We start from the raw sequence: 57522 nt of genomic DNA on the forward strand, positions 1-57522 counted from the left end.
CGATGGCGTCGATCGCGAGCAGCGCGTGGTTGGTGACGACGACCTCGGCGAGCTTCGCCCGCTCCCGCGCCATCTCGGCGAAGCACTCCGCGCCGTACGCGCACTTCGATGCGCCGAGGCACTCCCGCGAGGAGACCGACACCTGGGCCCAGGCGCGGTCCGAGATGCCCGGCGTGAGGTCGTCGCGGTCTCCGGTCTCCGTCTCGTCGGCCCAGTCGCGCACCCGCAGCAGGTCCTGGCCCAGCTTGCTGGTGGGTGCCGCCGCCTCGAACTGGTCGAAGAGGCCCTCCTCCTCGTCCTGCGGGACGCCCTCGTGCAGACGGTGCAGACACAGATAGTTCGACCGGCCCTTCAGCATCGCGAACTCCGGGCGGCGGCGCAGCAAGGGGTGCAGCGACTCGACCGTCCTGGGCAGGTCTCGCTCGACCAGCTGGCGCTGCAGGGCCAGGGTGGCGGTCGCGACCACCACCCGCTCCCCGTGCGCGAGCGCGGGCACCAGGTAGCCCAGCGACTTGCCGGTGCCGGTGCCGGCCTGGACCAGCAGGTGGGAGCCGTCGTCGATCGCTTCCTCGACGGCTTCGGCCATGGCCACCTGACCGGGGCGCTCCGTGCCGCCGACGGCGGCGACGGCAGCATGCAGGAGTTCGGGGAGTGAGGGCTTCGTCATAGCGCGACCACCCTACGACCCGCCACTGACAAACGGGTGATCAAGGCGGCGGAGGCAGGCGGGAGCGGGGCTGGGACACGGGAGGGAGGCGCGGCGGGCACGGAGGGCGGGATCAAGGTCGGACTCCTTGACGGGGCTGGGCGAGTCTGGGAGTGGCGTGCAGTCCGGATTCCTCGTTGCGTGCTGGATGTCGGCGTGCCGGATTTCTTGTCCGCGGGCGGGAACCACGGCGACCGGCACCACGTTCGATGAGTGACGGCGCGGTGACGCTGCGCTACAAGACGTGCTGGAGTGACCGGTCCCGCACCATGAGGGCGCCCGTCTTGCCGGGCAGGGCGACCTCGGCGGAGAACCGGAAGCCGGCGGTGAGGAAAGCGGCGAGGGAGGGGGTGTTGCGGATGTCGGGTTCCGCGACGACGCGTGCGCAGGAGGGTCGCCGCGCGAGAACGAGATCGGCCACGGCGCGGAGCAGCGAGCCGCCCAGACCGCGCCCACGGTCGGGAATCTCACCGAGCAGGAGATGCAGCCCCGTGTCGTGGGGCCGTGCCGGGTAATACCGGGCCAGCGGATCCAGATCGGCGCGGTAGATCTCCCAGTAGCTCATCGGTCTCCCGTCCAGCACGCCGACGCACGGCACGCTGCGTCCGTCACCGGCGAGCTGGGCGCGGATGTGGTCCTCGACCACGTCCTGGGGACCGGACAGCTCCCAGAAGGCCGCGGCGGCGGGGTCGTTCATCCAGCGGCTGATCAGCCGGAGGTCGCGTTCCAGGCGCACGGGGACGAGGTGGAACGCGCCCGCGGGCGTCCGGACCGGTCCCCAGCCGGCGATCCCGTCCAGGAGGTCGTCGAACACCGGGCGGGAGCATGAGTCGTCAGGGGAGGAGAGCCAGTGATGCGCTGTCCACCAGGTGTCGTCCGGCTTCGGTCCGACGGACCCCGGCGCTTCCCCCTCGACGGAAGCGAGGAGTTCCTCGGGCAGACGCAGGTCCAAGGTGTCCTCACCCTGCTTCTCGGCACCGGGTTCTCGCGGGCCCTCTTCACCCGCGACGGCGCCGACGTCATCTCCCGGACCTTCGCCAGGGCCGACGTGGGGACGAGGGGTGGCGGGGCGAGGGCCGGGTTCGGCAGGGCCCCCACGGTCGCGGTGCCGGACGGTCGGAGGGCTGACGGCGATGTGAGTCTCGGCGGTCGGCTCAGCGGGAAGCACCGAGGGCTCCTCTCGGACAGGGGTGAGGTACGTCCTCAGGGGGTCGGAAGGGAGGGATGTAAGGCGGTCGGACGAAGCCGGTGGAGGGCGTGAGCGGCTGACGTGATCACGAGTGAAGGGGATTGGCGATGGTGACGTAGACGGACTGGGTGTCGACCGGGCCGACGAGTTCGTCCATGCCGTGCAAACGGGTCAGCAGGTTGGCCTTGCAGCGCAGGACCGGCGAGTCGAGCAACCGGGCGGGCAGCGAGGACCGCAACCGGTCCGGGCCGGCGGCCGTGCGCTGGAGGAACCGGCGGAAGGCGGCGAGCAGCAGCCGCTCATCGGCCAGCCGCTGAGAGCCGAACGCTCCGATGAGTCCGAGCACGTTGTTGATCGCCAGGTAGTACGCGAGACGCTCGTCGGCGATGTCGTCGTGCACGAACGTGTCGCTCCGTCCACCGATGCCGGGCAGCCGGGCGTCGAGGTGCGCGCGCCGGGACTCCCGGAAGTAGTAGCCCTGGTTGTCCCGGTAGCGGCCGCCGATGGGCCAGCCGGCGGTGTCCAGCAGGAGCAGGATGTTCTGCTGGTGTGCCTCCAGGGCGACGCCTGCCTCACCGTCGAGCCACAGGACCGGGCGGACCACGTGCTCGAGGTAGCGCAGCAGCCACTCGACTGCGACGGCCCCTGGGGGACGGCCGGTCCGGCGGGCGAGGTTCGTGACGATCCGGGCCAGACGTGACCGCATGAGCGGCGAGACCGGTACGGGCCGCAGTGTCCCTGCTCCTGCCTCGGACGGTACCGGTGACGCCGGAACCAGCGAGGGAGGCATCGGCGGCGACGGAAGAGGTGGGCACGGACGGAGGGAGACGAGCCCGGCGACGCAGGAGACGTCGTCGGAGGGGGCGAACGGGTTGTGACGGATCACGACGTCCAGTCCGGCCGACGGGGCGCCGTCCGGGGCGTCGACAGCCAGCCACGCGGGGTCGCGCACGATGTCGAAGCCCGGGTGGGTGGCCTGCCACTGCCGGGCGAGGCCTGCACGGAGCAGCCGGTGCACCTCCACGCCGCGGTGGAGTTCCTTGCGCAGGTTCTCTCGACGGGAGTTGGTGATGCGCAGGCCGAGGGACAGCTTGAGCATCGCAGGGGCGCCGGAGCGGTAGACGGTGCGGACGGAGGAGGTGGGACGCCAGGAGGTCCCGTGGGTGCCCAGATCACGTAGCAGTCCGCTGTCCAGCAAGGCGGCGGTCTCGGGCCGGTGACGGACCTCGCGGGCCTGCCAGGGATGGAGGGGCAGCAGGGCGTACCCGTCGGGCGGGGCCAGACCGGGCCCGGCCAGGCGCGCGGTGAGTGTGGTCGCGGCGACAGGGCGGCCTCGTTCGGTCCAGGAGGTGTCGGTGGCGAGGAGGGACTCGGCGACGGCCATCCAGTGCAGGGGGAAGGAGCCACGCAGCTCCGGTGAGAAGAGCCTGGCTTCGGCCTCCGGGAGTTCCTCACGGCTCTTGGGAGCGGGGTGCAGCGGATGCCCCAGGAGGAGGGCCTGTTCCGCGGCGAGGAAGTGATCAGGGCCGTCGGCCGGGTGCTGCCGGCGGTCGCGGACGAACACGGTGACGCGACGGACCGAGTCGGCGACACCCGCGACGAACTCGACGCCGTCAGGAGCAGCGATGTCACCGGCGGGGCTGGAGGGTCCCAATGGCCGTGCGTGCGGGCGGCCCGTGCGACCGTCGGTGTCTCGGCCGCCCCCGGCGGTTCGCACGTGGTCGGGAATCGGGTCGCAGGTGTGTCCCGGGTCGCGACGACGGCCCGGCTCGAGTCGGCGCGTCGAGGTCTCCCGGGCGAGAAGCGCGGCGACCGTGACGGCGTCGGCCGGGGGCGCGTGGTCGGGGGCGTCGGCGAGGCGCGGTGGATCGAAGCGGTGCCAGCCTGCCGGGGACCAGTAGCGGACCGCAGCGAGGAGGGACGTGCCGCTCGACGGGAGCGGAATGCGCAGGACGCCGTCGACGGGGGCGGGGTGGTCGGTCTCGCGCGCCCAGCACCGGAGGAGGTTCTCGACGGCGGCGGCCTGGGCGACGGCGCGCGGGTCCGGATCCTCCAGCGGGTCAGTGCCCGAGCTGTGGGCCTTCCCGCCGCCGGCCGGTTGCCTCGCCGGCCCCTGACGAGGAACCACGGGAGGGGTCGACACAGCCGGCGTCCGCGAGCTTCCGGGGTGGGTGACGTGCTGGTCCGGCGTCGTGGAGCGACCGTCGGGCTCGGGATCGGGGATGGCGTTCAAGGCGGACACCTCGTGGAGGGGGGTGCGGGACATGCAGTGGGTCGGGCTGGGGCGCGGGCGAGCGCGGCTTCTCGGGAACAGGTCCGAGGTCAGTCGGTGCCGATCCGTAAGCCCGGGCAGTGCGGACCCGCCTCGGCGAAGCGGATGCGCGAAGGGGCGGCGGGAGATGCGCCCCCTGCGTGACGTGTCACGCCCTCGCGGATCACCGGCGGGCCCGGTGTCGGCGCTGCGGTCGTGCCGTCCCGTGCGCTCCGGCCACCGCGTCGACGGCGTCGGCGAGGCGGTCCAGCACGGCGGCCGCCTGTTCGTCGGTGATCGTCAGGGGCGGCGACAGCCGTACGCCCCTCCCGTGCCGGCCACCGGGACCGACGATGAGGCCGCGTGTCAGGCAGGCGCTCTGCAGCGCGGCCGCGAGCTGGGAGGTGTGCCGCGTCGTCCGGCCTTCGGCACCATCCTCCCCCCGGCCCCCGAGGTCCGTGGGCGCCTCTCGCGGCTCGCCCGCCCCCTCGGCGTCCACCAGCTCCACACCGATCAGCAGCCCTCTCCCCCGCACGCGCCGCACGATCGGGAACTCCTCGGCCAGCGGCAGCAGTCGGTCGAGCATGCGGGCGCCGAGGTGGGCGGCCCGCTCGGCGAGACCGTTCTCGCGAACGTGGGCCAGGGTCGCCGTACCGGCGGCCATGCCGAGTTGGTTGCCGCGGAAGGGGGCGGTGTGGGGGGCCGGATGCCCGCCGTCGATGTCCTCGCGGTGGACGATCACCGCGAGGGGCAGGCTGCCGCCGAGGCCCGGGGGAAGGACCATCACGTCGGGGGTCACGCCGCTGTGCTCCACCGCCCAGAGGGCGCCGGTCCGTCCGACGCCGGTGTGCGTCTCGTCGACGACGAGGGGGACGGAGCGGTCGGCGGTGAGCCGGCGCATGCGCCGCAGCCAGGCGTCGGGCACGGGGAGTACGCCGTCCTGCCCCTGGACGGGTTCGACGATCATCCCCGCGGGGAGCCCGGAGTCGGGCCCCTGGGCGTCCAGCAAGGACCCGGCCCAGTCGGCGGCGAGGTCGGATTCCCGCTCGCCGTCGAGGCCGTGAGGGCAGTGGTGGTCCGGTGCGCCGGCGAGGGAGGCGGCCAGCTGCGAAGCCACGCAGGGGTCGAGCGACCGGAGGGCGGCGCGGCGGTGGGCCTCGGTGAAGGTCACGACTCCGGTGCGTCCGGTCGCTGCCCGCGCCCATCGGCAGGAGGTTTCCAGTGCGTCGCCGGTGGACGGGTCGCAGAACCGCACGTGCGCCCGGTGCGCCAGCCCCGCCGGCAGGGTGCGGTGGAGCTCCGTGAGGAAGGCGTCCGTGACGGGAGTCGCGAGGCCGGGGGCGTTCAGGGGGGCGCCGGAGTCGAGGACCGTGCGGATCGCCTCCAGGACGACCGGGTGGTTGTGGCCGAGGGCGAGCGTCCCCGCGCCGGAGGTGCAGTCCAGGTAGCGCCGGCCGTCCGCGCCCTCGATGGTCAGCCCTCGCGCTCGCACCGGCACCAGGGGCAGGGCGCGGGCGTAGGTGCGGGCGGACTCGCGGCGCCTGGCCCCCTCCTGCGCGTGAACGGCGCCCGGGCTCGCCGCGTCGAAGGCTGCGCCGGGTGTCGGCCCCACCTGCGTACGCACCACGGCGGCCTCCTCGGACGCATGACCCCCACGAGTGGATTCCGGCACGGCTTCCCTGACCTCCCACGGCGCACGGGCACGGGGGATCGCAGACGGACAGCGGGACCCCCACCGCTACCAACCCCCGACCGCGTTCGGGGTTACGGGTTGCTTCAAGATCCTCTCCGTGACGGAACTGTTGCGGTTCCGTCGGACCTCTTCCACAGGCACCGCATAGTGTGTGGTGCCGTCCCGGATGCCGTGAGGCCGGCCCGAACTCCCGGAGAGTGGGCCGGAGATCACGCCCTGGGCGACGGTTCGTCCCAGTTCGTTCACCTCAGGGGGAGTCAGATCATGCGATCCATACGGCAGCCGTCCAGCACCGGCCGAGAGGGGAGGGCACGCCGCAGGAACTCCCCCGTCCTGGCCGCCGTGGCCCTGGCCTCGGCCCTCGCACTGACCGCCACCGCCTGTGACTCCGGCGACACCCAGGCCGGAGACGAGGCCTCGGCCTCCGCGACGGCGTCCGACGACGGCAAGTTCACGCTGCCGGACGACATCCGGGACCGGCTGCGCGAGCACGGGATCGACATCGACAAGTGGAAGAACGGCGCCTGGAAGAACTGGGACCGGGACGACTGGCTGCGCGAGGCCAACGAGTACATCAACCCGATCATCGAGGGCCTGTGGAACCCGGACCGCATGCGCGACGCCGACGAGCCGGAGCAGGGTGTCGGCGAGAGCGACGTCTCCGGTGACCAGGGGGTCACGGACCCGGCGCCCAAGCCGGTCAGGGCGCAGGGCGTTCCCGCGTCGTACCACGCCAACGAACCCACCGCCGGGAAGGTGTTCTTCGACTCCCCCGAGGGCTCGGCGGTCTGCTCGGCGACGGTGGTGGAGGACCCGGCCCACCCGGGCAAGTCCAACCTGGTGTGGACGGCGGGGCACTGTGTGCACGCGGGCAAGAAGGGCGGCTGGTACCGCAACATCGCGTTCGTGCCCTCGTACAACGACGCCGGCAAGCCGGTCGAGGAGCTGGAGAACGCGACCCGCGAGGAAGTGGCCCCGTACGGCGTCTGGTGGGGTGACTGGGCGCAGACCTCGGACCAGTGGATCGAGCAGGGCGGTTCGACGGGCGGCGACGGCGCGCCGTACGACTTCGCGGTGATCCATGTGACGCCCGAGAAGGGCAGTGGCGGCAAGTCGCTGGAGGAGACGGTGGGTTCCGCTCTGCCGGTCGACTTCGAGGCGCCCGCCGTGCCCGACGTCCAGAGCGTGACGGCGATCGGTTACCCGGCCGCGCCGCCCTACGACGGGCAGAAGCTGTACCGGTGCCAGGACCGGCCCGGGCGGCTGTCCATCACCGAGTCGGACCCGACGATGTACCGCATCGGCTGCACCATGACCGGCGGTTCGTCGGGCGGCGGCTGGGTCGCGACGCGGTCGGACGGCAAGCCGGCGCTGGTGTCCAACACCTCGATCGGCCCCGTGACGTCCGGCTGGCTCGCCGGACCGCGCCTGGGCGATGACGCCAAGGGCGTGTACGACTCGGTGAGCAAGAAGTTCGCGGGTCGGTGAGACACGGTCGAGCCCTGCGCCGGGCCAGCGGGCGGGCCGGCACTGCTGCGTCTTGCCCGGTGGTCCGCCCGGGGCGCCGACGGTTCCGCCCGTAGCGCCCGGCACGGCAGGCCGCCCCTGCACCGGCTCCACCGGACGACACCGCGCACACCGGCACCAGCAGGCTCTACGGCGGTCGCCGAGCCGGGCACGGCACACGGGCACCGGACGGACGGCGAAGGCCCGCCCCCGATGACCTCGGGGGCGGGCCTTCGCCATGACCGGGAAGGGTCAGGCGAGCGGTGCCGGGACGTACGGCGCGAGCTCGGCCGCCAGCTCCTCGTGCACCCGCAGCTTGAGCAGGGTGCCCTCCGGGGTGTGCTCCTCGGAGAGGACCTCGCCCTCGTCGTGCGCGCGGGCCACCAGCTTGCCGTGCGTGTACGGCACGAGCGCCTCGATCTCGACCGACGGGCGCGGCAGCTCGGTGTCGATCAGGGCGAGCAGTTCGTCCATGCCCTGGCCGGTGCGGGCCGAGACGGCGATGGACCGCTTCTCGACGCGCAGCAGCCGCTGCAGCGTGAGCGGGTCGGCCGCGTCGGCCTTGTTGATCACGACGATCTCGGGCACGCCGGTGGCGCCGACGTCCCTGATCACCTCGCGCACGGCCGCCAGCTGCTCCTCCGGAGTCGGGTGCGAACCGTCGACCACGTGCAGGATCAGGTCGGACTCGCCGACCTCCTCCATCGTGGAGCGGAACGCCTCGACCAGGTGGTGCGGCAGATGACGGACGAACCCGACCGTGTCGGCCAGCGTGTACAGCCGCCCGCTCGGGGTCTCGGCCCGGCGCACGGTCGGGTCGAGGGTCGCGAACAGGGCGTTCTCGACCAGCACACCCGCGCCCGTGAGGCGGTTGAGCAGCGAGGACTTGCCCGCGTTGGTGTAGCCGGCGATGGCGACCGAGGGCACCTTGTGGCGCTTGCGCTCCTGGCGCTTGATCTCGCGGCCGGTCTTCATCTCCGCGATCTCACGGCGCATCTTCGCCATCTTCTCGCGGATCCGCCGCCGGTCTGTCTCGATCTTGGTCTCACCGGGACCACGGGTGGCGAGGCCGCCGCCCTTGCCGCCGCCCATCTGCCGGGACAGCGACTGGCCCCAGCCTCGCAGCCTCGGCAGCATGTACTGCATCTGCGCGAGCGCCACCTGCGCCTTGCCCTCCCGGGACTTGGCGTGCTGGGCGAAGATGTCCAGGATCAGGGCCGTACGGTCGATGACCTTGACCTTGACGACGTCCTCGAGGTGGATGAGCTGACCCGGGCTGAGCTCACCGTCGCAGATGACGGTGTCCGCGCCCGTCTCGAGGACGATGTCGCGCAGCTCCTCGGCCTTGCCGGAGCCGATGTACGTGGCCGCGTCGGGCTTGTCGCGGCGCTGGACGACACCGTCGAGCACCAGCGCGCCGGCCGTCTCCGCGAGGGCGGCGAGCTCCGCGAGGGAGTTCTCGGCGTCCTGGACGGTTCCCGAGGTCCAGACGCCGACGAGGACGACCCGCTCCAGGCGGAGCTGGCGGTACTCGACCTCGGTGACGTCCTCGAGCTCGGTGGAGAGGCCCACCACGCGGCGCAGGGCCGCGCGCTCGGAGCGGTCGAGCTGGTCGCCGTCCCGCTCTCCGTCGATCTCGTGGCTCCAGGCGACGTCCTCTTCCATCAGGGCATCGGCCCGAAGACCCTCGGGGTGGCTGTGCGCGAAGCGCTTGGTGTCCTGGGAAAAGGAAGAAGAGGAGGTCATTGGATCCTTACGTAGCTGGGAAACCGTCTTCTGCGACGGAGTGCTCTGCGCCCTGCCGTCACTGTCCACAACGCACGGGCGGTCCGGGAGATTCCCGGCGATCCGTGCCGCGCCGACCTGAAGATGGTCGCACGGCACGGGTCGTCTCGTCACCGGGTTATCGAAGGGGACCGAAGGCCCGCCCGGGCGGGTTCCGGGGCCCGGCGGGCTGCGCGGCAGCGACCTGCCCGCCCGGCACGGCGGCCCTCACCGGAGCGACCGCTGCCGCGCGACCGGACGGCCGGTGAGCCGCGGCCGGCACGGCACCCCCGGCCCTCGCGGCACGCCCGGCCGGCACGGCACCTCCGACCGTCGCGGCACGCGCCGCCGTCGCGGCACGCCCCTCCGATTCGGCACGCCCACCCCGCCCGTCCCCTTCGGCCGGTCCCGACCCCCTGGCCGACCCCGACGCCACGGCCGACCCCGGCTTCGCAGCCGGTTCCGGTTTCGTGGGTGACTCCTGCTTCCAGTCCGGGTGCCCCGGCATCGGCGGGGTCTTCTCCCCGTAAAGCCACCCCTGGAAGAAGTCGTCCAGATCGCGTCCGGAGACCTCGGAGGCGAGCCGGACGAAGTCCTCGGTCGTGGCCGTGTCGTCCTGGTGGCGGCCGACCCACTCGCGCTGCAGCCGTTCGAAGGCCGGGCGGCCGATCTCCTGGCGGAGGGCGTACAGGACGAGCGCGGAACCGTCGTAGACGACGGGCCGGAAGATGCCGATCTTGTGGCCCGGCTCCGGTGCCTTGGGGAGGGCGGGCGGTCCGCCCGCGGCGCGCCAGCGGTCGGAGGCGCCGTAGGCCGCCTTCATCCGGTCCCGCATCGGCTTGCCGGCCTTCTCCTCGGCGTACAGCGCCTCGTACCAGGTGGCATGGCCCTCGTTGAGCCACAGGTCGGACCACGTGCGGGGGCCGACGCTGTTGCCGAACCACTGGTGGGCCAGCTCGTGGATCATGATCGACTCGACGTACCACGGGGGGTAGACGGGCTCGGTGAACAGTTCCCGCTCGAAGAGGGAGAGGGTCTGGGTCTCCAGTTCGAAACCGGTGGAGGCATCGGCCATGAGCAGGCCGTACGCCTCGAAGGGGTAGCGGCCGACCTTGCTCTCCATCCACTCGATCTGGGCGGGGGTCTTCTCCAGCCAGGATTCGAGTGCCGCGCGGAACTGCGTGGGAACGACGTCCCGGATCGGCAGGCCGTGCGGGCCGGTGCGGTGGAGCACCGTGGAGCGGCCGATGGAGACCTGCGTGAGCTCGGTGGCCATCGGGTGGTGCGTGCGGTACGTCCACGTGGCGGAGCCGCCCGCCTTGTGCGTGCCGGCGGGCAGGCCGTTGGCGACGGCCGTGTACCCGTCGGGCGCGGTGACGCGGACGGTGAACATGGCCTTGTCGGAGGGGTGGTCGTTGCACGGGAAGACCAGGTGCGCGGCGTCGGCCTGATTGGCCATGGCGAGGCCGTCACCGGTGCGGACCCAGCCGCCCTCGCGTCCGTCGGCGGGCACGGGGTCGCTGGTGTGCCGCACGGTGATCCGCACCCACTCGCCGTCCGACACGGAGTCCTCGGGCGTGATCACCAGGTCCTCGCCCGCGGTGCGGAACTGCGCGGCATCGCCGTCCACCTCGACCGACTCGACGGTGCCGTGGGCGAAGTCCAGGTTGATCCGGTCGAGGTCGGCGGTGGTCCAGGCGTCGATGGTGGTGACGGCGCGCAGCGGTTCGCTGTTGTCACCGGGATAGACGAAGGAGAGGTCGTACGCGGCGACGTCGTAGCCGGGATTGCCCAGGTACGGGAAGAGGCGGTCGCCGATGCCGAGCGGTACGGCGGGTGCGCTCGCGGCGACGAGACAGACGGAGACGGCGCAGGCGAGGAGCGCGGCGGAGGTCCGGCGACGGCGGGTGCGGGTGGCTCCCGCGCGAGGGGGGCGGGGGGCGTGGGGGGTGTGGGGCATGCCCCACCGCTACCAGCGTGCGCGGGCGCGCCGAGGGCGGCGCGCGTCCGCCCCACCCGATCCGGGGACCGGCCCGTGCGCCGGCTGCCGGACCGGGACGGACCGGCCCGCGCCCGAGCCGGCGGCCGGCCCGGCCGGCCGCTTCGGGGCGCGCTCGCACCGGCCCTCGGCCGGCGATGCCGGACGACTCGCTGCCGCGGACCCGCTCAGCCGCCCTGCGTCTGCGGCTGTGCCCGGCTCACGTCGTACACCCCGGCCACATTGCGCATGGCGCGCATCAGGGCGGGCAGGTGGGCCGCGTCGGGGAGGTGCACGGTGTACGTGTGGCGCACCTGCTGCTGGGCCGGAGGCTCGACGGTCGCGGAGACGATCTCGGCGCCTTCGAGCGCCATGGCCTCCGTGAGGTCCGCGAGCAGATGCGGACGGACGAACGATTCAGCGATCAGCGTGACGCGGCACTCGGCGGTCTCGCCCCAGCGCACGCCCACCTCCGCACGCTCGGCGCCTCTCATGCGCGCCACCGCCGCGCACTCCACGCGGTGCACGGTGACCGCGCCCCCGCGTACGGCGAAGCCGGTGATGTCGTCGGGCGGTACGGGCGTACAGCAGCGGGCGAGGCGGACGCTCGCGCCGGACAGATCGGCGAGGACGTCCGCACCTGCGCCCCGACCGGCCTTCGCGCCGTGTTCGGCACCCGCACCGCGCTCACCCGCGACACCTGGGCCGGCCCCGGCGTCGCGGTCCGCCCCTGCGGCCCGCTCGGGACGCCGTCCGAAGTCCCCGCCGCCGTCGGTCGTCCCCGCGGCGGCCTGCCGTGGAGCCGTCCGGTCCCGCGCGGGCCGCGCGTGGCCCTCCTGGGCCTCGGCCTGCGCGGGGTGGGCGGCCAGCCACCGCTGGATGGCGATGCGGGCGGCCGGCGTGTGCGCGTGCTCCAGCCACTCCCGGGAAGGCTCGGACGCCGGGTCCTGGCCCATGAGGAGCTGGACGGTGTCGCCGTCCTTCAACACGGTGCTCAGTGTCGCGAGGCGACCGTTGACGCGGGCGCCGATACAGGCGTGCGCGTCCTCCCCGTACTGCGCGTACGCGGCGTCCACGCAGGTCGCGCCCTCGGGCAGGCCGATCGTGCCGCCGTCGGGGCGGAAGACGGTGATCTCGCGGTCCTGGGCGAGGTCCTCGCGCAGGGTGGACCAGAAGTGGTCGGGGTCGGGGGCCGCCTCCTGCCAGTCGAGGAGCCGGGACAGCCAGCCGGGGCGGGTGGGGTCGACGCGCTCCCCGTCGGCCGGGTCGTCCGGGGCGGGCGCGTACGGGTTGCCGAGGGCGACGACGCCGGCCTCGGCGACCTTGTGCATCTGGTGGGTGCGGATGAGGACTTCGACGACCTGGCCGTCCTCCCGGGCGACGGCGGTGTGCAGCGACTGGTACAGGTTGAACTTCGGTACGGCGATGAAGTCCTTGAACTCCGAGACCACCGGCGTCATGCACGTGTGCAGCTCGCCCAGGACGCCATAACAGTCGGCGTCCTCGTTCACCAGCACCAGCACCCGTCCGAAGTCCGAGCCGCGGAGCTGACCGCGCTTGCGGGAGACCCGGTGCACGGACACGAAGTGGCGCGGGCGGATGAGGACTTCGGCCGTGATGTCCGCCTCGCGCAGCACGCCGCGCACCTCGTCGGCGACCTCCGCGAGCGGGTCGTCCGCCCGGTGGGCGTTGCGGACGATCAGCTCCCTGGTACGCGCGTACTCCTCGGGGTGCAGGATCGCGAAGACCAGGTCCTCCAGTTCGGTCTTGAGGGCCTGGACGCCGAGGCGTTCGGCGAGCGGGATGAGCACGTCACGTGTCACCTTCGCGATGCGCTCCTGTTTCTCGGGGCGCATGACGCCCAGGGTGCGCATGTTGTGCAGCCGGTCGGCCAGTTTGATCGACATGACGCGCACGTCGTTGCCGGTGGCGACGAGCATCTTGCGGAAGGTCTCGGGCTCGGCGGCGGCGCCGTAGTCGACCTTCTCCAGCTTGGTCACGCCGTCGACGAGGTAGCGGACCTCCTCGCCGAACTGGTCGCGGACCTGGTCCAGCGTCACGTCCGTGTCCTCGACGGTGTCGTGGAGCAGCGAGGCGGTCAACGTCGTGGTCTCGGCGCCGAGTTCGGCGAGGATCAGGGTCACCGCGAGGGGGTGCGTGATGTAGGGCTCGCCGCTCTTGCGCATCTGGCCGCGGTGGGAGGACTCGGCCAGGACGTACGCGCGGCGCAGCGGGTCGAGGTCCGCGTCGGGGTGGTGGGCGCGGTGGGCCTCGACGACGTGGCCGATCGCGTCGGGCAGCCGGTCGCGGGCGGCGGAGCCGAGCAGGGCGGCTCTGCCGAGGCGGCGCAGGTCGATCCGGGGGCGGGCCCTTCTGCGCGGCGCTGTCGGCGTCAGCGATCCCGACACCGCGCCCGGCATCGGGCCTGGGGTCACGGAATTCGTGGCCTCCGCACTCATGGGCACCTCCGGCTGCGTCAACCGGCGGACGGGGTGCCCCAGGGCGGACACGGCTCAGGGGGCGGCTTCGGTTCCCCGTCCGGGCCGGTGCTTGATGCTACCGAGCCCACCACGCCCGGCTGGCCGCCTCTCGCCGAGCGTGAAACTGATCACCCATTCGAGGGACGAATGCGAAGTTTGCACCCCTGCGCGACAGGGCTGTACCGCTGCTGTTTCCGCCAATTGGCTTGATCTTTACGGCTCTTTCGGGCCGGGGCGCCGACAGCGGGAGACGGCTTCCCGGGCACTCACGCGCGCGCGGCGGCCTCCAGCCAGTCCGCGTCGATCTCACCCTCGGCCACGATCACGGCCGGGCCCGTCATCTCGATCTCCCCGTCGGGCCGCTCGGTGATCACCAGGGTGCCGCCGGGCACGTCCACGGTGTAGGTCACCGGGGTGCCGGTGACCGTCGGGTCGGCGCCGTCACGGCGGGCGGTGGCCACGGCGACCGCGCACGCGCCCGTGCCGCAGGAGCGTGTCTCGCCGGAGCCGCGCTCGTGCACGCGCAGCGCGACGTGGCGCGGGCCGCGGTCGGCCACGAACTCCACGTTGACGCCGTCCGGGTAGGCCGAGGCCGGGCTGAAGGGCGGCGACGAGTGCAGGTCGCCGGCGTGGGCCAGGTCCTCGACGAAGGCGACCGCGTGCGGGTTGCCCATGTTGACGTTGCGCGCGGGCCAGCTGCGTTCGCCGACGCTCACCGTGACGTCGCCCTCGGGGAGCACCGCCTTGCCCATGCCCACGGTGACGTCACCGTTCTTGGCGAGGTGCACGGTCTTCACGCCCCCGCGCGTGGCCACGGCCAGGTCGCCCTCGGCCACGTGCCCGGCGCGCTGGAGGTAGCGGGCGAACACGCGCACGCCGTTGCCGCACATCTCGGCGACCGAGCCGTCGCCGTTGCGGTAGTCCATGAACCACTCGGCCTCGGCCGCCATGTCCTCGGCCTCGGGATGCGCCGCGGAGCGCACGACGTGCAGCAGTCCGTCACCACCGATGCCCGCGCGACGGTCGCACAGGGCGGCGACGGCGGCCGGGGGGAGGTCGACGGCGTTCTCGGGGTCCGGGACGATCACGAAGTCGTTCTCGGTGCCGTGACCCTTGAGGAAGGCGATCCGCGTGCTCATGTCCTCGATCGTACGGGCTGCCGCACGGACGCGACGGCGCGGGATTCCCGCCCGGCTCGCGCCGCTCTACCGCAGTCGTGCCACGCGCCACACGGCCAGGACGACCACCGCGGCCACCACCACGGCGTACGCGAGGACGACCCGCCAGTCGGGTCTGCGTCCGGAGCCGCGGGCGGGCAGGCCGGGCCAGGTGGAGCCGACGCGGCGGGCGGCCATCATGCCCCAGCCGGCCGCCGTCGAGCAGATCAGCAGCCCGAGCATGGCGATGACGGCGCCGCTGTCGCCGAAGTCGAAGGCGAGCGGGAACGCGAACATCAGGGAGCCGAGCGCCGCCAGGGCCACGATCGGGGCGAGCTGCCAGATGCGCAGGCGGCGCTGCGGGCGCAGTTCGACCTCGACCTCGTCGGCGAACATCTCCTCCGGCTCGGGGCCGTCGTCCGTCACGCCGGGCGTCTCGTCGGGGCCGTCGTCGCTGAGGCGGTCGGTCTCCGGCTCCGGGCCGTCTCCGAGCGCCGCCCCGTCCCGCCCGGCGGTGATGCGGTCGGTGCTTCCTGCGGTGTCGCGAGGGCCGGCCTCCATCGCCACGCGCCCTCCCAACTAGGACTCAACTCGGTCGATCGAAGCTCGATGATGGCACGCCGCCGAAGCCCCGGATGACGGCCTGGGCGTCCCGATGCCATGACGTGATCAGGCTGTAACCGGCCGTTCCACCAAGGACAGTGCGCGCTGCGGAAGCCGGGTGAGGTCCGCCGCCGCCCCACTCAACCAGTGAACCCGGGGATCGCGCCTGAACCATGAATCCTGGCGGCGCGCGAAGCGCTTGGTGGCACGGACGGTCTCGGTCCGTGCTTCCTCCATGGTGCACTCCCCGGCGAGCGCCGAGAGCACCTGCTGGTAGCCGAGCGCGCGCGAGGCGGTACGCCCGTCGCGCAACCCCTGCGCCTCCAGTGCGCGTACCTCCTCGACGAGCCCGGCGTCCCACATCCGGTCGACACGGCGCGCGATGCGCTCGTCCAGCTCGGGCCGGGCCACGTCGACGCCGATCTGCACGGTGTCGTACACCGAGTCGTGGCCGGGGAGGTTGGCGGTGAAGGGCTTGCCGGTGATCTCGATGACCTCCAGGGCCCGGACGATCCGGCGGCCGTTGCTCGGCAGGATCGCCCGGCCGGCCTCGGGGTCGGCGGCGGCCAGCCGGGCGTGCAGCGCCCCGGAGCCGCGCAGCGCGAGCTCCTCCTCCAGCCGGCCCCGGACCTCCGGGTCGGTGCCGGGGAACTCCAGGTTGTCCACGGCCCCGCGCACGTACAGCCCCGAGCCGCCGACCAGGACCGGCCAACGGCCCTGCGCGAGCAGTGCGTCGATCCGCTCCCGGGCCAGACGCTGGTACTCGGCGACGGACGCCGTGACGGTCACGTCCCAGATGTCCAGCAGGTGGTGCGTGACTCCTCCGCGCTCCTCGGGCGTCAGCTTGGCGGTGCCTATGTCCATCCCTCGGTAGAGCTGCATGGAGTCGGCGTTGACGACCTCGCCGCCGAGACGCTGGGCCAGGAAGACGCCCAGATCGGACTTTCCGGCCGCGGTCGGTCCGACGACGGCGATGACGCGGGGGGCGGGGGGTGCGCTGCTCACCCGGACAGTCTCGCAAACCTCGCAGCCGGCTCCCGAACGAGTTACGTGACGCCGCGGTCGCGGGGTCGTTGCCCGTTGCGAGGTTCCTGCCGCCGGATCACGGAGGCGGCGGCCCGGCCCGCACAAACGGACGCACCGGGCAACGCGGGATTTCGCCCGCACGAGTAACGTATGGAGTGGATATGGGCGTGTTTGCACGACTTTTCCGGCGGTCGAAGGCCACGACGGAAGCGCCTGCCGCCGAGGCCGGGGCCGACACCGCGAAGGCCGGGACCGAGGCGGAGGAGGCGGCCGGGGCCGCGGAGACGAAGGACAGGGACACGGAAGCGGCCGCGCAGACGGACGAGCCGGCCGCCGAGGCCACTACCGGGGGCGGTGAGCCGGAAGTCGTCGACATCCCCGAGCAGCAGTCCACCGAGAAGGCGGCCGACAACGAGGCCGGCGAGGGCGCCCGGACGTGACCGCCCCGCGCGAGGGAAGGTGAACCATGGGTCTGCTGGACAACGTGAAGGCCAAACTGGGCCCGGCCAAGGACAAGGTTTCGGACCTCGCGCAGCGGCACGAGGACAAGATCCACCACGGTCTCGACAAGGCCGCCGAGGCCGTCGACAAGAGGACCAAGGGCAAGTACAGCGACCGGATCCAGTCCGGCACGGGCAGGGCCAAGGGTGCCATGGGCCGGCTCGCGCACAAGGACGACGGCACACCGGACACGGGCGGCACGGCACAGGCACCGGGAACGACGCCGACGCCGGGCACCCCTCCGGGGCCGAGCGCGGGAGCCACGCCGGCGGATGCGGGCCGCACCGCCCCACCGCGTGACACGGGCGGCGGTACCCCACCGGACGACGTACCCCCGCCCACATCCTGACGCGCGCACGGCACACGCACGGCACACGGAAGGCATCTCGCCCGGCATCACGTGAGGTGCCTCGCACGGCGCCCCGCGAGGCGCCTCGGACGGCCGCGGAGCACTCCCCCGCTCCCGGCCGTCCGCCGTCCGCCGTCCGCCCGGGCTTCCCCGGCTGCGCGGCAGGGCGCGGAGCACCAGGCCTCGGGGCCGGCTCCCCGCCGGATCAGCTCCCAGGCGGCGGCGTCGGCCCGCCGCGTCGCCACCACCGGCTCGCCGTTGCCGGCTTCCGCTGGCCGACGAGCCCCCGTACCCCGAGCGCCGGGTTCGACTCGTCCGCCGGCGTCAGGTCCTCCCGCGCTTCACGACCAGGTCGCGACCAGGTACCCGACGCCGTAGGGCGCGTCCTCGTACAGCAGTGATCCGCCGAGGCCGGCGTCCTCGGCTGCGCCCGCCAGCACCTGCCAGGGGGCCCGGCCGGACACCTTCAGCTCCTGTGCCAGACCGGTGTCCAGGCTTCTGAGGGCGGCCAGGTCGGCCGCGCCGAGCGCACGGGCCACCCCTGCGTCGAAAGGGGCGGCACGTTCGTCGAGGTAGCCCGGGGCCTTGAGCGTCCGGCACGCGCTGGCGTCACCCATGACCAGCAGTGCGATCCGCCCGGCCCGCGCGGCGACGTCCCGCCCGATCTCGAGGCATCGCCGCGGGGGGAGCTGCTCACCGACGCCCAGTCCTTCGACGGGCGCGTCACGCCACCCGGTCCGCTCCAGCAACCAGGCGGCCACGGTCAGGGAGTACGGCAGCCGCCGCTCCCCCTCCGTGTCCCCGGCCGCTCCCAGCCGGACGTCCACATCGACGCCGAAGCCCCGGAAGGAGCCCGATGTGCCCTCCGCGTACGACTCGGACCCGGCGCCCTCCTGCGGCCCGACGACCACGAGCCGGTCGGGGCGGGCGGCGGCGAGCACGCCCAGCGCGTCCACGCAGGCCGCCCGCGCGGAGTCCAGTTCCGGCGCCGCGCCCGCGGCGACCTCGGGCACGAGCAGGGGCGGGCAGGGGCAGGCAGCGGCGGCGACAAGCATGATCGGCAGGGTAACGCCCGGGGAGCGCCGCCACCGCGGGGCGGCAGCGCTCCCGACGAGGTCAGTCGCAGCCGCAGCCGCTCGCCGCCACGGGCAGCGGCTCGGGAGCACCGATCTTCGGCAGGCCCAGCATCACGCCCACGGGCTTGGACTTCCCGGCCGTGTTCCGCTTCTCCCAGGCGTCGCCCGCACGCGTGCGGCGGACGCCGAGGACCGGGCCCTCGGCGAGGAGGTGGTGCGGGGCGGCGTAGGTGATCTCGACCGTGACGACGTCGCCCGGGCGGACCTCCTCGTCCGGCTTGGTGAAGTGGACCAGCCGGTTGTCGGGGGCGCGGCCGGACAGGCGGTGGGTGCTGTCGTCCTTGCGGCCCTCCCCCTCGGCGACCATCAGTTCCAGCGTGCGGCCGACCTGCTTCTTGTTCTCCTCCCAGGAGATCTCCTCCTGAAGGGCGACCAGGCGCTCGTAGCGCTCCTGGACGACCTTCTTCGGGATCTGGCCGTCCATCTCGGCGGCCGGGGTCCCGGGGCGCTTGGAGTACTGGAAGGTGTAGGCCTGCGCGAAGCGGGCCTCGCGCACCACGTGCAGCGTCTGCTCGAAGTCCTCCTCGGTCTCGCCGGGGAAGCCCACGATGATGTCCGTGCTGATCGCGGCGTGCGGGATGGCGGCGCGGACCTTCTCGATGATCCCGAGGAAGCGCTCCTGGCGGTAGGAGCGGCGCATCGCCTTCAGGACCGGGTCGGAGCCGGACTGCAGGGGCATGTGCAGCTGCGGCATCACGTTCGGTGTCTCGGCCATGGCGGCGATGACGTCGTCGGTGAAGTCGCGCGGGTGCGGGGAGGTGAAGCGCACGCGCTCCAGCCCCTCGATCTTCCCGCAGGCGCGCAGCAGCTTGCTGAAGGCCTCGCGGTCGCCGATGTCCGAGCCGTACGCGTTGACGTTCTGCCCGAGCAGGGTGACCTCGGAGACGCCCTCGGCGACCAGCGCCTCGATCTCGGCGAGGATGTCGCCGGGGCGGCGGTCCTTCTCCTTGCCGCGCAGGGCCGGGACGATGCAGAAGGTGCAGGTGTTGTTGCAGCCGACGGAGATCGACACCCAGGCCGCGTAGGCGCTCTCGCGGCGCGTGGGCAGGGTGGAGGGGAACGCCTCCAGCGACTCGGCGATCTCGACCTGCGCCTCCTCCTGCACGCGGGCGCGCTCCAGCAGGACCGGGAGCTTGCCGATGTTGTGCGTGCCGAAGACGACGTCCACCCAGGGTGCCCGCTTCACGATGGTGTCGCGGTCCTTCTGCGCGAGGCAGCCGCCGACGGCGATCTGCATCCCGGGGCGGGCGGCCTTCTTCGGCGCGAGGTGGCCGAGGTTGCCGTACAGCTTGTTGTCGGCGTTCTCCCGGACCGCGCAGGTGTTGAAGACGACGACGTCGGCCTCGCCGTCGGCACCCTCGGGGGCGCGGACGTAGCCCGCGTCCTCCAGCAGTCCGGACAATCGCTCGGAGTCGTGGACGTTCATCTGGCACCCGTAGGTGCGTACCTCGTACGTGCGCGTGCCGCCCACTGACTGGCTCCGGTCGATGCTGCTCATGGGGACAAGGGTAGGCGCTTCGCGCATGTGGCTCGGCCGCCTGTGGACAACCCCGCCCGGGGCTCACGGCTCGATGAGCCCGGCCCTGATGGCGTACCGGGTCAGCTCCAGGCGGTCGCGCATGCCGAGCTTCTGCAGCAGGTTGGCGCGGTGGCGCTCGACCGTCTTGGCGCTGATGAAGAGCAGTTCGCCGATCTCCTTGGAGGTGTGGCCCTCGGCGACCAGCTTGAGGATCTCCTCCTCGCGTTCGGTGATGGCCCGTTCCGGCACGCCGTCGCCCCGCCGCAGCCGTTCCAGGTAGGAGCGGACGAGGGTCCGCTCGGCGCCCGGGTAGATGAACGGCTCGTCGCGCACGGCCGCCCGGCAGGCCTCGACCAGGTCCCGGTCGGCGACGGACTTGAGGACGTAGCCGCCGGCCCCGGCCCTGAGCGCCTCGAAGAAGTACTCCTCGTTGTCGTACATCGTGAGGATGAGGATGTGCAGGCCGGGCAGCCGGCGGGAGAGTTCGCGGGCCGCCTGGAGGCCCGTCATGCGGGGCATGGCCACGTCCAGGACGGCCAGGTCGACGGGGGTCTCCCGGGCTTTGGCCACGGCCTCCGCCCCGTCACCGGCCTCGGCCACGACCGTGAGGTCCGGTTCGCCGTCGAGGATGAGGCGGACCCCGCGCCGCACCAGGGTGTGGTCGTCGGCGAGCAGGACGCGGATCGGGGTGGACATCAGCGGGGCCCTTCGGTGACGGACATCAACGGAGTCCTGCGGTGAGGGACATCAGCGGGTTTCCTCCGTGACGGGGATGCGCAGCCGCACGTCCGTGCCCCGGCCCGGGGCCGGGTCCAGAGCGAGGGCGGCGCCGATCAGCAGGGCCCGTTCGCGCATGCCGGTGATGCCGGCGCCCTCGGCGGCCCCCTCGAGGCCGGTGCCGTTGTCGCGCACGAGGAGTTCCACACCGCCGGCGACCGGCCGGAGGCGGAGTTCGGCGCGGTCGGCGGCGGCGTGCCGGGCGGTGTTGGTCAGGCTCTCCTGGGCGACCCGGTAGACGACCAGTTCCGCTTCCGGACCGAGGGCGGGCAGGTCGCCGGTGACGTGGTGGCTCACGGTCAGTCCGTGGGTCGTGAACTCCCCGGCCAGCGAGCGCAGGGCACTGGCCAGGCCGAGCTCCTCCAGGACACCGGGGCGCAGCCGGCGTGCGATCCGGCGGATCTCGTCCAGACCGGCCCGGGTCGCCTCCTGCGCCTGGCCGACCTCCTCGCGCAGGTCCTCGGGCGCCCGGTCGGCGACGCGCTTGAGCTGGAGGAGGACGGCGGTGAGCGTCTGCCCGACCTCGTCGTGCAGCTCCCGGGCGATCCGGTGCCGTTCCCGCTCCTGCGCGGACAGGGCCCGGGCGGCGCCCGCGGCGCGCTCGGCCTCCAGCCGGTCGAGCATGGTGTTGTACGTGGTGATCAGGCCGGCCGCCTCCGCCGGGCCGCTGACCACCGGGCGGGATCCCGGACGCAGCAGGTCGGCGGTGGCCATGGCCCGGGCCAGCCGCTGCAGTGGGGCGAGGCCGAAGCGCAGCACCAGCGCGTTGCCGGTGAGCAGCACCACGAGACCGCCGAGCAGGACGAGGGCCTCGCCCGGCAGGACCGGCGTGGACACGGTGACCGGGCCGAGCAGCAGGGCGGTGGCCACGACCAGGCCCGCGGCGTTGAGCGAGAAGATCCGCCAGAACAACGACACGTTCCTGGATCCGCCCCTTCCGGCCCTCGCGTACGACACAGCCCGTCCCAGCCTCTCCGACGACCGGCCGTGGCGTATATCCGTCACGACACCCATGTCGTCACCGTACGGCCGGATGGCAGCATGCGGAGGTGGCCGATCCGATGATCGGCACGGTTCACCGGAGCCCCGGACGGTACGGACGTCGGCTCCGGTCCTCCCGGAGCCGGACACGCATCCGCTCCGAGCCGAACACGACGAACAAGGGGAAGCAACGTGTCAGCTCCGCGCCTGAGGGCGACGCCGCTGCCGGGCATCGGGGTCCAGTACGACCTGGAGACCCGGGAACACCGCCATCTGTCGGTGGTGGCGCACCGCGACGGTACGCGCACGGTGAACGTGTACCGGGCGGACGACCCGGACTCCTGCGCGCACTCCCTGCGGCTGACCGGCTCCGAGGCGGGCTCGCTCATCGACGCGCTCAAGCCGTCCCACCACAGCCCCAGCCTGCTGTACACGACGGACCTGGGACTGGTCGCCGAGCGGATCGAGGTGCCCGCGACCTCGCGCTGGAACGGGCGGGTGCTGGGCGACACGAAGATGCGGACGGAAACCGGCGCGTCGGTCGTGGCGGTGCTGCGGCGGGCGGAGGCCATTCCGTCGCCGGCCCCGGACTTCCGGCTGGCCGGGGGCGACCGGCTGATCGTCGTCGGGACGCGCGAGGGCGTGGACGCGGCCGCGACGATACTCGAGCGGGAGTGAGCCGGTGCACTCCGCGGTCCTGCTGATCGAGTTCGGTTCCATCATCCTCGGCCTCGGCCTGCTCGGCCGGTTCGCCGGCCGTTTCCGGCTGTCGCCCATACCGCTCTACCTCCTGGCCGGTCTGGCGTTCGGCGAGGGGGGTCTGCTGCCGCTGGGGGCGAGCGAGGAGTTCGTCGCCACGGGTGCCGAGATCGGCGTCATCCTGCTGCTGCTGATGCTGGGCCTGGAGTACACGGCGAGCGATCTGGTCTCCAACCTCAAGACGCACTACCCGTCCGGTCTCGTCGACTGCGCGCTCAACGCGCTGCCCGGCGCGGCGGTGGCGCTGCTGCTCGGCTGGGGGCCGGTGGCCGCCGTGGTCCTGGCCGGTGTCACCTGGATCTCGTCGTCCGGCGTGATCGCGAAGGTACTCGGCGACCTGGGCCGGGTCGGCAACCGCGAGACGCCGGTGATCCTCAGTGTGCTGGTCCTGGAGGACCTGGCGATGGCGGTCTACCTGCCGATCGTCACGGCGCTGGTCGCGGGGGCCGGACTGCTGGCCGGCAGCCTGACCCTGGCGATCGCGCTGGGCGCGGCGGGGCTGGTGCTGTTCCTCGCCGTGCGCTACGGCCGGGTCATCTCGCGGTTCGTCTCCAGCGACGACCCGGAGAAGCTGCTGCTGGTCGTGCTGGGCCTGACGATCCTGGTGGCAGGTGTCGCACAGCAGCTGCAGGTGTCGGCCGCCGTGGGAGCCTTCCTGGTCGGCATCGCGCTGTCCGGCGAGGTGGCCGAGGGTGCGCACACCCTGCTGAGCCCCTTGCGCGACCTGTTCGCGGCCGTCTTCTTCGTCTTCTTCGGGCTGCACACCGACCCGTCGAGCATCCCGCCCGTGCTGCTGCCCGCCCTCGGGCTGGCCGTCCTCACGGCCCTGACGAAGATCGCCACCGGCTACTGGGCGGCCCGGCGGGCCGGGATCTCCGTCAAGGGCCGCTGGCGAGCCGGCGGTGCGCTCGTGGCGCGCGGCGAGTTCTCCATCGTCATCGCGGGCCTCGCCGTCGCGGCCGGGGTCGAGCCGTCCCTCGGCCCGCTGGCCACGGCGTACGTCCTCATCCTGGTCGTCCTGGGGCCCCTGACCGCGCGGTACACCGAGCCGGTGGCGTCCTGGTGGGCGCGGCGCCGGGAACCCCGCCGGCCGGAGCCGGCACCTCGGGCGACGGAGGCGGAGGCTCCCGTCGCGGACTGAGGAACGGGGCGGCGCGGTCTCCGGATGACGGTGGTGGGGCGGCTCACGCCCCGCCCGGTATCCATCCCTGCCGGCGCAGCACGCCCGGTACGTCCGGTGCCTCGTAGTGCTCCCCCTTGAGGACCTTGCCGTCCTCACGGCGGGAGACCGTGCCGTCCGGGCCCATCTTGGTCATGTTGGAGCGGTAGATCTCCGCCAGGACCGCGTCGAGGTCGATGCCGTGGACCAGGGCCGTGCCGTAGGCGACGTACACGACGTCCGCCAGTTCGTGGGCCAGCCGGTCCAGCGGCCCCCGCACCGCCACCTCGGCCACCTCGGCTGCCTCCTCCGCGAGGAGCGCGCCCCGGTGGGCGGCGAGTTCCGGCGGGACCTCCGTCGGGGTGCTGCGGACGTCCAGGCCGAACGCGCGGTGGAATTCACGGACCAGGTCGGCGGGCGAGGAGCTCATGGGGCCGACTGTAGTGGCCGCCACTGACGCCCGGGGCCGTCCCGGTGACACCCCCTCCCTGGTCAGACAGGCCCCGCGGCTGGCAGGATCGCGCGCATGTCCCAGACGTTCCCCCGCATCGGCAGGCGCCGGGCCGTGCAGGGCGGCACCGCCGCCCTCGTGGTCCTCGGCCTGCTGCTGTGGTGGCTGCGGCCCTGGGCCGAGGAGCCGCCGTCGGGGACGATCGACTTCAGCACGGGCACGCGCGCGGGGGTCTATCACGAGTACGGCGAGCTGCTGCGCACCGCGATCGACAAGGACATGCCCGATCTGCGGGTGCGCCTGCTGACCAGTGCGGGGTCCCAGGAGAACGTGGCGGAAGTGGCGTCGGGCGACGCCGACTTCGCGATCGCCGCGGCGGACGCGGTCGCCACGTACATGCACGACAACCGGCCGGGGGCCGGCCGGCTGCGCGGGGTCGCCCGGCTGTACGACGACTACGTGCAGCTCGTCGTGCCGCCGGACTCCGACATCCGCTCGGTCGCCGACCTGCGGGGCAAGCGGGTGGCCATAGGGCTGCCCGACTCGGGTGTGCGACTGATCGCGAACGCCGTGCTCAAGGCGGCCGGGATCGACCCGGAGAACGACATCGAGCCGGCCTCGGACGGCATCGACACCGGGCCCAAGAGGCTGGGACACGGCCTGGACGCGTTCTTCTGGTCGGGCGGCCTGCCCACGGACGGGCTCAGCCGGCTGGCCAAGAAGTCGGCGTCGGCCTTCCGGTTCGTGCCGATCGACGCCACGCTGGTGGCCGCGCTGCACGACCAGGGCGGTGCCACGCGCTACTACCGCGCCACGAAGATGCCGGAGTCGGCCTACCCCTCCGTCCAGCACGGCCGTCCGGTGCCCACCCTGGCGGTCTCCAACCTGCTGATCACACGCAGCGACGTGGATCCCCGGCTCGCCGAGTGGCTCACGCGCACGGTGCTCGACAGCCGGGACCGCATCGGCGCGACCGTCCACTCGGCCCAGCTGGTCGACGTGCGCACGGCGATCTACACCGACCCACTGCAACTGCACGTCGGCGCCCAGCGGTACTACCAGTCGGTCAAACCGTAGGCACGGCGGTGCGGGCACGGGAGGCGGCGGCCGTCGCGGCCGCCCGGCGCACGACGACCGGCCGAAGCCGGGGCACGACGACTCGCCGAGCCGGGGCCCGGCGATCCGCCGAGCCGGGGCCGACGATCCGTCCGAAGCGGGGGCACCGGGCCCGACCGGACGGTGGGGGAACCCGGCCCGACCGGACCGTGGGGCGCCGAACCCGATCAGACCACAGTCGCCGAACCCGGTGAGGGCGCGGGCGCCGACCGCGGCACGCGAACCGTCACCCGCAGCCCGTGCGGCTCGTGATGGTCGTAGGAGATCGTGCCGCCGCCGGCCGCGAGCAGCGCCCGGGAGATGGACAGCCCGAGACCGGACCCCTTGATGTTCTGGTGGCGGCCGCTGCGCCAGAAACGGTCGCCGACCCGGGAGAGTTCCTCGTCGGTGAGGCCGGGGCCGTGGTCGCTGACGGAGACGGTGACGGTGTCGCCCTCCGAGGCGACGGCCACCTCCACGGTCTCGCCCTCGGGCGTGAACTTCACCGCGTTGTCGATGACCGCGTCCAGCGCGCTGGACAGGGCCACCGGGTCGGCCCAGGCGGTGGTCGGCGGGCAGTCGCCGACCAGGGTGACGCCCTTGGCGTCCGCGGTCGGGGACCAGGCCGCGAGGCGTTCCGCGGTCAGCTCGCCGATGTCGGTGACCTTCAGGTCGGCCTCGCTGTGCTCGGCCAGGGCGAGGTCGAGCAGATCGTCCAGGACCTGGGCGAGGCGCTTGCCCTCGGCCTGGACCGAGGCGATCTCCTTGTTGCCCTCGGGCAGCTCGAAGGAGAGCAGCTCGATGCGCAGCAACAGCGCCGCGAGGGGGTTGCGCAGCTGGTGGGAGGCGTCGGCGACGAAGGCCCGCTGCTGCTCCAGCACGTCCTCCACGTTGTCCGCCATCTCGTTGAACGACCGGGCCAGCCGCCTGAGTTCCGGCGGCCCCCCGGCGGCGGCGACCCGCGACTTCAGCCGCCCGGTGGCGATGTCGTGGGTGGTGGCGTCCAGGACGCGGACGGGCTTGAGCACCCAGCCGGTCAGCCGCAGGGCGGCTCCGACGGCCAGCAGCATCGCGGCGAACTCGCCCGCACCGATGACCAGCCAGCCCTGCAGCGTGCGCGAACGCATCTGCCCCGTGGGCGAGTCGGTGACGACGACCGCGACGACGTCCCCGTCCCGGATGACCGGCGAGGCGACCACGAGATTGCGCCGCTGCCAGGGCCAGACCTGCCGCGGGTCGTGGCTGCGGCGGCTGAGCTTCGCCTCGTCGAACGCCTCGCGGACCTCGCCCTGGCGCGGCAGGGACCAGCGCGCCGGTGCCTGGGCCATGGCGCTGCCGTTGCGGTAGAAGACGCCGGCGCGGATGCCGTAGACCTCGTGGTAGCTGCGCAGTTCGCTGCTGAGGGTGGCGAGCCGCTCGTTCTCGAAGGCGCCGGTGGGGCCCTCGGGCGAGTCGGTGACGAACTGCGCGAGCGCCGCGAACCGGGCGGTGTCGTCGATCCGGTCGACGACGACCTTCTGCTGCTGTGCCCCGGCCAGGCTGACGGCCAGGGGCACCCCGAGGGCGAGCAGCACGGCCGCCATCAGGACGATGAGCAGCGGGAGCAGACGCGTGCGCACCCGGCCCCGCTATCCCGCGGGCGCGACGAGCCGGTAGCCGACCCCGCGCACGGTCTCGATGAGGGCGGGCATGCGCAGTTTGGCCCGCAGGGATGCGACGTGCACCTCCAGGGTGCGCCCGGTCCCCTCCCAGCTGGTCCGCCACACCTCGCTGATGATCTGCTCCCGGCGGAACACCACGCCGGGCCGCTGCGCGAGAAGGGCCAGCAGGTCGAACTCCTTGCGGGTCAGCTGGATCACCGAGCCGTCCACGCTGACCCGGCGGGTGGGGAGCTCGATGTGCACGGGCCCGAGCCGCAGTCCGGTCTCGATGCCGCTGGAGGTGTCCTCGTGCGAGGTGCGCCGGCTGACGGCGTGGATCCGGGCGAGCAGCTCCCCGGTGTCGTACGGCTTGACCACGTAGTCGTCGGCGCCGAGGTTGAGGCCGTGGATGCGGGAGCGCACGTCGGAACGGGCGGTGACCATGATGACCGGGGTGGCGGTGCGCTTGCGGATCTTGCCGCAGACCTCGTACCCGTCCTGGTCGGGCAGGCCGAGGTCCAGAAGGATGACACCGAAGCCGTCGCTCTCCGGGACGAGGGCCTGGAGGGCTTCCTCACCGCTGCGCGCGTGGGTGACGTCGAAGCCGTGCCGCGCCAGGACCGCCGACAGGGCGGCGGCGACGTGGTTGTCGTCCTCGACGAGCAGCAGTCTCACCCGGGCCCCCTTCGGTTCACTGGTCGTACGATCCAGGTGTGTACAAAAACGCGTGCACGCGCGCGCGTGCACCTTGTGCAGTCACGCTGATGGATGAGCACGCCGTCAAGAGGGTTCCGGTTGCGACGGGCTTCCGTTATCCGGCTGGTATGAGGGCTGCTCGCAAGAGCTACGACTTGTGTCCGATTGCTATCGGATCGTGATGCTCAGATTCACCTCAGATGTAATGACGCAGGTCGTAGAGGGTTACTACTGTCCTCCGAAACCGAGGAGGACGGAGCCTGAGAGCGATGACCGAAGTATCGGTGGCCAAGGAAGATGTGGCCGCGACCGGCGATCTGGTCGTCCTGAAGAGCGTCAACAAGCACTTCGGCGCGTTGCACGTACTCCAGGACATCGACCTGACGATCGCCCGCGGTGAAGTCGTCGTGGTCATCGGACCCTCCGGGTCCGGCAAGTCCACCCTGTGCCGCACCATCAACCGGCTGGAGACGATCGACTCCGGCTCGATCACGATCGACGGAAAGCCCCTGCCCGCCGAGGGCAAGGCGCTGGCCCGCCTGCGCGCCGACGTCGGCATGGTCTTCCAGTCCTTCAACCTCTTCGCGCACAAGACCGTGCTCGAGAACGTGATGCTCGGCCAGGTCAAGGTCCGCAAGAAGGACAAGAAGGAGGCCGAGGACCGGGCCCGTTCCCTGCTCGACCGGGTCGGCGTGGCCGCGCAGGCCGACAAGTACCCGGCACAGCTCTCCGGCGGCCAGCAGCAGCGTGTGGCGATCGCGCGGGCGCTGGCCATGGAGCCGAAGGTGATGCTCTTCGACGAGCCGACCTCCGCGCTCGACCCCGAGATGATCAACGAGGTGCTGGAGGTCATGCAGCAGCTCGCCCGCGACGGCATGACGATGATCGTCGTCACCCACGAGATGGGTTTCGCACGATCGGCTGCAAACCGCGTGGTGTTCATGGCGGACGGCCGAATCGTCGAGGAGGCTGCGCCCGACCAGTTCTTCAGCAATCCGCGCAGCGACCGTGCCAAGGACTTCCTGTCGAAGATCCTGCACCACTGACGGCGCGGGGCCGTGTCCGACGCGACCGTGCCGCCCACCCCTTGAGCTCGAGGGTTCGCATCTCTTCACCAGTCAAAGGATGTTCATCATGAAGCTCCGCAAGGTCACCGCCGTCTCGGCCACCGTCTTCGCTCTCGCCCTGACCGCCACCGCGTGCGGCGGTGACGACAAGGACGGCGGCGACTCCGGTTCCGGCGGTGGCAAGACGATCACGGTCGGTATCAAGTTCGACCAGCCCGGTCTCGGCCAGAAGACGCCGCAGGGCTACGCCGGCTTCGACGTCGACGTCGCCACCTACGTGGCGAAGAAGCTCGGATACAGCGAGGACCAGATCGAGTGGAAGGAAGCGAAGAGCGCCGACCGCGAGACCATGCTCCAGCGCGGTGACGTCGACTTCATCGCCGCGACCTACTCGATCACTCCGGAGCGCCAGGAGAAGGTCGACTTCGCCGGTCCTTACCTGCTGGCGCACCAGGACGTGCTGGTCCGGGCCGATGACAACAAGATCAAGTCGCCCAAGGACCTGAACAACGCCAAGCTCTGCTCGGTCACCGGCTCCACGTCCGCGCAGAACGTGAAGGCCAAGCTGGCTCCCAAGGCTCAGCTCCAGCCGTACCCGACGTACTCCGCCTGTCTGCCCGGTCTGCAGAACGGTGCCGTGGACGCGCTGACCACCGACGACTCGATCCTCGCCGGTTACGCCGCCCAGTCGCAGTTCAAAGGCAAGTTCAAGCTCGGTGGCTTCAAGCTGACGAACGAGAACTACGGCATCGGCGTCAAGAAGGGCAGCGACCTGAAGGCCGACATCAACAAGGCTCTCGAGGCCATGGTGGCCGACGGCTCCTGGCAGAAGGCCGTGGACAAGAACCTCGGTCCGGCCAACTACAAGAACGAGCCCGCGCCGAAGATCGGCGACATCAAGAGCTGAGGCAAAGCCTGACGGGTGCGCCGCCTTCCGGGGCGGCGCACCGGGGCATCCCTATACGCGGAAGCGCGGGAGATCGTGTTCGACTTTCTTGAGGATTACGACCTGCTGGGAGCCTTCTGGACGACGGTGCAGCTCGCTGTGCTGTCCGCGGTCGGCTCTCTCATCTGGGGCACTCTGCTGGCTGCCATGCGCGTCGGCCCCGTGCCGCTGATGCGCGGCTTCGGGACCGCGTACGTGAACATCGTGCGGAACATCCCGTTGACCGTCATCATCCTGTTCACGTCGCTGGGCCTGAACCAGACACTGGGGGTCTCCCTCGGCGCGAATGACGTCGAGACGATCAACTTCCGGCTCGCAGTTCTCGGCCTGATCTTCTACACCTCTTCCTTCGTGTGTGAAGCGCTACGGTCGGGAATCAACACGGTGCCGGTCGGGCAGGCCGAGGCGGCTCGCGCGATCGGCCTGAACTTCCGCCAGGTGCTCGGGCTGGTCGTACTGCCACAAGCCTTCCGGTCCTCCGTCGTCCCGCTGGCCAACGTGCTGATCGCCCTCATCAAGAACACCACGGTGGCCGCCGCCATCGGTGTCGCCGAGGCAGCGGTGCTGATGAAGGAGATGATCGAGAACGAGGCGCAGCTGCTGCTGATCTCTGCGGTCATCGCGTTCGGTTTCGTGGTCTTGACGCTGCCGACCGGCCTGATCCTCGGCTGGGTGGGCAAGAAGGTGGCGGTGAAGCGATGAGCTCGATTCTCTATGACGCCCAGGGCCCGCGGGCGAAGCGGCGCAACGTCGTCCTCACGGTGGTCTTCCTGGCCGCTATGGCAGCGCTGCTGTGGTGGGTGTTCCAGACCCTCAAGGACAAGGGTCAGCTCGAATGGGCACTGTGGGAGCCGTTCTTCTCGGGCACCGAGGCCTGGTCCACGTACATCTGGCCGGGTCTGCAGAACACCCTGAAGGCTGCCGTCCTGGCCGTGATCATCGCTCTGCCGCTCGGGGCCGTTCTCGGTATCGCCCGTTTGTCGGATCACGCCTGGGTCCGGATCCCGGCCGCGGTCGTGGTCGAGTTCTTCCGGTCCATCCCCGTCCTGGTCCTGATGATCTTCGGCCTGGCGTTGTTCGCCGAGTACACCAACGTCACCTCTGACGACCGTCCGCTGTACGCCGTCGTCACCGGCCTGGTGCTCTACAACGCCTCCGTGCTCGCCGAGATCGTCCGGGCGGGCATCCTGGCTCTGCCGAAGGGCCAGTCCGAGGCCGCGATGGCCATCGGTCTGCGCAAGAACCAGCTGATGCGCCTGATCCTGCTGCCGCAGGCGGTCACGGCGATGCTCCCGGCGATCGTCAGTCAGCTCGTCGTCATCGTGAAGGACACCGCACTCGGTGGCGCTGTCCTCACCTATTCCGAGCTGCTGTCCTCGGCGAACACGATGAGCGGCTACTACGGCGCCAATGTCATCGCCAGTTTCACGGTCGTCGCCGTCATCTTCATCGCCTTGAACTTCGCGCTGACGACTTTCGCGAGCTGGCTGGAGCGCAGGCTGCGGCGGGCCAAGAAGTCGACGGGTGCGGTCGTGGGTGCGAACGACGCCGAGATCGCCGGGACCACGGGAACCGGCGCGGGAGGCACCGTCTGACACTCGGTCAACCGTGTGACCGTCCAGGGGCAGTGGCATGATCGCCACTGCCCCTGGTCACTTGACGCAAGCACCCGCAATAGGTTGCATACGTTCTGTGATCGTGCACCCTGCTCCACCTTCGTGTTCGCCTACGTCTTCCAGGACAACACCACGGGCAGGGGGCGCCGCGTCGTGGATCCGGTGATCGTCGTCGGGGCGGGGCCCGTCGGGCTCACGCTCGCCCTGGCGCTGGCCCGCCAGGAAGTGCCCTGCGTGGTCCTCGACGAGGGGCCGGGCAAGGACGAACCCCGTGCCGCGCGGACCGTCGTTCTGCGTGAGGACGCCGCCGCCCTGGTGGAGCGGCTCTCCGGTGTCCCCCTGGCCGGCCTCGGCGCGCATTGGGCCGGATGGCGGTCGATGCGGCGCAAGCAGGTGATGCGCGAGGTCGTCTTCGACGACACCGAGCCCTCCCCCCTGCACATCGCCCAGCACGTGCTGACCGGCGCCCTGCGCGAGGCCCTCGCGGGCGAACGGCTCGTCAAGGTCGCGGTGGAGAGCCGGCTCGACGCCCTGGAGCAGGAACCCTCCGGCGTCACCGCCCACACCCGCGGCCCCAAGGGCACCTGGTGGCGGGGCAGTTACCTCGTCGGCTGCGACGGCCCCCGCTCGACCGTGCGCAAACTCCAGGACATCCGTTTCCCGGGCCGTACCGCGGTGGAACGTCACGCCGTCGCCGCGCTGCGCACGGAACTGCCCTGGCACGACGAGGCGTTGCTGCACCGCACGCCGCCCTGGCGCACGTCCGGCCCCTCGGCCGGCGAGGTCAGCGCCCGCCCGCTTCCCGACGGCGTCTGGCGTCTGGACTGGCTGCTGCCCCCCGGCAAGGACCTGGTCACCCCCGAGCTGCTGCTGACCCGCATCCGCGAGACCCTGGCCGGCTGGTCGGGCGGCACGGTCCCGGCGTACGAGCTGCTGGACACCGGGGTCCACACGGTCCACCACCGCCTGGCCCGGCGCTGGCGCGCCGACCGCGTCTTCCTCGCCGGGGACGCGGCCCACCTGCTGGGTGCACTGGGCACGCACGGTCTCGACGAGGGGCTGCGCGACGCCGACAACCTCGCCTGGAAGCTGGCGCTGGCCTGGCACCACGGTCCGCACGAGGCGCTCCTGGACAGCTACCAGAGCGAGCGCAGGGCGGTCGTCGCCGCCCGGCTGCGCGCCGCCGACCAGGCGCTGCCGGTGTTGCGGGGCGGCGGAGGCCTGCGTTCCTACGTGCCCGGCTCCTCCAAGGGCCACGACACCCTCCTCACGGACGGGCATCTGGGGCACGGCCAGCTGGGTGCGCCGGGGACGTACGCCGACTCGCCGCTGGCGCCGGGGCCTCTGGAGGGCGACACGCCGGTCGACACAGCGCCCGGGGCGCCCGTCACCGACGTGCGGGTCACCGCGGAGGACGGCACCTTCGTGCGGCTGCGGGACCGGCTGGGCCGGGGCGCGCTGCTCGTGGTGCTGATCGCGCCGGGCACGGGCGTGTGGGAACGCAAGCACTGGGCCAGGGCCGGCCTCATGCCCCGGCTCGCGGCGGCCGTGGCCGCCCTGCCGCACCCCGCCGAGCTGCTGGTCGCGGAGAGCTATCCGGGCGCGGCCGCCCACACGGTCCTGCTGGTGCGTCCCGACGGGCACCTCGTCACCGCGCTGAGCGGGGTACGCCCCGACGACCTGTACGCAGCGGCGGAGGCCGCCGTGGGCGGGCCGGTGAAGGCGCAGGCCGGAGCCGGTGCCTCCGCCGGGGTGTCCTGACTCCGGCACCACGTCCGACGTGCTCACTGTCACCGTGCGTCCGCATGGTGACAGTGAGTTGACCGGCTTGGGCGGCCGTGGTGTACTCCGGTGCGTGACCGACACCTGTGTGCGCCTGTGGCGGAGGGTCCATATGGACCTCGTCCGCTATGCGGGCTGCGTGTGTCGTCCGTCCTGCTGACTTCGCACCCTTCCCTCCCCCTGAGCGCGCGCCGCGGCCCCTTCGCGCCGGCTGCCGCGCCCTCTTCGCGAACCCTCCAGGACTTCCAGGACGGCACCCGTGTCTGTATCCCCTTCCGCGTCCCCTTCCGTCTCCACCTCCGGTTCGGCTCCCACCCAGGCGGACCTCTACGACTTCGTCCGGCGGACCGCCGCCGACAGCGAACTGATCTCCTCCCTGCCGCTCGACCCGGAGGGCCGTACGTGGGTCCGGCTGGACGGCCCCGGCGGCAGCGAGGCCTGGCTGATCGGCTGGCCGCCGGGCACGGGCACCGGCTGGCACGACCACGCCGACTCCGTCGGCGCCTTCCTCACCGCGGCCGGCGAGCTCAAGGAGAACTCGCTCGCCGCCCGGCTGCCCACCGACGGCTGGAAGACCCTCGAGCTCAGCGAGGGCGTGGACCGGGAGCGCCGGCTCGGCACCGGCCAGGGCCGCGCCTTCGGCCGGCACCATGTGCACGAGGTGCTGAACGAGTCCACCGACCGGCACGCGATCTCCGTGCACGCCTACTACCCGCCCCTGCCGCGGATCCGCCGCTACAGTCGAAGCGGCCCCGTGCTGCGACTCGAGCAGGTCGAACGACCGGAGGACTGGCAGTGAGTGCCGCCGACGGTGCGAGCGGCTCACAGCCGCCGGTGGGGATCGACGAGTTCCTGGAGCGGGTGCGGGCGGGGTACGCGCGGATCGATCCGCAGCAGGCCTACGAGGCCGCCCGGGCCGGCGACGCGCTGCTGGTGGACATCCGCTACGCGGCCCTGCGCGAGCGGGACGGATACGTCCCGGGCGCCGTCGTCGTGGAGCGCAACGAACTGGAGTGGCGGCTCGATCCACAGGGCTCCCACCGTCTCCCCGAGGCGACGAGTCACGCCCTGCGCGTCGTCGTCTTCTGCAACGAGGGGTACGCCTCCAGCCTGGCGGCCCATTCCCTGCACCAGCTGGGTCTGCACCGGGCCACGGATCTGGTCGGCGGTTTCCAGGCCTGGAAGGACGCCGGGCTTCCGGTGGAGTGACCCGCCTTCCTGACCGAGCCTTCTGTGGCGTCTTGCACCCACCAGGCTGGACTTGTGAGGGCGGCGGGGCCGGCGCGGAGCGGGTGCTCGGCCCCGCGGACCGCTGAGCCGCTGCCGCACATCGCCGACGGGCGTCGATCAGGTCGGTCGGGTACAGGGCCTGGGTGCAGTTCGCGCGCTCCGGCGGCCGGCTCGGCGTTGAAGGGCACGGCGCGTGGAGCCGAGCGGCAGCGCCCGTCCGGCACCGCCTGCTGCGCACCCGCGGCCCGGGCTCAGTACCCCTCGTCCCCCAGGAACTCCGTGTCCTCCCCCTCCTCCTCCAGCGCCTGCCGGACCACCCTCAGGGCCATGCCCTCGGGGTAGCCCTTGCGGGCGAGCATGCCCGCGAGACGGCGGAGCCGCTTGTCACGGTCGAGGCCCCGGGTGGAACGGAGTTTGCGGGCGACCAGCTCACGGGCCGTCGCCTCCTCCTGGTCCGAGTCGAGCTGGGAGACGGCCTCCTCGATGAGGGTCGCGTCGACACCCTTGGTCCGCAGCTCCCGGGCGAGGGCACGCCGGGCCAGGCCTCTGCCGTGGTGACGGGACTCGACCCAGGCGTCCGCGAAGGCGCTGTCGTTGATGAGGCCGGCTTCTTCGAACCGCGACAGCACCTCCTCGGCCGCGTCGTCCGGGATCTGCCGCTTGCGCAGGGCGTCGGCGAGCTGCTTGCGGGTACGCGGGGTCCCGGTGAGCAGGCGCAGGCAGATCGCCCGAGCCTGCTCCACCGGGTCCGCCGGAGGCGCCTCCTGCTCCGCCCTCGACGAGGAGAGGGCGCCTCCGTCCTCGGTACCGGCCGTCTCGCCGAAACCGCGCCGGCGACGCCCTCGCCGGCCGCGCGGCCCGCCGTCACGCGAGTCACCCCGAGGAGAGCCGCTCTCCGTTGAGCCGCCCCCGTGCGCCTCGTCGTCCCCGAACGGCGCGTTCCCGTACCCGTGTTCCGCTTCCCCGGCCGAGCCGGTGTCGCCTGCGGTGCCCCTCCCCCGGGGGACACCGGAGGCGGCGTACTCGTACTCCGCCCAGTCGGTTCGTCGTGTCACGGGTCAGCTCTTGGCTGCGGCGGCCTTGGACTTGCTGCTCTTGGCCGCTGCCGGAGCGGGGACAGCCGGGGTCTCGTCGGCCGGTGCGGCGGCCGCCGCGTCCGTGCCCGGCTCGGCGGCCGGCTCCTCGGGACGCACTCCGACGCCCAGCTTCTCCTTGATCTTCTTCTCGATCTCGTTGGCCAGGTCGGGGTTGTCCTTCAGGAAGTTACGGGCGTTCTCCTTGCCCTGGCCGAGCTGGTCGCCCTCGTACGTGTACCAGGCGCCGGCCTTGCGCACGAAGCCGTGCTCCACGCCCATGTCGATCAGGCCGCCCTCGCGGCTGATGCCCTGGCCGTAGAGGATGTCGAACTCGGCCTGCTTGAAGGGCGGCGCGACCTTGTTCTTGACGACCTTGCAGCGGGTGCGGTTGCCGACCGCCTCGGTGCCGTCCTTCAGGGTCTCGATGCGGCGGATGTCGATGCGCACCGAGGCGTAGAACTTCAGCGCGCGGCCACCGGTCGTGGTCTCCGGGGAGCCGAACATCACGCCGATCTTCTCGCGGAGCTGGTTGATGAAGATGGCGGTGGTCTTCGACTGGTTGAGCGCGCTGGTGATCTTCCGCAGGGCCTGGCTCATGAGCCGGGCCTGCAGACCGACGTGGCTGTCGCCCATCTCGCCCTCGATCTCCGCACGCGGTACGAGCGCGGCGACGGAGTCGATGACGATGAGGTCGAGAGCACCGGAGCGGACCAGCATGTCCACGATCTCCAGGGCCTGCTCGCCGTTGTCGGGCTGGGAGAGGATGAGGTTGTCGATGTCGACGCCGAGCTTCTTCGCGTACTCGGGGTCGAGGGCGTGCTCCGCGTCGACGAAGGCGACCTGGCCGCCGGCCTTCTGCGCGTTCGCCACCGCGTGCAGGGTCAGGGTGGTCTTACCGGAGGACTCCGGTCCGTAGATCTCCACGACGCGGCCGCGCGGGAGACCGCCCACGCCGAGAGCCACGTCCAGGGCGGTGGACCCGGTCGAGATGACCTCGATGGGCTCCTTGGACCGCTCGCCCATGCGCATGACCGCGCCCTTGCCGAATTGCCGTTCAATCTGTGCGAGAGCGGCATCCAGCGCCTTCTCGCGGTCGGTTCCTGCCATGGGTTCCACCCGATTTGCTTGAGTCGATCGCTTCACGTCAAAGACGCTAACGCCTGCCACTGACAACGCGCCCTGACGCACGTCCGGCCTGTGGATAACTCGGGCACTTCTCCACCCAAACTACGTCGAATCGCCCGTCGTTGAGCCCGCCGGTGCACCCCATGAGAATGGATGTTCGATTTTGGTGTCAAGCGCACCACGCGGCACCCGCGTGCCGTGCTCACCGGTGCCGCGCCGGGACGGCCGCGCGTACCGCCGCGCCGGACCGAGGGTGCGCCCGAGGCCGGAACGTCGGGGGGAGCCTCCTCCCGAGCGTCAGGAGGAACTCCCTCCGGAGCCCCCCTCGCCGCGCCGTTGCGTCCCCGCGCCGCGCCGCGTCCCCCACAGTCCCCTGGCGCGCGTGAGCAGGCCCGGCCCCTCCCCCCGCCGGCGGTGCCCCTGCACCCGCGGGTCGTCCGTGACGTCGTAGCGCTTCACGTACGCGCCCAGGAAGGCCTGCAGGGTGGCGATGGCGGGGATGGCGATCAGGGCGCCGACCGCGCCGAGGAGGGCCGTGCCGGCGATGACCGAGCCGAAGGCGACAGCGGGGTGGATGTCGACGGTCTTGGACGTGAGCTTGGGCTGCAGCACGTAGTTCTCGAACTGCTGGTAGACCACGACGAAGATCAGCACCCACAGCGCGTACCAGGGGTCCACCGTGAACGCGATCAGCATGGGCAGGGCGCCCGCGAGATACGTGCCGATGGTGGGGATGAACTGCGACACCAGGCCCACCCACACGGCCAGCACGGGTGCGTAGGGCACGTCCAGGGCCTGGAGCAGCACGAAGTGCGCCAGGCCGGAGACCAGGGCCATCAGACCGCGTGAGTAGATGTAACCGCCGGTCTTGTTGACGGCGATCTCCCAGGCGCGCAGCACCTCGGCCTGGCGGGCGGGCGGCAGCACGGAGCAGATGGTGCGACGCAGCCGCGGGCCGTCGGCCGCGAAGTAGAACGAGAAGAGCGCGACCGTCAGCAGCTGGAAGAGGCCCCCGATGACCTGGGCGGAGACGTCCAGGACACCCGTGGCGCTGTTCTGCACGTAGTTGCGCAGCCAGTCGGAGCGCAGCAGGCCCTCCTGGATGTCGACGCGCTTCAGGTCGGTCTTGAAGTGGGCGTTGACCCAGTTGATGACGGAGTCCAGGTAGTCGGGGAACCCCTCGACCATCTTGATGATCTGGCCGGCGAGCATGGATCCGAGCAACGTGACGAAGCCGGCCGCCACGATCAGCACGCCGATGAAGACGACGAACGCCGCGAACCCCCTGCGCATGCCGCGCGCGGCCATCCAGCCGACCGCGGGCTCGATGGCGAGCGCCAGGAAGAACGCGATGAGGACGTTGATCAACAGCCCGGTGAGCTGGTGGAAGGCCCAGCTGCCGAGCTGGAACGCGGCGACGAGCGCGAGAGCGAGCACCAGGGCGCGCGGCAGCCAGCGGGGCATGCGGCCGTCCGGCCCGGCCGCGGCCGGGGCCTGGTCGGGCGGCGGCGTCGTACCGGACGCGGAGGACTTGAGGGCTGCCTGCCCGGACTCGTCAGTGGGTGCCACGGACCAAGTCTCGTACACGCCACCGGCAGCCGTCCGCCCGCCTTCGATCTTCGTGCCCGGCAGGCCGTCTCACCGGCGGGCCGCCGATACCGGTGAGCTTCCCGGGACGTCGGCCGAGCCGGTCCCCGCGGTCACCGCACAGCAGGTCAGCGCCGCTCCCGTGGCACGTCCATCACCGTGCAGACCACCTGCCACACGTCCTTGGCGTCCCAGCCGGCGTCCAGTGCCTCGTTCACCGTGCGCCCGCCGAGCTCCGCCATCACGTGGTCGCGCGCGAAGGTGTCGGCGTAGCCGGAACCGAAGTGCTCCGCCATCCGCTGCCAGAAGACCGTCAACCGCATGACTCCAGTATCCCGCCCCTGCGGGTGGGCCCGAGCCGGGACCGCCACCCCGCACCGCTTTCCGCCCTACGGTCGTCCCATGGCCGCTACAGGAGCTTCCGCACTCGCCCCGACCGTCCCGCCGAACAGCCCCCTCGCGCGCGCGGAGCGGTTCGTCTGGCTCACCGCGCGCGTGCTCGAGCAGCGCCTCTTCGCCCACCACTTCCGCCGCGCTCCCGCCGAACCGGTGGTGGCGGCGCTGGAGGCCTACCGCAACGAGGACGGCGGGTACGGCCACGCACTGGAGCCGGATCTGCGCGGCCCGGTCAGCCAGCCGCTGCACACGGCCCACGCGCTGCACGTCCTGGACGCCGTCGGGCACTGCGCCGGACAGCGCGTGGAACGCCTGTGCCGCTACCTGACGTCCGTCTCCACCCCGGACGGCGCGCTCCCGGCGGTTCACCCGAGTCAGCAGGGCTACCCGGCGGCGCCCTTCGTCACGGTCGTGGACGATCCGCCCGGCGATCTCCTGGCGACCGGGCCGGTGGTCGGTCTCCTACACCGCAACGAGGTGTGGCACGCGTGGCTCTTCAGGGCCACGGACTTCTGCTGGCAGGCGGTGGAGTCCCTGGAGAAGTCGCACCCCTACGAGATCGAGGCCGCCGTGGCCTTCCTGGACTCCGTTCCCGACCGCCCGCGCGCGGAGGCGGCCGCCGTCCGGCTGGGCCGGCTGGTGCGCGAACACCGGCTGGCGGCCCTCGACCCGGCGGACCCGGACGCGTACCCGGTCTCCCCCGGCTACGCGCCGGGGGAGCACCACTTCGCGTACGACTACGCGCGCAGTCCGCGCTCGCTCGCGCGCGCGTGGTTCACCGACGAGGAGATGGAGCGCTCACTGGACCACCTCGCGGCCCAGCAGCAGGACGACGGCGGCTGGCCGGTGCGGTGGCGGCGCTGGGCGCCCGCTCCCGCCCTGGAAGCCCGTTCCATGGTGACGATCGAGGCGCTGCGCACACTCGCCGCGTACGGCCGCCCCCTCGGCTGATCAGGCGCCCAGGGCCCGCACGCCCGCGGTGACCACCACGGCCGCCGCGACGACGAGCAGGAACGGAGCGCGCAGCACCAGCGCGACGGCGGCGGCGCCGAGCCCGGCGGCCCGGGCGTCCAGGACCAGTGCCTGCCCCTCGGCGAAGGTCTGCTGGGCCGTGAGGGCGGCGAGCAGCGCGACGGGCAGCAGGGCGGCGAGCCGCTTGACGACGGGCCGCTCCAGGGCGTGGGCGGGCACCAGGAGCCCGGCCAGCTTGACGGCGTAGCACCCGAGGACGGTCACGCCGATGGCGATCCAGACGTTCACAGCGCCGACCCCTGACCCCCGTCACGGCCCTGTTCCCCGCCGGGCCCCCGCCCCTTGCGGCGACCCTCCGCCCACAGCACGGTGGGCGCCGCCAGGGCGGCCAGCAGGACCGGGACGCCGGCGGGCAGCACGGGCAGCAGCCCGAGGCCGAGGAGGACCGCGAGTGCGGCGACGGCACGCTCGGCGCCGCTCCTGAGCATCGGGGCGAGCAGCGCGAGGAACACCGCCGGTCCCGCCGCGTCCAGCCCCCACGCGTCGGTGTCCCCGATGGCCTCGGCGCCGAGGGCGCCGAGCAGCGTGGTGAGGTTCCACAGGACGTACAGGGTCAGGCCCGTCACCAGGAACCCCAGGCGGGCTCCGCGCCGCGTGGGCTGGGCGAGCGCGACCGCTGCCGTCTCGTCGATCACCCACTGGGCGGCGAACGGCCGCACCGCGCGCGGGAGGGCCAGAACCTGTGACAGGCGCAGGCCGTAGAAGGCGTTGCGCACGCCGAGGAAGAAGGCCCCGGCAGCGGCCGTGAACGGGGCGCCGCCGGCCGCGAGGGCACCCACCAGGGCGAACTGCGAGGCCCCGGTGAACACCAGGAGGCTGAGCGCGCAGGTCTGCGCCAGGGTGAGTCCGCTGCCGGCCGAGGTCACCCCGAAGGCGAACCCCGAGAGCCCGACGGCCACCCCGACGCCCAGCGCGTCCCGTACGACGGCCCGGTCCGCCGCCTTCCCGTCTGTCCTTGTGTCTTCGAGAGTCGTTCGATCCACCACGCCCCACACGCTACGGCCGAGGGCTAGGGCGGGTCTTGTACGTTCTTGCGCTCCCGCTGGTACGCCCCCGGAGGCACGCCGACGATACGGCTGAAGTGCCGGTTCAGGTGCGGCTGGTCGGTGAAGCCCACGGCCACGGCGACCTCCGAGGGCGCCGTCCCCAGGTCCAGCAGGCTCCGGGCCCGGCGCACGCGCGCGTCGGTGAGCCAGGTGTGCGGCGGCATCCCGTAGGTGTCCCGGAAGGCCCGCAGCAGGGCGAACGGGCTGGTTCCGAGATCGGCGGCCAGCCGCTCCAGGCTCGGCGGCCGGGCCATGCGCTCCTCCAGCACCCCACGCGCGCGTGCCGCCATGCGGGCCCCGGCGGTACGCACCCGCCGCTGCGGCACGGGTCCCCCGTTCAGCCGCAGCAGCCTGGTCACGGCGACCCGCAGCAGGGTGTCAGCGGCGAGCGCGTTGTCCTCGTCGGCCGCCCGCAGCACCTGGTGCACCAGCCCCACCGCGTACGGGTCGTCCACCACCGGGCTGACGAACCCGGGCGCACCCCGCAGTGACGTGGTCTCGGCGGCGATCTGCGCGACCACCTCGGGCGAGGGGTACACCGCCCCGTACCGCCAGCCCTCGGGCACCCCTGCCCGCCCGGTGTGCGGCGTGTCCGGGTTGACCAGCGCGAGTGCCCCGGCGCCCGCGTACTGGTCGCCGCTGCCGTGGTGGAAGACCTCCACCCCGTCCGCGATGGCGGCGATCACGAAGTTCTCGTGGGTGTGCCGCACGAAGGTCTTCCGGACGTACCGGGCCCGCAGCAGGTCGACCCCGGGCAGCTCGTCGTACTGCCAGTGCCGCGCGCGCTCGTTCATACGGCCATTGTCCGGCTGCCGGAAGGCGACGCCCGGTCCCGCTGATCGCCGTCCGCCCGGATGTCAGTGGCGGGGTGCACGATGGACGCATGCCCAGCACAGCACCCGGACCCCTGGACGGCTTCTCCCCCGCCACCCGCGCCTGGTTCACAGGCGCCTTCTCCGCGCCCACCACGGCCCAGGCCGGGGCGTGGCAGGCCATCCACGAGGGCTCGGACGTGCTGGTCGTCGCCCCCACCGGTTCCGGCAAGACGCTGGCCGCCTTCCTCGCGGCCCTGGACCAACTGGCCTCGACGCCTCCTCCGGCCGATCCCAGGAAGCGCTGCCGCGTGCTGTACGTCTCGCCCCTGAAGGCGCTGGCCGTGGACGTCGAGCGCAACCTCCGCAGCCCCCTGACCGGCATCCGTCAGGAGTCCGTGCGCCTGGGCCTGCCCGAGCCCGAGGTGAAGGTCGGCATCCGCTCGGGTGACACCCCGCCCGCCGAGCGCCGCGCCCTGTCGACCCGCCCGCCGGACATCCTGATCACGACGCCGGAGTCGCTGTTCCTGATGCTGACGTCGGCCACCCGCGACGCACTGGCCGGAGTCGAGACGGTGATCCTGGACGAGGTGCACGCGGTCGCCGGCACCAAGCGCGGCGCCCACCTCGCGCTCTCCCTGGAGCGGCTGGACGAGCTCCTGCCCAGGCCCGCCCGGCGCATCGGCCTGTCGGCGACGGTCCGCCCGGTCGACGAGGTGGCCCGCTTCCTCTCGCCCCGCCGCAAGGTGGAGATCGTCCAGCCCGCGTCGGGCAAGGAGTTCGACCTGTCCGTGGTGGTCCCGGTCGAGGACCTGGGCGAGCTGGGCGGCTCCCCGGTGGCCGACGGCCAGGAGGGGGCCGAGCGGCCCTCGATCTGGCCGCACGTGGAGGAGCGGATCACCGACCTCGTCCAGTCCCACCGCTCCACGATCGTCTTCGCGAACTCCCGCCGCCTCGCGGAGCGCCTGTGCAACCGCCTGAACGAGATCGCCTACGAGCGGGCCACGGGTGAGCCGCTGGAGGAGCACCACTCCCCCGCCGCGCTCATGGGCGGCTCGGGCGCCGCCCAGGGCGCACCGCAGGTCATCGCCCGGGCCCACCACGGCTCGGTCTCCAAGGAGCAGCGCGCCCTGGTCGAGGAGGACCTCAAGGCGGGCCGTCTTCCCGCGGTGGTGGCCACGTCCAGCCTCGAACTGGGCATCGACATGGGCGCGGTCGACCTCGTGGTGCAGGTCGAGTCACCGCCCTCGGTCGCCTCCGGCCTGCAGCGCGTGGGCCGCGCGGGTCACCAGGTGGGCGCGGTCTCCACCGGGGTCGTCTTCCCCAAGTACCGCGGCGACCTGGTCCAGGCGGCCGTGGTCACCGAACGCATGCGCACCGGCGCCATCGAGTCCCTCAGGGTGCCCGCCAACCCGCTGGACGTCCTCGCCCAGCAGATCGTCGCCATGACGTCCCTGGACACCTGGCAGTTCAACGACCTCCTCGCCGCCGTCCGCCGGGCCGCCCCCTTCGCCTCGCTGCCCGAGTCCGCGTTCACCGCGGTCCTCGACATGCTCGCCGGCCGCTACCCGTCCGACGCCTTCGCCGAGCTGCGTCCGCGCGTGGTGTGGGACCGCGTCACCGGCGAGATCACCGGCCGCCCCGGTGCCCAGCGCCTGGCCGTCACCTCCGGCGGCACGATCCCCGACCGCGGCCTGTTCGGCGTCTTCCTCGCGGGCGCCGACCCCAAGAAGGGCGGCGGCCGGGTCGGGGAGCTCGACGAGGAGATGGTCTACGAGTCCCGCGTCGGTGACGTCTTCACGCTGGGCACCAGCTCCTGGCGCATCGAGGACATCACCCGCGACCGGGTCCTGGTCTCCCCCGCCCCCGGTGTCCCGGGCCGGCTGCCCTTCTGGAAGGGCGACCAGCTGGGCCGCCCGCTGGAGCTGGGCCGGGCGGTGGGCGCGTTCCTGCGCGAGGTGGGCTCGCTGTCCGAGGAGGACGCGCGGCTGCGCCTGCTCGCCGCCGGACTGGACGCCTGGGCGGCCGGCAACGTGCTGTCGTACCTGGCCGAGCAGCGGGAGGCCTGCGGGCACATCCCGGACGACCGGACGATCGTCGTGGAGCGGTTCCGCGACGAGCTCGGCGACTGGCGGGTGGTGGTGCACTCCCCGTTCGGCGCGCAGGTGCACGCGCCCTGGGCGCTCGCGCTCGGCGCCAAGCTGTCCGAGCGCTACGGCATGGACGCCCAGGTCATGCACGCCGACGACGGCATCGTGCTGCGCCTGCCGGACGCCGACCTGATGGGCCTGGACCTGCTCGACCAGGACCCGGTGAGGACGGCGGGCCGGGAGTACGACGCCGAACAGGCACCCGTGGGCGCCGCCGACGTCGTCTTCGACAAGGGCGAGGTCGACCAGGTCGTCACCGACCAGGTGGGCAGCTCGGCCCTCTTCGCCTCCCGGTTCCGCGAGTGCGCCGCCCGCGCGCTGCTGCTGCCGCGCCGCAACCCGGGCAAGCGCACCCCCCTGTGGCAGCAGCGGCAGCGCGCCTCACAGCTGCTGCAGGTGGCGAGCGAGTTCGGCTCCTTCCCGATCGTCCTGGAAGCGGTCCGCGAGTGCCTGCAGGACGTCTTCGACGTGCCCGGACTCGTCGAGCTGATGGGAGACCTGGAGTCCCGCAAGGTCCGCCTCGTCGAGGTGACCACCCCCGAGCCCTCCCCCTTCGCCCGCTCCCTGCTGTTCGGTTACGTCGCCCAGTTCCTCTACGAGGGCGACTCCCCGCTCGCCGAGCGCCGGGCCGCCGCCCTGTCGCTGGACTCGCGACTGCTGGCCGAGCTGCTGGGCCAGGCGGAGCTGCGCGAGCTGCTCGACGCGGAGGTCCTGACCGAGCTGGAGCGCGAGCTGCAGTGGCTCACCGAGGACCGCCGGGTCAAGGATGCCGAGGGCGTCGCGGACCTGCTCCGGATGCTGGGTCCGCTCACGGACGCGGAACTCGCCGAACGGGGCGCCGACCCCCGGTGGGCGCAGGAACTGGCCGGGGCACGCCGGGTCATCCGCGTCAGGATCGCCGGAGCCGACCACTGGGCGGGCATCGAGGACGCGGGCCGTCTGCGCGACGCCCTGGGCACCGCCCTGCCCGTCGGCGTCCCGGAAGCCTTCACCGAGCCCGTCAAGGACCCCCTGGGCGACCTCCTCGCCCGCTACGCGCGCACCCACGGCCCGTTCACCTCCGCCACGGCAGCGGCCCGCTTCGGCCTGGGCGTGGCCGTCACCGAGGGCGCCCTGCAGCGGCTCGCCGCGGCGGGCCGGGTCGTCCAGGGCGAGTTCCATCCGGCCGGCATCGGCCAGGAGTGGTGCGACGCCGCCGTGCTGCGCCGCCTTCGCCGCCGCTCCCTGGCCGCCCTGCGCCACGAGCTGGAGCCGGTCCCGCCGGCCGCGCTCGCCCAGTTCCTGCCCCAGTGGCAGCACATCGGCAAGGGGCACGCCCTGCGCGGCATCGACGGACTGGTGCGCGCCGTCGAGCAGTTGCAGGGCGCGTCCGTGCCGGCGTCCGCCCTGGAGAAGCTCGTCCTGCCGTCCCGCGTCGTGAACTACACACCGGCCATGCTGGACGAGCTGACCGCCGCCGGGGAGATCGTCTGGGCCGGGGCCGGCTCCCTGCCCGGCAAGGACGGCTGGGTCTCCCTCTACCTCGCGGACGCGGCGCCACTGCTCCTGCCGCCCCCGCACCCCCTGGAGCTGACCGCGCTGCACCAGTCCGTCCTGGACACCCTCTCCGGCGGCTACGGCCTGTTCTTCCGGCAGATCGCCGACCAGGTCCGGGCCACCACCCACCCGGAGGCCGGCGACCAGCAACTCGCCGACGCGCTGTGGGACCTGGCCTGGTCGGGCCGCCTGACCAACGACACGCTCACTCCCCTGCGCTCCCTGCTCGGCTCCGGTCGCACCGCCGGATCCACGGCCCACCGCGCCAAGCGCGCCGTCCCCCGCGGCCGCTACGGCTCCCTGACGGCCGCCGCCCGTACGGCGTCCCGCTCCGGTCCGCCGACGGTGGCGGGGCGCTGGTCCCTGCTGCCCACCCACGAGCCGGACCCGACCGTCCGGGCCCACGCCCTCGCCCGCACCCTGCTCGACCGGCACGGCGTGGTGACCCGCGGCGCGGTCTCCGCGGAGGGCGTCGAGGGCGGTTTCTCGGCGACGTACCGCGTCCTGTCGGTCTTCGAGGAGAGCGGCCAGGCCCGCCGCGGTTATGTGGTGGAGGGGCTCGGCGCGGCGCAGTTCGCGATGGACGGCGCCGTGGACCGGCTGCGCGCGGTGTCCAACGCCCGCGACCGGGGCGAGAGCCTGCCCGGCCCGCCCGCGGGGACCGGCCTGGACGAGTTCGCCGCCCACGACCTCGCCGGCCCGGACGACCCCGCCGCCCGCCCCGTCGGCGACCACATCGAGCACCCGGGTTCCGACGGCTTCCCGGGCCCCGACTCCTCCGCCGCCCCCTTCGGGTCCCGCCGTGCCCGGGACGAGTGGGTGTCCCCCCGCGACCACCCGGCCCAGGACACCCCGCCCTGGCAGAACGGCGGAGGGAATCCGTACGGTTCCGGGTACTCGGCGCGCCGCGACCGCCCCGAAGCGTCCAGAGCCGTCGTGCTGGCCGCCGCCGACCCGGCGAACGCGTACGGCGCCGCCCTGCCCTGGCCCGAGCCGCCGGCCGGCGCCGGGCACAAGCCCGGCCGCAAGGCCGGCTCCCTGGTGGTGCTCGTCGACGGCGACCTGACGCTCTACATGGAGCGCGGCGGCAAGACCCTGCTCGCCTGGGCCGCCGACCCGGACGGCACGCCCACGGACGATCCCCGTCTGCGCACCGCGGCCGAGGCGCTCGCCGCGGCCGCCCGGGCGGGCTCCCTCGGCACGGTCACCGTGGAACGCGTCAACGGCGCCCAGGCCCTCACCTCCCCCATCGGCACCCTGCTGGAAGGAGCGGGCTTCATCGCGACGCCCCGCGGTCTGCGCCTGAGGGTTTGATCCCCCGCCGGCGTGCGACTCTTGAACCATGCCCGAAGGTGACACGGTCTGGCAGGCCGCGAGGCGGCTGGACGACGCCCTCGCGGGCAGGGTGCTGATCCGCAGCGACCTGCGGGTGCCCCGCTTCGCCACGGCCGACCTCACCGGCCGCACGGTCCTGGACGTCACCCCTCGCGGCAAGCACCTCCTCACCCGCATCGAGGGCGGCCTGACCCTGCACTCCCACCTGAGGATGGACGGCGCCTGGAAGATCTACGACAACGGCAAGCGCTGGACCGGCGGGCCGGGACACCAGATCCGCGCGATCCTCGGCACCACCGAACGCACCGCCGTCGGCTACCGCCTCCCCGTCCTGGAACTGCTGCGCACCTCCGACGAGTCGCGTGCGGTGGGCCACCTCGGCCCCGACCTGCTGGGCCCTGACTGGGACCCGGACCGCGCCCTCGCCAACGTCCTGCAGGACCCGGCACGCCCTCTCGGCGAGGCCCTGCTCGACCAGCGCAACCTCGCCGGCATCGGCAATGTCTACAAGTGCGAGCTGTGCTTCCTCCTCGGCGTCACGCCCTGGCTCCCGGCGGGGGACCTGCCCGCCGACCGGGCGGCACACCTGCCGGAGCTGGCCAAGAAGCTGCTGGAGGTCAACCGCGACCGCCCGGTCCGCATCACCACGGGCCGCCGCGGGCAGGACCTCTACGTCTACGGCCGGGCCCGCCGCCCCTGCCTGCGCTGCGGCACCCCGATCCGGCTCGCCGACCAGGGCGACGGCTCCCGGGAGCGCCCCACGTACTGGTGCCCCACCTGCCAGCCGGGACCGTCGCCGACGGTCTCCGCGGCCTACCGGCGCAGCCGAGCCGTGTGACGGCCCACTGGGCCATGTGACGGCGCACCGGACACCTTCCCCGATGCCACGCGGCTTCCACACCGCAGCGCCCCAGAGCCCCGAAGCCGTGAGCCGGCTCGTGCTCAGCCGCACAACGCCTCGAAGGGCCCGGGCCCTCGAGCCGACGCCTCGCCAGGACACGCGGCCCACAGCGACGGCGACAGCTCATCCCCTGCCCGTATCCGCCCCCCGACGCGGCGAGCCCCACAGGCTCCGCCAACGCCCCGCGGCCACCGCCCCCGTCGCCCGCCGTTTCGGCACGCAGTGCACCGGAAGCACGCTCAGCCCCCACCCCCCGGCCGCGACCGCCGCCTCCAGCAGCCCCGCCCCCGAGTCCGTCATCAACCGCAGGGCCGCCCACCACCACACGACACCGAAGCCGAGCACGGTCCCGCGCACCCCCCAGCGCACTATGCCCGCCATGCCCCCCACCCCCGCCCCGAGGCCGGGCGGCTGGAGCCGCAACCAGTTCGGACGGCGGGCAGGACACTCCACGGACGTATGGACGCGCCGCACACCCCGTCCAGCCGGGCGGCGCGCACCCCGCGGCCCCACCTGACCCCCCGGGCTTCGCATCGCCCACCGGCCCCGGCCCGGCACGGCCCTACAGGCCCGCCAGCCCCGCTCAGGCCCGCCCGCCGCGCCAGTCCCGCAAGGTCCTCCTGGCCCGCCCGGCCCGACCGGCCACCCGGCCCGCCGTCCACCGTGGCGCCCGGCCGGCTCACCCGTTCTCGGCCTGGAACATCCAGTGATGCTTCTCCAGGGCCGCCGTGATGCCGATGAAGATGTCCTGGCTCACGGGATCGGGCTCGCCGGTCGTCTCGATCCGCTCCCGCATCCGCGTGATCACCGCACCCAGTGCCTCGACCAGCGTCCCCACGGCGGCGGTGTCGTCGACCCAGCCCTCCGGGGTGACACCGATGCCGCTGCCGACGGCAACGGTCGCCGCCCGTCCGTCGGGCGAGATCCCCAGCGCCGCGGCCCGCTCGGCCACGGTGTCGGAGTAGGTGCGGGCGGTGTCGACGACCTCGTCGAGCTGGAGGTGGACGGAACGGAAGCGCGGTCCCACCACGTTCCAGTGGATCTGCTTCGCCACGAGGGCGAGATCCACCAGATCGACCAGGGCGCCCTGCAGCGCCTCGGACACGGTCTTCAGGTTCGCGTCCGACAATGGGCTCTTCACGACGTACATCCGCACCTCCGGGAACTGCCCCCCGCCGTCCCTCCCACGATGACCGCCCCGCGCCCCACCGGCAAACGCACGCAAGCCGGACATCGAACCGCTGGCTGGGCCGAGCGCCGAGGAGCTCACCCTCCGCCGGGCAAGCGAAAACCCCGGACCGGTGCCCCTCCGGTTCTCCGGAGAAGCCCGCCCGGGGCCTCGTTCATGCCGGGTGAGCGTCGAGCCTCACGCGGCGACGACGTCCACCGCCTCGGCAGGCGCCTTGATGGTCACCCGTTCCGGTGGCACACCGGTCACCGAAACGGAACCCAGCATCGGTCGGACCGGTGTGGGCACAGGCTCGCTGGGGGTGGCCGCAGCAGACTGGGCCAGCTCGGCGAGGGCGAGCTCGTCGCTCACTTCCCGCATGAGCTCGGACATCCGTACGTCCAGCGCGTCGCAGATGGCGGAGAGCAGCTCGGAGGAAGCCTCCTTCTGCCCCCGCTCCACCTCGGAGAGATAGCCGAGTGAGACTCGGGCGGACGAGGAGACTTCGCGCAGAGTACGGCCCTGGCGCTGGCGCTGCCGACGCAGCACGTCACCCAGCAGGCGACGGAGCAGAATCATCGGTGGCTCCCTCCTCGGACCGCGTAGCCGCATCCATTACGCCCCACCGTACCGCCTCGCGCCGCGGCCGTGCGGGGAGCGATGTCGTGTTCACTCAGGGCTGCAAACATCAAAACCCCCCGTTCCGTTCCGTATCCTGTGCCCGCTCATTCCCGGTCTGTTCGTCCGCAAGCTCCTTCAGGAGCAGTGCGAGTACGCTCCGTACACTCTCTCTACGAATTTCCTCGCGGTCGCCGTTCAACCGCAGACCCTCCACTTTTCCGCCGCGGGCGGAACCGGAATGCGGTCCGAAGGGCCCGTCCACGGCGATGAAAACCGTCCCCACGGGCCGGCCGTCCTGCGGCTCCGGGCCCGCCACACCGGTGGTCGCGATGCCCCAGTCCGCGCCCAGCGCAGCGCGCACGCCGGCCGCCATCTGGGCCGCGACCTGCGGATCCACCGCTCCCTGTGCCGCCAGCAGAGTGGCGTCGACGCCGAGCAGCCGGCGCTTGAGGTCGGTGGCGTAGGCGGTCACCGAGCCTCTGAAGACCTTGGACGCCCCGGGGACCGAGGTGATCTCCGCCGCCACGAGGCCACCGGTCAGCGACTCCGCGACAGCGAGCGTCCCACCCTTCACCGTGAGTAGTCGCACCACGTCGGTGGCCGTGGAACTCACGCTTCCTTCTCCTCCAACGCGGCCTTCCGCTCGGCGATTCCCCGCCGGCGCAGCACAATGGCCTGTTTCACGTAGTCGAGCCCGGTCACCACGGTCAGCACAACCGCCGCGGCCATCACCCACCACCTCAGGGTGGCCAGCCATCCCGTCAGCGCCAGCACGTACATCCCGACGGCCACTCCCTGCGTGAGGGTCTTCAGCTTCCCGCCGCGGCTCGCGGGGATGACGCCGTAGCGGATGACGAGGAACCGCAGCAGGGTGATGCCGAGTTCCCGGCCGAGGATGACGCCGGTGACCCACCAGGGCAGATCGCCGAGCGCGGACAGACAGATCAGCGCCGCTCCCATGATCGCCTTGTCGGCGATGGGGTCGGCGATCTTCCCGAAGTCCGTGACGAGGTTGTACGTGCGGGCGAGATGGCCGTCGAAAAGGTCGGTGATCATGGCGATGGCGAAGGCCGCCCAGGCCAGCGAACGCCAGGCCGGGTCGTATCCGCCGTCGGCGAGCATCAGCGCGACGAAGGCCGGTACCAGGACCAGCCGGAGCATGGTCAGCAGGTTGGCGATGTTCCAGACGCTGGCCTGGTTGACGGCCGCCGCCGCCAGCTTCGCTCCCCGCGGGGGCCTGCCGTCGCCGCCCCGGTCCTCGACGCCGTCGCCCTCACCGAGCAGCAGGCCGCCGTCACCGGCGACCGCACCGCCGCCACGGGCACCGCTCACCGCGCCGCCGCCGGCCACCGGACCGCTGCCGCCGGCACCGCCGCCGGCGACGGTCCTGCCGTCCCCGGCAGGCCCGGCGACCGCGTCACCGCTGCCCGGCGCCGCGCCGGCGGCACCGCCCCGCTCCGCCTCGCCGGGCGCTCCGGGCCCGGCCCCGGACGATCCGCCCTCGGCCGACGGGGCCGCCGCACGTCCCGCCACCGCCCCGGGAACCGTCCCCGAGGCCGCGGGGGCCGGGGACACCGTGCCGGCCGGGGACGCCGCACCGGCCGCGGCCCTCCTCGCGCCGGAGGCACCACCCGCCGCGGATGCCGGGACACCGGTCATCTGCCCGCCTCCTCACTCCACGCAGGCGATGCGAACGAGCCCTGCAGCGGCTCGGCCACCAGGTCGACACCTTCCGTGCCGACCACCTTCGCCTCGACCATACGGCCGATGCTCAGGCCCGCGCCGCTCGTGAGCAGCACCTGGCCGTCCGTCTCGGGCGCCTGGTGCTCCGCGCGCCCGTACACGCCCTCCTCGTCGTCCACGGACTCGACGAGGACGTGCACGGTCTGGCCGACGCGCTCCTCGGCGCGCTGCGAGACGAGTTCCTCGGCGAGCCGCGAGACGCGGGCCAGCCGCTCGTCGACGACGTCCTGGTCGAGCTTGCCGTCGTAGGTCGCGGCCTCGGTGCCCTCCTCGTCGGAGTAGCCGAAGACGCCGATGGCGTCCAGCCTCGCGCCGTTCAGGAACCGCTCCAGCTCGGCGAGGTCCGCCTCGCTCTCGCCGGGGAAGCCGACGATGAAGTTGGAGCGCACACCCGCCTCGGGCGCCTTGCCGCGGATGGTGTCGAGGAGTTCCAGGAAGCGGTCGGTGTCGCCGAAGCGGCGCATCGCGCGCAGCACGCCGGGCGCGGAGTGCTGGAAGGACAGGTCGAAGTAGGGCGCGACCTTCGGCGTGGAGGTCAGCACGTCGATCAGGCCGGGCCGCATCTCGGCCGGCTGGAGGTAGCTGACGCGGACACGCTCGATGCCGTCGACCTCGGCCAGCTCGGGCAGGAGGGACTCCAGCAGGCGGATGTCGCCCAGGTCCTTGCCGTAGGAGGTGTTGTTCTCGGAGACCAGCATGACCTCCTTGACGCCCTGCTCGGCCAGCCAGCGCGTCTCGTTCAGCACGTCCGAGGGGCGGCGGGAGATGAAGGAGCCGCGGAAGGACGGGATCGCGCAGAAGGAGCAGCGGCGGTCACAGCCCGAGGCGAGCTTCACGGAGGCCACCGGGGAGCCGTCCAGCCGGCGGCGCAGCGGCGCCCGGGGGCCGGAGGCCGGAGCGAGGCCCTCCGGGAGGTCGGCGGGTGCGACGGCGGGCGCGGCGGGACCGTGCCCGGGCAGCGCGACCTCGGCGGCCGAGTCCTGGCGCCGGGCGGGGCTGATCGGCAGCAGCTTGCGCCGGTCGCGCGGGGTGTGCGAGGCGTGGATGCCGCCGTTGAGGATGGTCTGGAGCCGGTCGGAGATGTTCGCGTAGTCGTCGAAGCCGAGCACGCCGTCGGCCTCGGGGAGGGCCTCGGCGAGTTCCTTGCCGTACCGCTCGGCCATGCAGCCCACCGCCACGACGGCCTGGGTTCTGCCGTGTCCCTTGAGGTCGTTGGCCTCGAGGAGGGCGTCGACGGAGTCCTTCTTGGCGGCTTCGACGAAGCCGCAGGTGTTCACGACGGCGACGTCGGCTTCCTCGGCGTCCTCGACGAGCTGCCAGCCGTCCGCCTCCAAACGGCCTGCGAGCTCCTCCGAGTCCACCTCGTTACGGGCGCAGCCAAGGGTGACGAGTGCGACGGTACGGCGTTCAGGCATGGGCTCAAGACTACTTCGTCCCGCCGACGCCCCACGTCGACGGGGTTGGCCGTTTCCCGGCCAACCCCGTGTGAAGTGCGCTTACCGGGCGGGTCACCCGGCCTCGGGGTCGCCCTTCGTGTAGGTCAGGCGTTCGACGGAGCCGGGCTGGAAGTCCTCTTCGATCTTCTTTCCGTTGACGAAGAGGTCGATCGCGCCGGCGTCGCCGAGGACGAGGTGGACCTTGGTGCTGTCCTGGAAGGTCTTGGTGTCGCCCTGCTTGAGGACGCCGTCGAAGAGCATCCGGCCGTTGTGGTCCCTGGCCGCGATCCAGCTGCGGCCGTCGGCGGCGGCCACCCGGACGGTGACCTTGTCCTGCGGCGCGGCGGCGATGGCGCTGTCGGACGGCTCGGGCTCGGGTGCGGCGGGCTTCTTGGTCTTGGTGGTCGGGGAGGCGGAGTCGCCGGGCGTGGAGCCCTCGGCCACGCTCGCCTCGTTGCCGCCGTCGTCGCCGCCCTGGAACATGGTGAAACCGACGAAGCCGATCACGGCGACGATGGCGGCGACCATGGCCGCGGTCCAGTTGGGTCCCCGCCGCTCCGGGCGGATGCGCTCCGCCTCGAAGAGGGGAGCCGCCGGGGTCGGCGCGGGACGCCCGCCGTACTCCTCGCCGTACTGGGCGAGCAGGGGCTCCGGGTCGAGGTGGACGGCCTTGGCCAGGGTCCTGATGTGCCCGCGTGCGTAGACGTCCCCGCCGCAGGGCGAGAAGTCGTCCGCCTCGATCGCGTGCACGATGTTCATGCGGACCCGGGTGGCGCTACTGACGTCGTCGACAGTCAGCCCGGCGGCGATACGGGCCTGCCGCAGGGCGTGGCCGATGGAGGGGCGGGCTTCCTCGTGGTCTGCTGCGACGCTGTCGTCTTCGAACGGACGCTCGTCTTCAGGTGAGTTGCCGATGGACACGGGGGCGCCTTTCGAGCGTGTAGCCGCCTGTGCTGGAGGTTCAGTCTAGGGGGAGTGCGAAAAGGTGGGGCAACCGGGCGGTGACACTTTGTACGCCATCGGAATGGCCCGACAGTCCGATGGTGGGGTCGCTGCGTTTCGCTTCCCTCAACTTGACGTACGGCGAAGGGAAACGGTTGCCCGTTGGTCCTTACGGGTGAGTCACGATCAGGACACCCGATTGCCGTACGGCCCGACGATCACCGTGCGCCGTTTCCCTACCCTTCAGACTCCCCCCGGATCAGGGCGAGCACGCCATCCAGTTCGTCGGGCTTCACGAGAACGTCACGAGCCTTCGAACCCTCGCTCGGTCCGACGATGTTCCGGGACTCCATGAGGTCCATCAGCCGCCCGGCCTTGGCGAAGCCGACGCGCAGCTTGCGCTGGAGCATGGACGTCGAGCCGAACTGCGTGGAGACGACCAGCTCGGCCGCCTGGCACAGCAGGTCGAGGTCGTCGCCGATGTCCTCGTCGATCTCCTTCTTCTGCTTGGTGCCCACCACGACGTCGTCCCGGAAGACCGGCGTCATCTGGTCCTTGCAGTGCTGCACGACCGCCGCGACCTCGGCCTCGGTCACGAAGGCGCCCTGCATACGGGTGGGCTTGTTGGCCCCCATGGGCAGGAACAGCCCGTCGCCCTTGCCGATGAGCTTCTCGGCGCCCGGCTGGTCGAGGATGACGCGCGAGTCGGCCAGCGAGGAGGTGGCGAAGGCGAGCCGGGAGGGCACGTTCGCCTTGATCAGGCCGGTGACGACGTCCACCGAGGGGCGCTGCGTGGCCAGGACCAGGTGGATGCCGGCCGCGCGCGCGAGCTGCGTGATGCGCACGATCGCGTCCTCGACGTCGCGGGGCGCGACCATCATCAGGTCGGCCAGCTCGTCGACGATGACCAGCAGGTAGGGATACGGCTGGAGTTCGCGCTCGCTGCCCTCGGGCGGCTTGACCTTGCCCTCGCGCACGGCCTTGTTGAAGTCGTCGATGTGCCGGTAGCCGTAGGCGGCGAGGTCGTCGTAGCGCAGGTCCATCTCGCGCACGACCCACTGGAGCGCCTCGGCGGCCCGCTTGGGGTTGGTGATGATCGGCGTGATCAGGTGCGGGATGCCCTCGTAGGCGGTCAGCTCGACCCGCTTGGGGTCGACCAGGATCATCCGTACGTCCTCGGGCGTCGCCCGCATCATGATCGAGGTGATCAGGCAGTTGATGCAGGACGACTTGCCGGAGCCGGTGGCGCCGGCCACCAGCATGTGGGGCATCTTCGCCAGCGAGTGCATGACGTAGCCGCCCTCGACGTCCTTGCCGAACGCGACCAGCATCGGGTCGTCGTCCTCCGCGGACTCCGCGAGGCGCAGCACGTCGCCGAGGTTGACCATCTCGCGGTCGGTGTTGGGGATCTCGATGCCGACCGCGGACTTGCCGGGGATGGGGCTGATGATCCGCACGTCCGGGGAGGCGACGGCGTAGGCGATGTTCTTGGCGAGCGCGGTGATGCGCTCGACCTTCACGGCGGGGCCGAGTTCCACCTCGTAGCGCGTGACCGTCGGCCCGCGCGTGAAGCCGGTGACCCTGGCGTCGACCTTGAACTCGGTGAAGACGGTGGTCAGCGCGGCCACTATGGCGTCGTTGGCGGCGCTGCGGGCCTTGCCCGGGCCGCCGCGCTCCAGCAGGTCCAGCGACGGCAGGGAGTAGGTGATGTCGCCCGAGAGCTGGAGCTGCTCCGCACGCGGGGGCAGCTCGCGGGGCTCGGCGGGGGGCGCCTTGGTCAGGTCGCGGACGCCGGCCTTCGGCTTGAGCGGTTCCGGCTCCGCCTGCGGCGGCTGGGCGGGCTGGACCTGGGGCCGGGCGGCCGGAACGGGTGTCGGTGTGGTCGCCTCCTGGTCCCCCGCCCGCACGCCCTGGGTGAGGTCGGCGACGACCGGCGAGGGCGGCATGCCGTGCAGCACGGCGCCGTCGAGCGCCGCCGCGGCCGCCGCGGCGACGTCCACGGCGTCCCTGGGCCGGTCCATGTCGGGCTGGGGCACCGCCGAGCGGCGGGGCCGGCCCCGCCGCTGCGAGAGTGCCTCCTGCTCCGCGCTGTCGGGGTCGTACGCCGCGGGCGCCGGCGCGCGCCTGCCCCGCGGGCGCGCGGGCAGCGCCTCGCGCCACTGCTCCTCGTAGCGCTCGTCGTCCTCGGCGTACCCGTAGTCGTCGTACTCGGCCGGGTCCCGGACGAGGCCGAGCCGCACCCCGAGCAGCCGCAGCCGCTGCGGGATGGCGTTGACCGGGGTGGCGGTGACGACGAGGAGCCCGAAGATCGTCAGCAGCACCAGCAGCGGCACCGCGAGCACATCGCCCATGGCGTACGACAGCGGCGTCGCCATGGCCCAGCCGATGAGGCCTCCGGCGTCCCTTATGGCCGTCATGCCGTCACCGCGCGCGGGTGAGCCGCAGGCGACGTGGACCTGGCCGAGCACGCCGATGACGAGCGCGGACAGGCCGATGACGATGCGTCCGTTGGCCTCGGGCTTCTCCGGGTGGCGGATGAACCGCACCGCGACGACCGCGAGCAGTATCGGCACGAGCAGGTCGAGCCGGCCGAAGGCACCGGTCACCAGGATCTCGACCAGGTCGCCCACGGGCCCCTCGAGGTCGGCCCAGGTCCCGGCGGCCACGATCAGGGCGATGCCGAGCAGCAGCAGGGCGACGCCGTCCTTGCGGTGGGCCGGGTCCAGGTTCTTGGCACCCTGCCCTACGCCGCGGAAGACGGCGCCGACGGCGTGCGCCACGCCGAGCCACACGGCGCGCACGAGCCGGTACACGCCCCCGGTGGGACTGGGAGCCGGCCTGGGCGCGACCTTCTTGGCCGCGGCCTTCCTGGCGGGCGCCTTCTTCGCGGGGGCCTTTCGGGCAGCGGCCTTCTTCGCCGGAGCCTTCGCCGAAGCGGCCGCCTTCTTCGCGGGCGGCTTCCTGGCTGCGGAGGGACGTGAGGCCATGGGTGTGAGGTTACCGGTGGAGACGACAGGGGACACGTGTGCCCACGGCTTCACCCGTTCGTGTCGCTTCCGGAAGAGGTGCGAGGCTGACGCGCGGTCGCCGGGAGGCAACCCGGCCTGCCCGCGCGTCAGTTCTGCGAGGACACCGAGGAAGTGCTTCCGGCGCCCGGCTCGAGCGCGTCCAGCGCCCGCCGCAACCCCGTGAGCTTGCGCTCCAGATGAGCCGCCGTCGCCACCGCGGCGGCGTCGGTCGAATCGTCGTTCAGCTGCTTGCTGAGCGCCTCGGCCTGCTCCTCGACGGCCGCGAGCCGCGCGGAGAGTTCCGCGAGGAGCCCGGCCGACTCCTTGGCCTCGCCGCCCGCGTCCTTGCCGTTGCCCTCCAACTGCAGCCGCAGCAGGGACGCCTGCTCGCGCAGCTGGCAGTTCTTCATGTACAGCTCGACGAAGACGGAGACCTTCGCGCGCAGCACCCACGGGTCGAACGGCTTGGAGATGTAGTCGACCGCGCCCGCCGCGTAGCCCCGGAAGGTGTGGTGGGGGCCGTGGTTGATCGCCGTGAGGAAGATGATCGGGATGTCCCGGGTCCGCTCGCGCCGCTTGATGTGCGCGGCGGTCTCGAACCCGTCCATGCCCGGCATCTGCACGTCCAGCAGGATGACCGCGAAGTCGTCCGTGAGCAGCGCCTTGAGCGCTTCCTCCCCGGACGATGCCCGCACCAGCGTCTGATCGAGCGCGGAGAGGATCGCCTCCAGCGCCAGCAGATTCTCCGGCCGGTCATCGACCAGGAGGATCTTGGCCTTCTGCACCATGGCCCGCCCTCCTCGCCCCGGCGTGGGGCCTCCCCTGTCCGCAGGACCTGGGGAAGCGTCGGTGGGTGCCGCCCCAGGGGACGACTCCCTTGCGTCGTCCGTCCTTGTGCCGGTCATCGTAGCCGCACCCCGCCCGTCGCCACACCCTGTCACCGTGTTGTCACTGTGCACATAGCAGAAACGCAGCAGGAGACCTGAAGGTTCCCCGGATCTTCCGGTTCTACACGGCCGGTACCCACCGAATTCGCGGCCCGGAGTCCGCACCCGGGCCGTCCCCTCACGGCCCGCCGGCCGGCCGGCGGGCCCGTCCTCATTCGCCGCGCATCCACTGGTCCATCACCGTCAGCAGGTGATCGGGGTCGACCGGCTTCGTGACGTAGTCGGAGGCGCCCGACTCGATCGCCTTCTCCCGGTCGCCCTTCATCGCCTTCGCGGTCAGCGCGATGATCGGCAGCCCCGCGAACTGCGGCATCCTGCGGATCGCCGTGGTCGTCGCGTACCCGTCCATCTCGGGCATCATGATGTCCATCAGCACCACCGCCACGTCGTCGTGCTGCTCCAGCACCTCGATGCCCTCGCGGCCGTTCTCGGCGTACAGCACCGACAGGCCGTGCTGCTCCAGGACGCTGGTCAGGGCGAAGACGTTGCGGATGTCGTCGTCGACGATCAGGACCTTCTGACCGCCGAACCGGATGCCCCGCTGCGGCTTCGCCACCGGCTCCTGCTCGGCCGGGACCCACTGCTCGGGCTGGGAGGGCCGCGG

50 protein-coding genes (2 of these 50 running past the window's edge) are annotated in these 57522 nt (G+C 72.5%); 17 read left to right on the forward strand and 33 right to left on the reverse strand.

Annotated elements, in window-relative coordinates; genetic code table 11:
• The 4 genes from Q5694_RS25500 to Q5694_RS25515 all read right to left on the reverse strand — a co-directional run.
• Positions 1-667 carry the start of an ATP-dependent DNA helicase gene (locus tag Q5694_RS25500; RefSeq protein WP_333935682.1) on the reverse strand. The gene continues 1346 nt to the left of window position 1, outside the view, so 667 of the gene's 2013 nt are visible here — the first part of the coding sequence; its start codon is at positions 665-667; the stop codon falls past the left edge of the window.
• A 274-nt stretch (positions 668-941) separates the two neighbouring features.
• Positions 942-1874, reverse strand: a complete 933-nt coding sequence (locus Q5694_RS25505; RefSeq protein WP_443040935.1) for a GNAT family N-acetyltransferase — start codon at positions 1872-1874, stop codon at positions 942-944.
• A 106-nt stretch (positions 1875-1980) separates the two neighbouring features.
• On the reverse strand, positions 1981-4161 hold the full coding sequence (locus Q5694_RS25510) for an IucA/IucC family protein (protein ID WP_333935684.1): 2181 nt from the start codon (positions 4159-4161) through the stop codon (positions 1981-1983).
• Positions 4162-4330: 169 nt separating this feature from the next.
• Positions 4331-5773: an aminotransferase class III-fold pyridoxal phosphate-dependent enzyme gene (locus Q5694_RS25515; protein WP_333935685.1), complete on the reverse strand. Its 1443-nt coding sequence runs from the start codon at positions 5771-5773 to the stop codon at positions 4331-4333.
• A 330-nt stretch (positions 5774-6103) separates the two neighbouring features.
• Between Q5694_RS25515 and Q5694_RS25520 the strand changes: the two genes are divergently transcribed.
• Positions 6104-7327, forward strand: coding sequence for a trypsin-like serine peptidase (locus Q5694_RS25520; RefSeq protein WP_333935686.1), 1224 nt, complete (start codon positions 6104-6106; stop codon positions 7325-7327).
• A 270-nt stretch (positions 7328-7597) separates the two neighbouring features.
• Here the strand turns inward: Q5694_RS25520 and hflX are convergent, their stop codons facing one another.
• From hflX to miaA, 6 genes are all read right to left on the reverse strand, one after another.
• A complete protein-coding gene (gene hflX, locus Q5694_RS25525) occupies positions 7598-9091 on the reverse strand; it encodes a GTPase HflX (protein WP_333935687.1) in 1494 nt (497 codons plus the stop codon).
• A 157-nt stretch (positions 9092-9248) separates the two neighbouring features.
• Positions 9249-11069, reverse strand: a complete 1821-nt coding sequence (locus Q5694_RS25530; RefSeq protein ID WP_333935688.1) for a M1 family metallopeptidase — start codon at positions 11067-11069, stop codon at positions 9249-9251.
• 206 nt (positions 11070-11275) lie between these two features.
• Positions 11276-13546 carry a RelA/SpoT family protein gene (locus Q5694_RS25535; RefSeq protein ID WP_333935689.1) on the reverse strand — a complete coding sequence of 757 codons (2271 nt, stop codon included), beginning with the start codon at positions 13544-13546 and terminating at the stop codon, positions 11276-11278.
• 287 nt (positions 13547-13833) lie between these two features.
• On the reverse strand, positions 13834-14706 hold the full coding sequence (gene dapF / locus Q5694_RS25540; protein WP_333935690.1) for a diaminopimelate epimerase: 873 nt from the start codon (positions 14704-14706) through the stop codon (positions 13834-13836).
• A 66-nt stretch (positions 14707-14772) separates the two neighbouring features.
• On the reverse strand, positions 14773-15285 hold the full coding sequence (locus tag Q5694_RS25545) for a hypothetical protein (RefSeq protein WP_333935735.1): 513 nt from the start codon (positions 15283-15285) through the stop codon (positions 14773-14775).
• 108 nt (positions 15286-15393) lie between these two features.
• On the reverse strand, positions 15394-16332 hold the full coding sequence (miaA, locus tag Q5694_RS25550) for a tRNA (adenosine(37)-N6)-dimethylallyltransferase MiaA (RefSeq protein WP_333935691.1): 939 nt from the start codon (positions 16330-16332) through the stop codon (positions 15394-15396).
• Positions 16333-16514: 182 nt separating this feature from the next.
• Here miaA and Q5694_RS25555 point away from each other — a divergent pair, with 182 nt between their 5' ends.
• Together Q5694_RS25555 and Q5694_RS25560 are read left to right on the forward strand one after the other, a co-directional pair.
• A complete protein-coding gene (locus Q5694_RS25555; RefSeq protein WP_333935692.1) occupies positions 16515-16793 on the forward strand; it encodes a hypothetical protein in 279 nt (92 codons plus the stop codon).
• A 26-nt stretch (positions 16794-16819) separates the two neighbouring features.
• Complete coding sequence (locus Q5694_RS25560; RefSeq protein ID WP_333935693.1) at positions 16820-17203, forward strand: antitoxin; 384 nt, start codon at positions 16820-16822, stop codon at positions 17201-17203.
• 341 nt (positions 17204-17544) lie between these two features.
• Here the strand turns inward: Q5694_RS25560 and Q5694_RS25565 are convergent, their stop codons facing one another.
• From Q5694_RS25565 to Q5694_RS25580, 4 genes are all read right to left on the reverse strand, one after another.
• Positions 17545-18258: a class III extradiol dioxygenase subunit B-like domain-containing protein gene (locus tag Q5694_RS25565; RefSeq protein WP_333935694.1), complete on the reverse strand. Its 714-nt coding sequence runs from the start codon at positions 18256-18258 to the stop codon at positions 17545-17547.
• Between the two features lie 61 nt (positions 18259-18319).
• On the reverse strand, positions 18320-19837 hold the full coding sequence (gene miaB / locus Q5694_RS25570; protein ID WP_333935695.1) for a tRNA (N6-isopentenyl adenosine(37)-C2)-methylthiotransferase MiaB: 1518 nt from the start codon (positions 19835-19837) through the stop codon (positions 18320-18322).
• A gap of 63 nt (positions 19838-19900) precedes the next feature.
• Positions 19901-20554: a response regulator transcription factor gene (locus tag Q5694_RS25575; protein WP_333935697.1), complete on the reverse strand. Its 654-nt coding sequence runs from the start codon at positions 20552-20554 to the stop codon at positions 19901-19903.
• A 51-nt stretch (positions 20555-20605) separates the two neighbouring features.
• Entirely contained in the window at positions 20606-21649 is a 1044-nt protein-coding gene (locus Q5694_RS25580; protein WP_443040936.1) for a sensor histidine kinase, read from the reverse strand.
• 159 nt (positions 21650-21808) lie between these two features.
• On the opposite strand from Q5694_RS25580, the gene Q5694_RS25585 reads away from it, so the two are divergent.
• On the forward strand, positions 21809-22294 hold the full coding sequence (locus Q5694_RS25585) for a cation:proton antiporter regulatory subunit (protein ID WP_333935699.1): 486 nt from the start codon (positions 21809-21811) through the stop codon (positions 22292-22294).
• 4 nt (positions 22295-22298) lie between these two features.
• Positions 22299-23516, forward strand: a complete 1218-nt coding sequence (locus tag Q5694_RS25590; protein WP_333935700.1) for a cation:proton antiporter — start codon at positions 22299-22301, stop codon at positions 23514-23516.
• 43 nt (positions 23517-23559) lie between these two features.
• Here the strand turns inward: Q5694_RS25590 and Q5694_RS25595 are convergent, their stop codons facing one another.
• On the reverse strand, positions 23560-23964 hold the full coding sequence (locus Q5694_RS25595) for a MazG nucleotide pyrophosphohydrolase domain-containing protein (RefSeq protein ID WP_333935701.1): 405 nt from the start codon (positions 23962-23964) through the stop codon (positions 23560-23562).
• Between the two features lie 96 nt (positions 23965-24060).
• On the opposite strand from Q5694_RS25595, the gene Q5694_RS25600 reads away from it, so the two are divergent.
• A complete protein-coding gene (locus Q5694_RS25600; protein ID WP_333935702.1) occupies positions 24061-25062 on the forward strand; it encodes a TAXI family TRAP transporter solute-binding subunit in 1002 nt (333 codons plus the stop codon).
• Between the two features lie 206 nt (positions 25063-25268).
• On the opposite strand, the gene Q5694_RS25605 is transcribed toward Q5694_RS25600, so the two are convergent.
• Together Q5694_RS25605 and Q5694_RS25610 are read right to left on the reverse strand one after the other, a co-directional pair.
• On the reverse strand, positions 25269-26699 hold the full coding sequence (locus Q5694_RS25605; protein WP_333935703.1) for a sensor histidine kinase: 1431 nt from the start codon (positions 26697-26699) through the stop codon (positions 25269-25271).
• Positions 26700-26708: 9 nt separating this feature from the next.
• Positions 26709-27395, reverse strand: a complete 687-nt coding sequence (locus Q5694_RS25610; protein WP_333935704.1) for a response regulator transcription factor — start codon at positions 27393-27395, stop codon at positions 26709-26711.
• 290 nt (positions 27396-27685) lie between these two features.
• Between Q5694_RS25610 and Q5694_RS25615 the strand changes: the two genes are divergently transcribed.
• The 8 genes from Q5694_RS25615 (at position 27686) to Q5694_RS25650 (ending at position 34036) form a co-directional block, all read left to right on the forward strand.
• A complete protein-coding gene (locus Q5694_RS25615) occupies positions 27686-28462 on the forward strand; it encodes an amino acid ABC transporter ATP-binding protein (RefSeq protein WP_333935705.1) in 777 nt (258 codons plus the stop codon).
• Positions 28463-28550: 88 nt separating this feature from the next.
• A complete protein-coding gene (locus Q5694_RS25620; RefSeq protein WP_333935706.1) occupies positions 28551-29390 on the forward strand; it encodes a glutamate ABC transporter substrate-binding protein in 840 nt (279 codons plus the stop codon).
• A gap of 75 nt (positions 29391-29465) precedes the next feature.
• On the forward strand, positions 29466-30131 hold the full coding sequence (locus Q5694_RS25625; protein WP_333935707.1) for an amino acid ABC transporter permease: 666 nt from the start codon (positions 29466-29468) through the stop codon (positions 30129-30131).
• Positions 30128-31024, forward strand: coding sequence for an amino acid ABC transporter permease (locus tag Q5694_RS25630; protein WP_333935708.1), 897 nt, complete (start codon positions 30128-30130; stop codon positions 31022-31024). Before Q5694_RS25625 ends, Q5694_RS25630 begins: the two co-directional genes overlap by 4 nt.
• A gap of 174 nt (positions 31025-31198) precedes the next feature.
• Positions 31199-32806: an FAD-dependent monooxygenase gene (locus Q5694_RS25635; protein WP_333935736.1), complete on the forward strand. Its 1608-nt coding sequence runs from the start codon at positions 31199-31201 to the stop codon at positions 32804-32806.
• Positions 32807-32915: 109 nt separating this feature from the next.
• Positions 32916-32987 carry a putative leader peptide gene (locus Q5694_RS25640; RefSeq protein ID WP_309544753.1) on the forward strand — a complete coding sequence of 24 codons (72 nt, stop codon included), beginning with the start codon at positions 32916-32918 and terminating at the stop codon, positions 32985-32987.
• A 99-nt stretch (positions 32988-33086) separates the two neighbouring features.
• On the forward strand, positions 33087-33626 hold the full coding sequence (locus Q5694_RS25645) for a cysteine dioxygenase (protein ID WP_333935709.1): 540 nt from the start codon (positions 33087-33089) through the stop codon (positions 33624-33626).
• Positions 33623-34036, forward strand: a complete 414-nt coding sequence (locus Q5694_RS25650; protein WP_443040937.1) for a rhodanese-like domain-containing protein — start codon at positions 33623-33625, stop codon at positions 34034-34036. Before Q5694_RS25645 ends, Q5694_RS25650 begins: the two co-directional genes overlap by 4 nt.
• Positions 34037-34308: 272 nt before the next feature.
• Here Q5694_RS25650 and recX read toward each other — a convergent pair whose 3' ends face one another.
• The 4 genes from recX to Q5694_RS25670 form a co-directional block, all read right to left on the reverse strand.
• A complete protein-coding gene (gene recX, locus Q5694_RS25655) occupies positions 34309-35112 on the reverse strand; it encodes a recombination regulator RecX (protein ID WP_333935710.1) in 804 nt (267 codons plus the stop codon).
• Between the two features lie 3 nt (positions 35113-35115).
• Positions 35116-36240: a recombinase RecA gene (gene recA, locus Q5694_RS25660; protein WP_333935712.1), complete on the reverse strand. Its 1125-nt coding sequence runs from the start codon at positions 36238-36240 to the stop codon at positions 35116-35118.
• A gap of 315 nt (positions 36241-36555) precedes the next feature.
• The gene (locus Q5694_RS25665; protein WP_333935713.1) at positions 36556-37827 is read right to left on the reverse strand and encodes an AI-2E family transporter; all 1272 of its coding nucleotides are present in this window, start codon (positions 37825-37827) and stop codon (positions 36556-36558) included.
• Between the two features lie 146 nt (positions 37828-37973).
• A complete protein-coding gene (locus Q5694_RS25670; RefSeq protein WP_333935714.1) occupies positions 37974-38168 on the reverse strand; it encodes a DUF3046 domain-containing protein in 195 nt (64 codons plus the stop codon).
• 79 nt (positions 38169-38247) lie between these two features.
• On the opposite strand from Q5694_RS25670, the gene Q5694_RS25675 reads away from it, so the two are divergent.
• Entirely contained in the window at positions 38248-39192 is a 945-nt protein-coding gene (locus Q5694_RS25675) for a hypothetical protein (RefSeq protein ID WP_333935715.1), read from the forward strand.
• Here the strand turns inward: Q5694_RS25675 and Q5694_RS25680 are convergent, their stop codons facing one another.
• From Q5694_RS25680 to Q5694_RS25690, 3 genes are read right to left on the reverse strand one after another with little or no spacing between them, the layout of a single operon-like run.
• Entirely contained in the window at positions 39193-39501 is a 309-nt protein-coding gene (locus Q5694_RS25680) for an AzlD domain-containing protein (protein WP_333935716.1), read from the reverse strand.
• The gene (locus Q5694_RS25685) at positions 39498-40259 is read right to left on the reverse strand and encodes an AzlC family ABC transporter permease (protein WP_333935717.1); all 762 of its coding nucleotides are present in this window, start codon (positions 40257-40259) and stop codon (positions 39498-39500) included. Before Q5694_RS25685 ends, Q5694_RS25680 begins: the two co-directional genes overlap by 4 nt.
• Before the next feature lie 23 nt (positions 40260-40282).
• On the reverse strand, positions 40283-41113 hold the full coding sequence (locus Q5694_RS25690; RefSeq protein ID WP_443040938.1) for an AraC family transcriptional regulator: 831 nt from the start codon (positions 41111-41113) through the stop codon (positions 40283-40285).
• Between the two features lie 89 nt (positions 41114-41202).
• Here Q5694_RS25690 and Q5694_RS25695 point away from each other — a divergent pair, with 89 nt between their 5' ends.
• On the forward strand, positions 41203-46131 hold the full coding sequence (locus tag Q5694_RS25695) for an ATP-dependent helicase (protein ID WP_333935718.1): 4929 nt from the start codon (positions 41203-41205) through the stop codon (positions 46129-46131).
• Between the two features lie 28 nt (positions 46132-46159).
• Positions 46160-46990, forward strand: a complete 831-nt coding sequence (locus Q5694_RS25700; protein ID WP_333935719.1) for an Fpg/Nei family DNA glycosylase — start codon at positions 46160-46162, stop codon at positions 46988-46990.
• 742 nt (positions 46991-47732) lie between these two features.
• Here the strand turns inward: Q5694_RS25700 and Q5694_RS25710 are convergent.
• From Q5694_RS25710 to Q5694_RS25750, 9 genes are all read right to left on the reverse strand, one after another.
• Complete coding sequence (locus Q5694_RS25710) at positions 47733-48203, reverse strand: Dps family protein (RefSeq protein ID WP_333935721.1); 471 nt, start codon at positions 48201-48203, stop codon at positions 47733-47735.
• A 216-nt stretch (positions 48204-48419) separates the two neighbouring features.
• Entirely contained in the window at positions 48420-48800 is a 381-nt protein-coding gene (locus Q5694_RS25715) for a helix-turn-helix domain-containing protein (RefSeq protein ID WP_003993396.1), read from the reverse strand.
• A 109-nt stretch (positions 48801-48909) separates the two neighbouring features.
• Positions 48910-49455, reverse strand: coding sequence for a CinA family protein (locus tag Q5694_RS25720; RefSeq protein ID WP_333935723.1), 546 nt, complete (start codon positions 49453-49455; stop codon positions 48910-48912).
• Positions 49452-50129 carry a CDP-diacylglycerol--glycerol-3-phosphate 3-phosphatidyltransferase gene (pgsA, locus tag Q5694_RS25725; protein ID WP_443040939.1) on the reverse strand — a complete coding sequence of 226 codons (678 nt, stop codon included), beginning with the start codon at positions 50127-50129 and terminating at the stop codon, positions 49452-49454. The genes Q5694_RS25720 and pgsA overlap by 4 nt, the downstream gene beginning before the upstream one ends.
• A 368-nt stretch (positions 50130-50497) precedes the next feature.
• The gene (gene rimO / locus Q5694_RS25730; RefSeq protein ID WP_333935725.1) at positions 50498-52000 is read right to left on the reverse strand and encodes a 30S ribosomal protein S12 methylthiotransferase RimO; all 1503 of its coding nucleotides are present in this window, start codon (positions 51998-52000) and stop codon (positions 50498-50500) included.
• Between the two features lie 93 nt (positions 52001-52093).
• Positions 52094-52942, reverse strand: coding sequence for a helix-turn-helix domain-containing protein (locus tag Q5694_RS25735; protein ID WP_333935726.1), 849 nt, complete (start codon positions 52940-52942; stop codon positions 52094-52096).
• Positions 52943-53199: 257 nt separating this feature from the next.
• On the reverse strand, positions 53200-55950 hold the full coding sequence (locus Q5694_RS25740; protein WP_333935727.1) for a DNA translocase FtsK: 2751 nt from the start codon (positions 55948-55950) through the stop codon (positions 53200-53202).
• A gap of 128 nt (positions 55951-56078) precedes the next feature.
• Entirely contained in the window at positions 56079-56759 is a 681-nt protein-coding gene (locus tag Q5694_RS25745; protein ID WP_333935728.1) for a response regulator, read from the reverse strand.
• Between the two features lie 310 nt (positions 56760-57069).
• On the reverse strand, positions 57070-57522 hold the 3' portion of the coding sequence (locus Q5694_RS25750; protein WP_333935729.1) for a HAMP domain-containing protein. The gene runs 5019 nt beyond the window's last position; the window shows 453 of its 5472 coding nt (coding positions 5020-5472); its start codon lies beyond the right edge, outside the window; its stop codon occupies positions 57070-57072.

The organism is Streptomyces sp. AHA2, assembly GCF_036857595.1.
Lineage (GTDB): Bacteria > Actinomycetota > Actinomycetes > Streptomycetales > Streptomycetaceae > Streptomyces.

Bases quoted from the DNA above. Each gene is read 5' to 3' on its own strand.
- Q5694_RS25520 (WP_333935686.1), top strand. From the start codon at position 6,104: ATGCGATCCATACGGCAGCCGTCCAGCACCGGCCGAGAGGGGAGGGCA.
- Q5694_RS25580 (WP_443040936.1), bottom strand. From the start codon at position 21,649: ATGGGTGTCGTGACGGATATACGCCACGGCCGGTCGTCGGAGAGGCTG.
- Q5694_RS25535 (WP_333935689.1), bottom strand. From the start codon at position 13,546: ATGAGTGCGGAGGCCACGAATTCCGTGACCCCAGGCCCGATGCCGGGC.
- Q5694_RS25600 (WP_333935702.1), top strand. From the start codon at position 24,061: ATGTCCCAGACGTTCCCCCGCATCGGCAGGCGCCGGGCCGTGCAGGGC.
- rimO (WP_333935725.1), bottom strand. From the start codon at position 52,000: ATGCCTGAACGCCGTACCGTCGCACTCGTCACCCTTGGCTGCGCCCGT.
- Q5694_RS25745 (WP_333935728.1), bottom strand. From the start codon at position 56,759: ATGGTGCAGAAGGCCAAGATCCTCCTGGTCGATGACCGGCCGGAGAAT.
- miaB (WP_333935695.1), bottom strand. From the start codon at position 19,837: ATGAGCAGCATCGACCGGAGCCAGTCAGTGGGCGGCACGCGCACGTAC.
- Q5694_RS25615 (WP_333935705.1), top strand. From the start codon at position 27,686: ATGACCGAAGTATCGGTGGCCAAGGAAGATGTGGCCGCGACCGGCGAT.
- Q5694_RS25510 (WP_333935684.1), bottom strand. From the start codon at position 4,161: ATGTCCCGCACCCCCCTCCACGAGGTGTCCGCCTTGAACGCCATCCCC.
- Q5694_RS25545 (WP_333935735.1), bottom strand. From the start codon at position 15,285: ATGGAGGCCGGCCCTCGCGACACCGCAGGAAGCACCGACCGCATCACC.
- Q5694_RS25575 (WP_333935697.1), bottom strand. From the start codon at position 20,554: ATGTCCACCCCGATCCGCGTCCTGCTCGCCGACGACCACACCCTGGTG.
- Q5694_RS25715 (WP_003993396.1), bottom strand. From the start codon at position 48,800: ATGATTCTGCTCCGTCGCCTGCTGGGTGACGTGCTGCGTCGGCAGCGC.
- Q5694_RS25700 (WP_333935719.1), top strand. From the start codon at position 46,160: ATGCCCGAAGGTGACACGGTCTGGCAGGCCGCGAGGCGGCTGGACGAC.
- Q5694_RS25555 (WP_333935692.1), top strand. From the start codon at position 16,515: ATGGGCGTGTTTGCACGACTTTTCCGGCGGTCGAAGGCCACGACGGAA.
- Q5694_RS25630 (WP_333935708.1), top strand. From the start codon at position 30,128: ATGAGCTCGATTCTCTATGACGCCCAGGGCCCGCGGGCGAAGCGGCGC.
- Q5694_RS25565 (WP_333935694.1), bottom strand. From the start codon at position 18,258: ATGCTTGTCGCCGCCGCTGCCTGCCCCTGCCCGCCCCTGCTCGTGCCC.
- Q5694_RS25695 (WP_333935718.1), top strand. From the start codon at position 41,203: ATGCCCAGCACAGCACCCGGACCCCTGGACGGCTTCTCCCCCGCCACC.
- Q5694_RS25560 (WP_333935693.1), top strand. From the start codon at position 16,820: ATGGGTCTGCTGGACAACGTGAAGGCCAAACTGGGCCCGGCCAAGGAC.
- dapF (WP_333935690.1), bottom strand. From the start codon at position 14,706: ATGAGCACGCGGATCGCCTTCCTCAAGGGTCACGGCACCGAGAACGAC.
- hflX (WP_333935687.1), bottom strand. From the start codon at position 9,091: ATGACCTCCTCTTCTTCCTTTTCCCAGGACACCAAGCGCTTCGCGCAC.
- Q5694_RS25710 (WP_333935721.1), bottom strand. From the start codon at position 48,203: ATGTACGTCGTGAAGAGCCCATTGTCGGACGCGAACCTGAAGACCGTG.
- Q5694_RS25595 (WP_333935701.1), bottom strand. From the start codon at position 23,964: ATGAGCTCCTCGCCCGCCGACCTGGTCCGTGAATTCCACCGCGCGTTC.
- Q5694_RS25670 (WP_333935714.1), bottom strand. From the start codon at position 38,168: ATGCGGTTGACGGTCTTCTGGCAGCGGATGGCGGAGCACTTCGGTTCC.
- recA (WP_333935712.1), bottom strand. From the start codon at position 36,240: ATGGCAGGAACCGACCGCGAGAAGGCGCTGGATGCCGCTCTCGCACAG.
- Q5694_RS25675 (WP_333935715.1), top strand. From the start codon at position 38,248: ATGGCCGCTACAGGAGCTTCCGCACTCGCCCCGACCGTCCCGCCGAAC.
- Q5694_RS25690 (WP_443040938.1), bottom strand. From the start codon at position 41,113: ATGAACGAGCGCGCGCGGCACTGGCAGTACGACGAGCTGCCCGGGGTC.
- Q5694_RS25740 (WP_333935727.1), bottom strand. From the start codon at position 55,950: ATGGCCTCACGTCCCTCCGCAGCCAGGAAGCCGCCCGCGAAGAAGGCG.
- Q5694_RS25620 (WP_333935706.1), top strand. From the start codon at position 28,551: ATGAAGCTCCGCAAGGTCACCGCCGTCTCGGCCACCGTCTTCGCTCTC.
- Q5694_RS25530 (WP_333935688.1), bottom strand. From the start codon at position 11,069: ATGCCCCACACCCCCCACGCCCCCCGCCCCCCTCGCGCGGGAGCCACC.